We start from the raw sequence: 57,671 nt of genomic DNA, 5'->3' as shown, positions 1-57,671 counted from the left end.
TCTTCAGGCTGGCGATGATCATCGCATCTAGCGTTTCGGGGTTTAAAGGAGAATGGAACAATTGCACATTGAAGCCCTGATTCATCATTTCATCGGCCAGCCGGCTGATTACGGTTGATTTTCCCGTTCCTTGGGGACCCTCCAGCAGAAAGATTTTGTGTAATCCTTGAAAGGCCGAGTCGTATAGAAAATGAACTCCGCGCGCGGTGTTGCCGCGGGCAAAATAATGGCGGTCTAATCCGGTCATCGAACACACTCCTTCTTGAAAACGTTCTAATGCCATCATATTCCCGCGTGCTGGATAGGGTGTTTGCCTAGGATTAAAATAAGATTTTCGAAATATATACAATCGAAGTGACGGTGATGCAGCTCAGTATGGTCGTGATAAGAACCGCTTGTGCCGCGTAGTCGGGATGGTTGTTATATTCCAAAGCAAACAGCGCGGTATTTCTGGAAGCGGGATAAGAGCTTGCGATAAATAAGGCTTGGGCGGTTGTTCCTTCCAGCTGCAGCATCGTGATGATCAGGAAAGCAACAATCGGTGAGACAACCAGCCGGCCGATCGTGCCAACAATAAGCGGCAGTGAAGGCCGGGTAATTTTCAAATAAGCGATCTGTGCTCCGAGCGTAAGCAGTGCAATCGCGATGAACGCATGGGATACATTCTCGATCGGCTTCCATAGAAACGTCGGGATGGCCACATTCAATGTTTGCAGTATGATCCCCAACAATAGCGCATAAATAATAGGGAGCTTTAGCAGCTCGAGCAGTATTTTTGCCCCTTGGTTTGTGCTCTTCACCAATACCGAGTTCAGCAGCCCGTACGTAGCGGTAACGAAGGTTTGAAAAATTGTAGCCATCACTTGAATCGACAGGCCAAGCGGATTATTATGGAACACCAGCTGGCTGACCGGGAGGCCGAAGTTGCCGGAATTATTGAGAACGATACTGTTTTTAAAGGTAGCGGCCAGCCCGCGTTCCAGCTTCAGTGATCTTGCGGCGGCAGCGCTGATAAGCATTAAAGCCACATTTTGCAGCACTAAAAATCCGATCATGCCGGAGAGGACACGGCCTTCGATGTTGCTCTGATAAATATTAACAAACCCGACAGCGGGCATGAGAAAGTTTGTCGATATTTTCGAGAGGGTATTCAGGTCAAAATGATATTTACGATGCAGCAGTACACCAGCACCGATCAGAATAAATACAGGTACGATAACATTAACGACGATAAGCAGTATAACTGGCATCTTTCATCCCCCTGTGCATGTCCATACAAATACAAGTCCCCGTGTCCATACGACACGGGGGCGGTGCGGCGATCATCATTTGAAGCGGCCGGAAAGCCAGTGATGATCACTGCTATTTTCAGTTGACTTCAACATGCAGATGATGTTTGTTAAACACCTCGAGCATCGCGGATTTGGCTTCGACCTCATCGGGGCCATGAATTTCAAGCCGGTATTCATCCGTTTGGTACAGCGTGAGGCTTAAGCCGAGGATGCTCTTGGCATCGACAAATTTGGCATCATTAATGCGGAGCACGATGCTTGACTTGAAACGGGCTGCCGTTTGATTAATATCAACAATAGCGCGGATTCCAGCACTCATAGGATGACCTCCGTTCATGAATAATAAGTCCTAGCCTATCATCTGTACTCTCGGGGGATCCGGCGGGCGACGCCGGTCTTTATGGCCGCTTTGATGACGAGATCGCGGATCGCTTTCACGACCTGCTGATTGAAGACGCTCGGAATAATATAGAGCCGGTTTCGTTCCTCATCCGAGATGGCAGAGGCGATTGCCTCTGCGGCGGCCAGTTTCATCTCTTCATTAATCGTCGAGGCTCTGCAGTCCAGCGCACCGCGGAAAATGCCCGGGAAGCACAACACATTGTTAATTTGATTCGGATAGTCGGAACGCCCGGTAGCGATAACCGCGGCGATATCCTCCACTTCTTCCGGCTTGATCTCCGGTGTCGGATTGGCCATCGCAAACACGATCGGGTCATCTGCCATTGTCATCACATCCTCCCGGCGGAGCAGCCCGCCGGCAGAGAGACCGATGAAGACGTCGGCGCCCTGAATCACTTCCTGCAAAGAGCCCTCTATGCGATTGGGATTTGTATGCTCGGCATACCACTGCCACATGCTGTTTTCATAGTTTTTGCCGGCGGAGAGAGCGCCATTCCGATCCACGCCGATGATTTCTTTGATGCCCGCGGACAAAAGAATCTTGCTGCAGGCAATGCCGGCAGCCCCAATTCCGCATATGACGACTTTGATCTCATCGATCGATTTGTGAACAATTTTCAACGCATTGATCAAAGCGGCATACAAGACGACCGCTGTACCATGCTGATCATCGTGGAAGACGGGGATATCGAGCTCCTCACGCAGCCTCCGCTCAATCTCAAAGCAGCGGGGCGATGAAATATCCTCCAGGTTGATGCCGCCAAAGCCAGGGGCAATCGCTTTAATCGCAGCGATAATCTGCTCCGTGTCCTGGGTATCCAGGCAGATTGGAAAGGAATCAACGTCCGCGAATTGCTTGAACAGCATCGACTTGCCTTCCATCACCGGCATGGCCGCATAGGGACCGATATTGCCGAGTCCCAAGACGGCGCTGCCATCGGAAATGACCGCAACGGTATTTCGCTTAACCGTTAAGGTGAAGGCCTTTCTCGGTTCCTCGTGAATGGCCATGCATACGCGCGCTACATCCGGCGTGTACACGCGAGAGAGGTCATCGCGGTTTTGGATCGGCGTTTTCGGTCTGGTCTCGATCTTGCCTCCGAGATGCAGCAGGAACGTGCGGTCAGAGATATTAACCAGCCGGACACCGTTCAAGCTCCTCACTGATTCCGTTATAATGCCGATATCGACAGTATCGGTTACCGTTATGGTGATGTCGCGAACCGTCATATTTTGGCTTGTCTGAATAACGTCGATGGCGACAATATCGCCGCCGGCTTCGAAGATCGCGGAAGCGACCTGGCCGAATTTGATTTCGTTCGTATTCATTTCCAGCCTGAGAATGATGCTTTTTCCGCCGAGTCTATTGTTATCCATGGCTGCCACCTCCATCAAATGTAATCGTTAGGGCTGCCTGTTAACCTTCCTCGTTGATGACAACCTGCTTTCCGCGTTTTTTCATCAAGATCGGAACGATCAGCCAGAGCAATGCGATGATTAAGAATACAGCGGACAAGGGCTTTTGCAGGAAAATCATAAAATCACCGTTGGAGGTCGTCAGTGCCCGGCGCATATTATTTTCTATCATCGGTCCAAGAACCAAGCCGAGCACCAGCGGTGCCAAAGGATAGTCATTGCGTGTCAGAAAGAAACCGGCAACCCCGCAACCAAGGAGCAGCAGGAGATCGAACCGCTGTACCTGAACGGCATACACACCGAAGATGGAAATTGCGACAATGATCGGAATCAAATATTTCGGCGGTGTTGCAATGACTTTAGCAAATACTTTGATGAGCGGCATATTAAGTACAAGCAGCATGAGATTACCGATTAGCATACTGGCGATCAATCCCCAAGCCACTTGCGGATGCTCGTCAAATAACAACGGGCCTGGTTGGATGTTATACATGATCAGGGCGCCCATTAGGATAGCCGTCGTGCCTGAACCCGGTATGCCCAGCGTCAGCAATGGGATCATCGCCCCGCCGGATGCAGCATTATTGGCGGATTCAGGAGCCGCAACGCCGGCGATGTTACCTTTACCGAACGTTTCGGGCTTCTTGCTGATTTTCTTTTCCGTAATGTAACTGAAGAAGGAGGCTAATGTAGCGCCTGCGCCAGGCAGAATGCCGATGAAGAAGCCCAATAGGGAACCCCGGGCAATCGGCCCGGCGCTATCCTTCATATCCTGCTTCGTCGGGAGAATGCGTCCGATCTTGGCGATCCTGCCGCCGCCGTAGTCGTTCTCCAATATGGTCTTGAACACCTCACCTAAAGCGAACAAACCGACGGCAACGGTCAAGAATTCAAGCCCGGAATAGAGTACCGGAATATCAAAAGTGAATCGTGCGACACCGGATACGGTATCCATGCCGATCGTAGCTAACAGCAATCCGAATATGGTCATAATCAGCGCTTTTGTAATTGATTTACCGGCCAAGCCGCTCACTGCGCAAAGGCCCAGCAGCATTAAGGAAAAATAATCCGCCGGTCCGAACATAATAGCAACATTCGACAGTGGCTTCGCTAATATAATGAGCATGGCGAGCGCGAATAACCCCGCAATGAAAGAACCGATTGCCGCGATCGCCAGAGCCGGGCCTGCTCTTCCTTGCCGTGCCATTTGATAGCCGTCCAAGGTGGTAACGACAGAGGAGGATTCTCCCGGTGTATTCAGCAAGATGGAGGTGGTTGATCCGCCATACATCGCTCCGTAATAAACGCCTGCCAGCAGAATGATGGAGCTGGTAGCTGCAGCCTCCGGGCCTAATCCCCCGGTAATGGATGCCGTTATAGGTATCAGCAGTGCGACACCGCTCATCGGGCCGATGCCTGGAAGTACCCCTACAGCCGTACCGATTAACACCCCTATGAAAGCAAATAGCAGGTTATGCCATTGGAGAGCGGTGGAGAAGCCGTCTGCGAGATATTGTAATGTGTCCATTCATGTACCTCCTATAATCACGATAACCAGGACGGAAAGCCCGGCATTGAGCCTTCCAGAATGACGACGAATATAACATAAACGCCGACTGAGAATAAGCCGGAAATAATAAGCGATTTCACTATTTTTCCCCGTTCGAGCACTTGGAAGCTGAACAGGAGGAAGAGGAAGGTGCCGATGATATAACCGATATATTCAAAAAAGATAGCGTATAAAGCGGCAGCCGTGAAGATGAGCAGGAACTTTTTATAATCGAGCTTTTCACCTTTGGTTTGTTGGTCCTTGGACTTTAACACCTCATAGAACAAACGGATGCTTAAAAGGACAAGCAGCGCGCCTAGGCCAAACGGAAAAATATTCGGTCCAACCGTACTGCCGTAAGCGGAAGCGCTGATGGTCGTGCTCATCCACATGAATCCGACTCCAAGCAGGAAAAATATAAAGCTGGCGTATCTGTCGAACACTTTATTCAATGTTGTGCACCTCCTGGGGATAAGCAAATGCGAACGAACTTTTGTCCCCGCCAGAAGCGGGAAGTCCGTCTGCGAAAGAAAGAAAGGGGAAGGAAAGCTTCCCCCGGTGTGTGAGATTTATTTTTGCATGCCCAGTGCTGTTAACAGCTCCTGGACGACAGTTTCCTGTTCTTCTAGGAATGCTGTGAAATCGGCGGCATTTTTATATTCGCTCTCCCAAGCGTTCGCTTCGAGCTCTTTTTTCCAAGTCTCATGCTCAGAGAGGGACTTTAAGGTTTCATCCCAGAATGCGACCTGTTCTTCAGTCATATTCTTAGGTCCAAGCACACCCCGCCAGATCGTGAACTCAGCGTCGATACCGCTCTCTTTCAACGTTGGCACATCTGTAAAATCGCCGCCAAGACGTTCATTTGATGTGACAGCAAGAATTTTGATATCGCCGGATTTCAGGTAGCTGCCGAGGGAAGAAATATCGGTTCCAATGGCATCTGCATTTTTACCGAGCAGCGCGGCAATGGCTTCGCCTCCGCCGTCATAAGACAGGTACTTGATCGTTTTCGGATCGACGCCTTGGTTAAATGCCGGCAGGATGCTGATCAGATGGTCCATGGACCCCGGTGCTGATCCTCCTGCAAGCGTAACTTTCGTAGGGTCGGCCTTAATATCGTCGATCAGCGATTGGATATCATTGTATTTGGAATCAGCGGCAACCGCGATGGCCCCGTAATCCCTGGTCAGCTGAGCCAAAGGCGTGACATCCTTATAGCCGTAAGGGCTGTTTCCTTCCTTCTTCAAATTATTGATGAGCAGAGGCGGTGAGCTGACAAACAGTTTGTAAGGATCATCCTTGTCTTTGGTCACATATTCAGCGAGGAAGACAACGCCGCCGCCGCCGGGTTTGTTCTCTACCGTCATCGTCTGCTCGACGAGATCTGTTTCATCCAATACCTTGATGAGGGATCTTGCCGTCTTATCCCATCCGCCGCCTGCGCCAGACGGCGCTGTCACAACGATCGGCTTCGTCGGATAGTCCGCCGCGGCAGAGCCGCCGCTGCTCGATGAGCCACAGGCTGTGAGTGCACTAAGGCTAACGGTAACGGCTGAAGTTATCAAAATCGTTTTCCAGCTTTTTGTTTTGAACCCCATTGTTATAATCCTCCTTTAATAATGTAACGTGAAGATTGTAAGCGTTTAATGGAAACGCTTACTTAACTTGTTGTTTTATACTAGCACCCTGTAATTCAATTGAGAAGAATAACAACATAAGTTAAAAAATAATCATAAAGTGAATTTTGTTCATAAAAATCACGGGCCCAAATGGCCATAAGGGCTATGTTTAGCGTTGCAAGTAGCATACAATATAGGATAATGCCATCATTCGACAACTTTATTGCAACTTGTGAATTGCATATCTATGCAATTCAGTTGGCAACAAAGAGCAAGGAGATTTTTGTATGCGATTACAGACCCGGCTGATATTACTGATCGGCACCTTATTATTTATTATCATCATTGTGTTAACCTTCTCATTTGAACGAATGCTGGTGAATACCTTAAAAGGGAATGTCGGGTCTTCCGCGCTGAAAATAGCAAAAACGGTGGCGGCTATGGATGATATCCAGGATGCGTTTGCGGCGCCGGATCCATCCGCAATCATTCAGCCGATTGTGGAGGAAATACGGCTTGAGACGGACGCGGAATTTATTGTCGTCGGCAACCGTGAAGGCATCCGTTATTCGCATCCGATCCCGGAGCGGATCGGCAAGGAAATGGTGGGCGGAGATAACGGTCCGGTGTTAAGGGGCGAATCGATTATTTCCGAGGCGGTGGGCTCAATGGGACTGTCCTTGCGGGGGAAAACGCCGATCTTCGATGATCATGATCAAGTGATCGGCATTGTATCGGTCGGGATCCTGATGGAAGACATTCGTGAGACGGCGGGGACGTACCGGAACACGATGATCTTTGTTGCGGCCGTTGCACTTGTGATCGGCTGCGCAGGGGCAATAGCAATCGCTAACAGCGTCAAGCGGTCGATCTTTGGCCTGGAGCCCAAGGAAATCGGCTTGTTATATCAAGAGAAGCGAGCCATTCTGGAAACCATTCATGAAGGGATCATCGCCATTAACCGTGAAGGTACCATTACACTGATCAATCAAACGGCTTCAAAATTATTGGATCCGCTTGAGGAGAAAGAGATTACCGGCAGGTATATTTTCGATGTTTTGCCGGAAACCCGGCTGTTCGAGGTCATCCAATCGGGGGAAGCGCAATTCGATCAGGAAATGGTCATTAACGACAGCGCCGTTGTTGTCAACCGTATCCCGATTCTTGACCATCAGCAGCAGGTGATTGGAGCGGTATCCAGCTTCCGCAACAAATCCGAGCTGCTTCGGATCACGGAGGAGCTCACGCAGGTGAAACGGTATGCCGAAGCGCTGCGTTCACAGACGCATGAGTATTCGAATAAGCTGTATACGATATATGGGCTTATTCAATTGGAATCCTACCAGGAGGCTATGGACCTGATTACTCATGAAACAGATGTTCATCAGAGCCTGATTCATTTCATCCTGCAAGAAATTCCGGACCCGATGCTGGGTGGATTTCTGATCGGAAAGTTTAACCGGGCCAATGAGCTGAAAGTCGAATTGGAAATCGATAAAGAGAGCACGTTTAAAGATATCCCGAATCATGTGAACCGTATCCATCTCGTCACGATCATCGGCAATTTAATCGATAACGCATTGGAGGCTGTGCTTGCCGCAGACGTCGACCATAAAAAAGTAAAGGTTGTTTTGACCGATATAGGAGAAGATTTAATCATTGAGGTTGAAGACAACGGAGCTGGCATCGCGGAGGACGTCGCAGACCGTCTTTTCGAGGTTGGCTTTTCCACGAAGCAGGAGTCCGACCGGGGATTTGGTCTTGCCATTGTCCAGCAGGCTGTGCAGCAGCTGCGTGGAACGATCAGCTTTCACTCCCGCCCGCAGGGGGGAGCGATATTTATTGTAATGATTTCAAAAGAAAGGGGATAAGGGCTATGATTCGAGTGTTGATTATCGAGGATGATCTTCGGATCGCGCAGATTAACCGCCGTTTTGTGGAAAAGGTAGAAAGCTTTGAAGTGGTCGGCATCGCAACCGACGAACAGCAAGCGCATGAGCATTTGGAAATCCTGGCGCCGGATCTCGTTCTTTTGGATCTGTATTTCCCGGATATGAACGGTCTTCATCTGCTGCATTATATCCAGAAAAACAATCCGTTAACGGATGTCATCATCATTACGGCGACCAAGGAATTTGATACGGTGAGAGAAGCGATCCGCGGCGGTGTATACGATTTTATGATCAAGCCGGTGGTGTTCGAGCGTTTCCAGGAAAAGCTGAAGTCTTATCAAAAATATCATCAGCAGATGACGCTGCTGGGCGGAGCGAACAAGCAAGTGGACCAGGAGGGCATAGACCAGTTATTGTGGGGGAACAGCGATAGGGCGGACAAGGATACTTACCTTCCCAAAGGCATCGACAAGATCACCAGCGAGAAGATTCTCTCCTTTATCCAGGATGGCCCGGAGGTGCTGACGGCGGAGGAGCTGGGCAAGCAGGCCGGCTTCAGCCGTACAACCGCCCGCCGCTACCTGGAATACTTTGTCGCCAAAGGCGAACTTGTTACCGACATTTCCTACGGAACGGTCGGAAGGCCGGAGCGGGTGTATAAGAGAAAGCAGGGAGGCTGATCTATTCACCAAGAGTTGAATATTCGGCGGGGGAAAGGCATCAAAAAAACAGCCTGTTGATCGCTCAACAGGCTGCCGGCAACGAATTACTTATTGATAAAGTCCACCATCTCTTGCGGCGGTGCTTTTCTATATACTCTCTCGTAGTATTCCAGCAAGTTGTCTTTGGTTACTTTGGCTGTCGGCACAACAATGAAGTCAGGTGCCGTTTTCCCAAGCAGGCTGTACGCTGCAACAGTAGCTTCAGCGATTCCGTGCTCGTACGGGAACTGGGCGCTGATGCCTTTGATCGAGCCGCCTTGCGCCATGATCATTGCCGCACTGGAGCTCATGCCCGGCGCAGTCATAACCATATTGCTGCCTTTGGTTTTGGCGGCGATGCCCTCAAGCGGTACATCCCACGAGGAATACAGGCCTACCAGATCCGGATTCTTCAACAGAATCGCGTCAGCCACATCGGTTGCCTTGTTCACATCCGCGAAGCCTTCTTTGGCTACAATTTCGATGTCCGGATATTTCTCTCTCATTGTCTCTTCGAAGCCTTGGTCGCGCTGATTGGAAACAAAGAAGTTAGCATCATAATAGAGCATGGCGACTTTGCCTTTGCCGCCCATCGCTTCCGCCATCATTTCGGCCGATTCAATGCCGTTGCCATAGTTGTCGCCGGTAACGATACTTACATAGTCCTTTCCAGCCTCTAGTCCGTTTGGTACGTTATCCATAAATACAAGCTTCACGCCTTGTTCCGCCGCTTTCTTGAAAGCTGGAGCCGTTACAACGGGATCGACAGGAATACTTACGATAATGTCCGGATTTCTCGCCAGAACGGTTTCGATATCAGAGGCCTGCTTCTCCGCTTTGAACTGCGCGTCAGTTTCAGCCACTACTTCAATGCCAAGCTCGGCAAATCTGTCTCTCAAGCCTTGGATTTGCAGGGAAGCCCAGTCATTGCCGCCATAGTGCATGACAATGGCAGCCGTGTACTTGCCTTCCTTGACCTTTGCGATCTCTTCATCGGTGAGATGCAGCTCCGTGGCTGCAGTTGCTTTCTCGCCTTTAGGACCTGTACTTCTCAATTCGCCTTCAGCAGCTTCACTCTGTGACGGCTCCTTACTCGCAGCCGGTTCTTCAGCGGCAGGTTCTTCACTTGCTGCCGGTACCTCTGCCGGCTCATTCTGTGCCGCTCCTGTGGAAGCCTCTTCATTGTTTGAGTTATTGCCGCAGGCACTTAACACTAACGTGAAAACCAAAACCACACTCACAAGCATAAACAAAGCTTTTCTTGACACTGTTACTTCCTCCCCTTTAATAATAAGTTTTTATTTATATAATCTCCGGTGATTAACCCGCGTGCAGCTTCCAGGAACGACTCCGGCAAATCCATCTTATCGTTCGCCCAGCAGCTCCAGTGGCATAATAACGCAGCCGCCGAAGCGCGGGAGGCTGCGCAACGCCGTTTATGACCTAGGGATTACCGGAAGAACGATATGGCTTGGGTACTCCTCTGTGTGATAGATTGTGTTGACCGCGTGCACCATATCTTCATATCGGTCCTCGGCAAAATTGCCGCCGGTGTTCGTATTGACATCGTACCTTGGGAAGTTGCTGCTGGAGATCTCGACTCTAACTTTGTGACCGGCCTTGAATACATGCGCAGTTGACCACAAGTCGATTTCGAATGGATACACCTTACCCGGCTCCAACAGCTCAGCCTGCTCCAGCGATCTGTGGTAACGGGCCCGCAAAATGCCTTCCATTACATAGAAGGCGCGGCCATCGGGATGAACGTCAACCAATTTAACCGTCCAGTCCGTATCCTTCGCGGAAGATGAGGCGTAAAGCACCGACTTCACCGGTCCGATAATTTCGAGTGGTCCGCTTAACACTTCACTGCTGTAGCACAACACATCCGAACGGCCTTCAATCTCTCTCTGATCCTTCGGGCCGACATTGTAGTTGATATTGTAGCCCAGGAGCAGCGTGTTTCCGCCGACAGTAGGAACCGGGTTGCGGGGATCAAAGAGATAGACATCCTCCGGCTCCGTTTCCGGAGCGCTTGTGTCCAAAGCTCCGTCACCCTTTAGTGTGTTTGCAGATCCGCCGCTGTGGAAGTAAAACTTCGTCCACTCCGTTTCCTGTAGCGGATAGCTCTCCGCCGTTTTCCAGACATTCTCACCCATCACGAAAACTTCAACAGGCGGTTCACTGTCGATGCCGTTCTGCTCATCCTTCAGCCAGTAGTCGAAGAAGCGTTTGATCTTGACGCCCAAATTCGCCGCATAGGCAGAAGCCGTTAAGCCAAAATCCATTTCCGCAAATCTTCCGCTGAACTCGGCATGGCTCCACGGCCCGACTAGCAGACGGTTGCCTGCGGATCCCTTCGCGCCTTGCTTCCGGGCCATACCCGTATAGTTCTCAATCGTCCCGCCCAGGAAAATATCGAACCAGGCTCCGATGTTGAAAACGGCGATATCGTTCATGGATGGGTAATATTCTTTAGGTGCGATCGCTTTCCAGTACTCGTCATAGGACGGATGATCCAGCCATGTTTTATACCAATGCACCGCCTCATCCAGCGGCGAAACCGCCGCAAGCGGCCGTGATTTCATAACTTCTTCTATGTTGAAAAGCGAGCTCGTTAACTTCTCCAGCACTTCCGGCGAAGCCTCTCCCTTATCAATTTCTCTCGTCAAGAAATGTTGGCCGATGACCGCAAGATGCCAGAACATGCTTGTTCCGAAATCGAGCGCACCGCTCCGATAGCTGACGCCTTCATGATAGTTGGAGGCTGTCATCGTCGGTACAATGCAGCGTAAATGCGGAGGATTCTGGGTTGCCGCGAGCCACTGTGTCATCCCTACATAAGAGGAGCCTGCCATACCGACTTTGCCATTCGACCAGCTTTGGGCAGCTGCCCATTCGACACTGTCATACCCATCCTGCAATTCATTGCGAAACGGCTCAAAATCGCCTTCGGATGCAAATCGTCCGCGTACATCCTGGACCAGCCAAACATAACCCTGCCTAACCATTTCAAACGGATCCATGAACAATTCTGCGATGATATGTACAAGATCTTCTTTGCTGTAAGGGGTTCTAACCAGAATAACGGGACCCGGCGGCGCATCCTGCAGCCGGTATACGTCGGCACGTGTTATCGTTCCGTCCCGCAGCGGAATCTCGACATCTTTATCAATGATGATTCTTGTACCGGACATAGGAATCCCTCCCGCTTTTTAACCAAAAATGGTTTTAATTTTCTCCGCCACTGCCGCACCCAATTTCGCATGCTCTTCTGCAGCCAAGTGCACGGCATCGACCGGGCTTGGCTTAACGATTTGCGCCGCATCGAGGAACTCGCAGCCCAATTCATCCGCTACCGCTTTATAGTGCTTCGCGAACTCTTTGGATGTCTGTATGCTGCTCTCGCCAAACACTTCCGATAGCCACGTTTCTTTAATATTCGCACCAATCTCGGCAGGGGAAATCAACAGCACTTTAGGGGCATTGCCGCCGCGCTGGGCATCGCTCTTCTTCACCATGCCTGCCAGCACTCCGGCGCCTGAAGCAATGTTAAATGCGGAAAGTGAATAGATGGTTTTCAGATCATTCGTACCGAGCATGATGATAACAAGGTCAATCGGACGATGGGTTTCCAAGCAGGGAATAAGGTATTCTTTGCCGTTCTTGTAGCCCATAATCGGATCATCCCAGACTGTCGTTCTGCCGTTCAGACCTTCCTCAATAACACTGTATCCATCACCCAAATGTTTCTTCAAGATCCCGGTCCATCTGATATCCGCCGGAAACCGTTCCTTCGTCTCGGCATCGAAGCCCCATGTATTCGAATCTCCGTAACAAAGAATATTTCTCATCGTAATCATCTCCCGATTTCAATAATTTGGGCAGGGAAGAGGCTTCAGCCGGCTTCCCCGCCACATCATCCGTTATTTCGCTGCGTTAACCAGTTCTTGAGGCGGCTCAGTGCCGTATACCTGTGTCCAGGCTTCCAACACATTGCTCTTATCTACGGCCAGACCGTGAGCTTGCACGAATACAGGCACTTCTTTGCCAAGCATGGAGAGTGCGCCGGCTCTCACTTCCGCAATCCCCAGATCATAAACCAGCGTTGCGCCAATCCCTTTGATCATACCGCCTTTAGCCATATCGATCGCTACGTTCTTGCCAAGGTCCATCGTCGCGATAACGAGATCGTCACGGCCGGCATTGCGTGCTGCGACGATAATGCCTTCGGCAGGAACGTCCCAAGGCCCCCAGATGGCATCCAGATCAGGATGTCTCATCAAGAAAGCAGATGCCGCTTTTTCGGCATCACCGGTAAAGTCCGGTCCGGCAACACCTTGCTCAACGACAATTTCAATGTTCGGATACATTTCTTCGATTGTTTTCTTGAAGCCTTCATAACGGTTTCTTGTTACAGAGAAATCCGCTTGGTGGAAAATGATGCCGATCTTTCCTTCCCCGCCTAATTCACGGGCAATTTGATGCGCGGTGATGATGCCGTTACCTACGTCATCGGTTCCGACAACCGTCACATAATCCTCACCCGGTTTACCGTCTTTAGAAGGCTGTCCGATGCTGATGATTTTGATTCCGGCCGCCGCCGCCTTCTTGTACACAGGCGCCAAAGCTACTGGATCACTGGGAACGATGAATAGAATATCCGGTTTTTTGGCCATGATCGTTTCAATATCGGCGGTTTGTTTATCCGGCTTGAAGTTGGCATCCGTTACTGCAATGACTTCAATGCCGAGTCTTGCCGCTTCATCCTGAATTCCTTTCACTTGCGCATTGGACCAATCATTCCCGCCATAATGAAGAGAAAGAGCGGCCGTAACATTCATTTCCTTCAGCTTTGCAATATCTTCATCTGTCACCTCGAGCACGGAGATCGGGATTGGTTCTTCACCGTAAGGCCCCATACTCAGCACTTGGCCTTTCATCTTGGCCAGCTCAGCATCAGGATCCACAGCCGTTGCCGCGGGCTCCGAGCCCGCCGTGTTCTCCGCATTCGCTTGCGGAGCTTCTGCTGTATTCGCTGCTGCTGCCTCAGGCTCCGTATTCGTGTTGTTGCTGCTGCCGCAAGCGGCGATAACTAATAATACAACTACCATCATACAGCTAAGAATGATTCGAAACGATTTCGTCTTCATAAGAGCAGCTCCTTCTCGCCTATACGTTAAGTTTGTATAAATCAATTAAGTTATGACGAAGCACTTTCTCTGCGAATTGAACGGCTTCCTCTTCCGACAACGCACCTTCGCCGACTTTTTCAACAAGCACCCCGGAAAGGATATTTCTCATCAGCTTCTGATGGGAATAAGCTCCTTCTACATAGATATAATCGCCGCCGAATCCGAGAATTTTACTTTGCGGCACCATTTCGATCATTTGATGAAGAATTTGCTTCGCCGCTGTTGGAGAAATGATGTACACCCAGGTCAAATCCGTATACACGTTTGGAAAATTCTTTGCAATGCTTAAATATTCCTGGTGATAGGGAAATCCGGAATGAAGAAGAACAAATTTCGCCTCTTTATATTCGTGCAGCAACGGGATTAACCCGGTTACCTGCGAATTCGTAAGCACATTTCCGTTCCCGGAGGGACTTGTCTCATGATGTCCCGTATGAATCTGGATCGGCATGCCGTAAGCAATCGAGCGTTGGATGATAAAATGAATCAAGTAATCCTGAAGCGCTCTCAGCTGCTCCGGCGCAGCCTGCTCATCGATCGGTGAGGTTCGGATCCGGTTAAAGCCGGTCTCTGCCTCGTATAACGTCGGTTTGCCGCATTCCAGTGTACGCCAGTAGGCGTGCCCCAGCTTTGTCGCAACCATTCCTTCATCTACAAATCGTTTCAAGATGGCATCGACGGCATTTAGATAATCTTTGAAGGTATGCACATCGATTTTGGATTCTTTCTCAATTTCTTCGATATCCTTCAAGGAACGAATCTTATACGTGAAATCAAGGAACATGACCGGACGGAACAGTTCAAAATCAACATTCGTGGTATGCACCTCCGGCAATTGCAGGGTTAACGTCATATCGATCCCCGACCGCTCCTTCAAAACCGTGGTGTACCAGGTAGGGTCCGCCGATTTCCGGCGAACCTGCTCATTCATCTCCAGCAGACTCTTAACATCCCATTTCTCCAGGCCGTACAGGTCCTTTGCCACGCATTGCAGCATTTTGGCGTAAGTCGTATTACTGGTCCGATGCCAGTAGTTAAGAAATAACTCTGCCATCTCCTCGTCAGAGCGCTGATGATGACGCTCCAATGCGCCTCGTTCCATTCCGGCTGTGATCATGTCCGAATCCAAGTAATGCAGCAGGCCGAAGAAATCTACATTTTCATTCCTCCTGGTTTCATAGGTGACGATATGTTCATGGCCATCGATAATACGAATCTTGGATACCGCTTCCATAATGCTGTTCATGGCATGTACTTCCCTTCAAAAATGTTAGTAGCTTCTTATTCCCCCAATGCCTCCAGAATATTATCCGGTACCGGCTTGTGGAAAATCGTCTCGTATGCCTCTGCCAGATTGTCACGGTTGACTGCCAATGCAGGAACAGCGACATAAGTTTCGGTTGATGCGCCGATTAAAGACAAGGCTGCCATCTGTGCTTCCGCGACGCCTTGGTCATATGGACGCTGTGCACCGAGCCCTTTGATGTAGGAGTTTTGTGCGATGTCCAGGGCCGGTCCGGTGTTGAGGTCCTCGGTTACGATCTTGAAATCAGCAGGCGTTCTGCCGGCTGTGCGGGCAGCCGAAACGACACCCATGGCCGGCGGATCGGACCATGCTACCCACATCGAGTCGATATCTTTATATTTGGTAAGAAGTGCGCCTGCAATCGATTCGGTCTGGTTCTGATCGTTAAATCCTTGCGTCGTAATAAGTTCAATGTCAGGGTACTTCGCTTGTAGACGAGTGACAAAGCCTTGGTAGCGCTGGTTCGTTACAAAGAAGTCCGGAGCGAAATAGATAGCGCCAACCGTTCCTTTGCCATCGAGGGCTTTAGCCAATTCGTCCGCAGCAACCATACCATTGCCGAAGTTATCGGCCGATACCACCGATACATAGTCCTCGCCAGGCACCAGACCGGTAACCGGTTGATCGACGAAAACAATCTTGATGCCTGCATCGGCTACCTTCTTGAACACCTGCGTTGTCGTTTGTGTATTTACCGCAGCAGCAACGAGAACGTCAGGCTTCTGGGCAGAAATACTTTCGATTTGTGCAATTTGTTCCGCATCTTTAAAATTGGCGTCGGTTACGGAAATCACTTCGATGCCAAGCTCCTTGAACGTATCCTGCATCCCTGCCACTTGCTGAGTGGCCCAGTCATTATTCATGGCCGACATGGCAATCGCCGCTCTGAAGCCGCCTGCTTTAATTTGTTCTTTCTGCTCATCGGTAATCACAATATCCGACGCCGGGAAAGCAGGCTCTCCGTTCGGACCTGTACTTAAGAGGACGTCGGAAATATTATCGGCCTTCGCCATTTCCAATTCTTGTTCCGTCGGCGCCTTATACCACATCGGATGAGAGAATGAGTCGTCCTGACCAGCTTGAGTCGTTACGGTGTTTTGTCCTGCCTCGGCATTTGCCGCCCCCTCGCCCGATGGTTCGTTCGAATTGCCGCATGCCGCTAATACCACGAGCAGAAGAGTGAGGATCGCTATACCGGTAAACCGTTGGATAGACCTTTTCATCGACATTTGACAAAACCCCCTAATACTCATTCTTTTGTTTACTGCACTCAAGCTTGGCTGTTCACTGCACGCACCTGCTTCAACTTCAATTCGGTTAGCGGGACCTGCATCACTCCCTTCAAAGGGTGTTCAAGTATTTGATTCATCCAATTGCGAAATCTCTGCCAGCTTCCGGAAGCAGCACGGTTTATGTGATACTGAGGATGCATATTCGTTGGGCAGCTATGATGGATAGTCCTGGTAAACGCTTTCTTGAATCCCGAGATTGGGAACGCTTACTTATCAGGAGAAAAAAAGAATGTGACCTTGTTTTCTTGTTTTCAATGTTTCCGTAATATACCAGTTGACAAACTAAAAAGTTCTCAAACTGGTAAATCTAATATATGGCACATTCTTTTATCTGTCAACGTTAAAAGTACGACTTTATAAATCATTAAAAACATAATAAAAAGTATTAGTAAGATTTTTACAGTAAAAACTTGGAATATGGTAAATGTTCGACAGCATACAGAAAAGAGCAGGTCCATGCGTCATTGCATAGACCTGCTCTTTTTGTATGCCAGTTATCCGGTATTGACTTATCGCTCTGATTGCACGCCGCAAAAACGCACGATCGCTAATGAAAGAATCTTGACTGACGCAATGAGCTGCTCGATATCCATGTATTCATCCGGGCGATGCGCCCATTTGAGTTGCCCTGGTCCGAATACCATTGCAGGTGTATTGCTGAATTTATTGAACATCATCGCATCGCACGCTGCTTCAAACCCGCAAACCTTCGGTTCTTCATCCATATAAACAATAAAACTTTGCTTCATATCGTTGACAATCGGATGATCGAGCGGAATCTGCGTCGGATAAATCGGCCTCATGTCGGCCCGCTTAATAATCGGTGGATTATCTTTTAAATACCAGTCAAGGGATGCTTCCTTCTGGATGTGCTCCTCGAACGATTTCGTCACTTCATCCAGATCTTCTCCAGGCAGCACATCGATCCACAGCTCCATCTTCGTTTCATAAGGCACGCCTATAATCGCCGGATCGCCGGAAACAAAAGAATAAATGCTGTCAGCCATTGCAGGAGTCGGGAACAATACCGGATCGGAAAATAAGAGGTTATCTCTGGTTTGACGGTAACGAATTTCCTCGAATTCCTCGATTGCTTTTTTAATTCTGATGGCTTTATCCAGGGCGCTGACACCTTCCCACCAGAAGCTTTGGTGCGCTCCTACGCCAGGAACGGTAATCGTATAAGCTTGACCGCCTTTCGTGCCAGGCTCGATCTTTAAATCTGAAGGCTCCGTAACGATGGCCGCATCTCCTTCGTAACCTCTGAGAATACAAGCAAGCGTACCGTTATAACCTCCCAGCTCTTCATTGACGACGCTTTGAAGAATGACATCGCCCTGCAAAGTGATGCCGAGCTCCTGCAAACATTCCACCGCCATCGTCATCGCCGCGATTCCGCCCTTCATATCGACCGAGCCGCGTCCATATAACTTTCCGTCCTCGACGATACCGCTGAACGGATCATGCTTCCATAATTCATGTGGTCCTTCATCGACGACATCGCAGTGCCCGTTCAGGATTAATGTTTTACCGCCGCCGCTGCCTTTCCAGACACCGACCACGTTGGGGCGATTCGTATAATCAAGACCGGGCCACCATCCTTCATGCTCCTCAATTCCAGCTACTTCCGTCGGTTCAAATACATCAACAGTCAGACCCATTTCCTTATATTTGTTCGCCATGTACACCTGGACAGGACCTTCATCTCCGCCGGGTGGATGCGTTACACTTGGAATTCTGACCATATCCTGCAATAAAGCAATGATTTCTTCCCGCTTGGCTTCAACGCGCTGATGAATGCGTTCTTGCAATTCTTCATGTGAGCTCATGTTTCTCCTCCTTGGTGGCAACAAGAGTAACCGCTTTCTATTTTTGCACATTCACAATACAGAATATAAGCAAGGGTTGTCAATCTTTCTCATCTTTCCATATGACAATTGTCATAACGGATTGTTCTTCCGGATGTCAAACGGGAGCTTGGCATCATTCCCCAGGAAATTGCCCTGTTCGAGGATTTAATACACTACGTATCGACCGCCATTAATATGGGATATAACATTACATATTAAAATTTGTGATAATTACCATCAAACCCTAATCTTTCTCTATTATTTTGTCGAGAAATATTATATACGACAACAACTGATAAAGGGGACATCTAATGATCAGTCAAAAATTGAAATTACGGTTGGGCGCTAAGATCAATTTCATCGTTTTAGGAATTGTGTTGTTTTTGTCGATTGTAATTGGTGCTGTGGTTGTTCAACAGGTATCGGCGGGCATAAAAAATTTCGCCATTGAAAAGGCGAAAGGAGACTTGGAATTAAGTTACCGGTATCTCTCGACAAAATATCCCGGAGACTGGGCGATTCAAGACGGGAAGTTATACAAAGGGACAACGGTCTTGAATGACAATTTTGAGATTGTTGATGAAATCGGAAATGATACCGGTGATACAGTAACCATCTTCCAAGGGGATACGCGTATTGCTACCAATGTCATGGACGGCGGGCAGCGCGCTGTGGGCACCCAGGTTTCCGAAGCCGTAGCGGACGTAGTGTTACAGAAAGGCGAGAATTACTACGGAGAAGCCAATGTAAGGGGACACAGCTATCAAACCGCCTATATGCCGATTAAGAACGGCAGCGGTGAGATCATCGGCATTTATTATGTGGGCGCAAGCCAACAAATGATCAACACGACGATCAATTCATTTCTAACCGTGTTCATTATCGTTTTGGCGGCTGTTATGGTGCTTTCTGTTCTAATTACGTTATGGTTTACCAACCGGTTAAAGAAGCGGTTAACCGCCATTTCCAGTGCGCTTGCTCATGCCGGACGCGGAGACTTTACGACAGTCATTTCGGATAAATCCGGAGATGAGCTTGGTGATCTGGCAGTTAACTTCAATGATATGAAAGAAAACCTCAGCGGCATGATTCAGGAAGTGCTGCAAACCTCGGAGCAAGTGGCTGCTTCGTCGGAGGAACTCACGGCAGGGGCAGAGGAGTCCAGCAAAGCGACTGAGCATGTCACAAAGGTCATGCAGGATGTGGCAAGCGGCGCTGAAAGCCAGAACAGTATGGTGGAGGAAAGCGAAAAAGCGTTGGAGGAAGTAACGATCGGCATAACAAATATTGCTGAAAGCTCAAGTGACGTAGCGGAAAAAGGCAAATATGCAACGGAGAAAGCAAAGCAGGGCGGAGAATTTGTCGAAGATACCGTCAAACAAATCAATACGATCCACCAGTCGGTCATTTTGAGTGGGCAAGTTATTCAATTATTGGGTCAACGCACCAAAGAGATCGGAGAAATGTCCACGTTAATTACCGACATTGCTAACCAAACGAATTTATTGGCTTTAAATGCTGCGATCGAGGCGGCTAGAGCAGGTGAACACGGAAGAGGCTTTGCAGTTGTTGCCGGAGAGGTTCGGAAGCTAGCTGAGCAATCGCAGCAATCATCGGCGCAAATCTCAGAGATGATTAATGAAATTCAAATCGATATGGAACGTTCCAGTGATTCCATCAACCAAGTGAAGTTTGAAGTTCAAGGCGGATTAGCAATCGTCAATAAAACGCAGGAAAGCTTCATGGAGATTGTCACGTCAATGGAGCAAATTGGCGCACAAATTGATGAAATGGCGGCAACGGCGCAGCAAATGTCCGCAAGCGCACAGCAGGTTTCCGCAACGGTCGCAGGCATCACAACCATCTCGAAGGATAATGCCCTGCACTCCCAGAATGTTGCGGCCTCATCTGAGGAGCAGCTGGCATCGATGGAGGAAATTACAACTTCGGCAGCCGCCTTGTCCGGCATGGCCATGAAGCTGCAGGATTTAATGTCGAAATTTAAGGTGAACTAGCACCTAACAAAAAACCACTCCATTTCTTTTCTTGGAGTGGTTTTTTCGTTAGGTGCGGCTTAGGAAACCGTTGTTCCGGATACTTCGTGGACTTTAACCTCTGGCGCTGCCGCCAGAAAATCGTCCAGTGTTTCTGAAAACGCTTTAAAATGCGGCTCTTGATGATGCAGATCTAAAATTTCCTGGCTCTCCCACTCTTCGAGGAAGAGGAATGCATTCCGAATTTCCGTATCCTCATACATGCGGTAGCTGATGCAGCCCTTCTCTTCTTGTGATGAAGTGATTAAATCCTGTACGCCAGCCAAAAATTCATTCCGTTTCTCTTCCTTGATCTTGATAATAGCCGTTACTACAATCATGCAGATCCCTCCGGTAATAGAATAAGACTTTCTACAGAAAAATACGTACTTTTAGCGTTTTCCCTATAAAGTATACCATGATTTACACAATCATTCTATTTGGACCGAGGAGCTTGAGCTTGGGGTTTGTCACATATTTTCATCCGGGTGAACTTCCCGATAGACTGCAATGAGGACCAGAGCGGGGTCTTTGCCGGTATTTGTTACTTTATGGGGAACGCTGGCATTCCAGCTGAAGGAATCGCCTTCTTCCAGGACAGCTGTATCTTCCCCTTGTTCCGCCAAAATCTTTCCTTTTAAGACGAAATGGCATTCCTCACCCTCATGAGCATGGGGATTTTCTCCCGTTGTCGCGCCGGGGGGAAACTCAACGATCATCATGCGCAGGCCGCCTTTAGCCGAGAGATGTTCTACCTTTAACTTTTCTTTGCCTGTTGTCGTAAGCTGCCGCTCTTCTTTCCGAATAACATGCATGCGCTGCTCGTTGTGCAGCAGCAAATAAGGAAGAGGTACCTTTAGAAAGGCGGCTATGTTCTCTAAAGTAGCAATGGATGGGGAGGTTTTATTGTTTTCTACATTACTGATAAACCCTTTGGACAGGCCGGTACCATCGCACAGCTGGGGGATGGTTAGTTTTTTTCGTTTCCGGATCGCCCGGATTGTCGCACCTATATCCATCATAAGTCGCTCCTCGGTTTTTTGTTAGAAATATTATATTCATAATACCAAAATAACGATTGACATTTCAATGCGGAAGTAGTAACTTAAAGTTATTAAATATGAATTAAAGTTTTCTATATGAATACTTTTAAAAGGGGAGAGAAAGATGAAATAGCCTTTTATTTTTGGATAATGGTTTTGTAATAAGAATAAAATATTTTTATTACACGCAAGTCATAAATGGAAGCAAAACAAATATAAATCACAAAGTGAGGGGTATAAAAATGAGATTGAAATCAGCAGCTACGATTATGAGAGTGATATTAGGTATTATTTTTATGGTGCACGGGATCGACAAATTGCAGATGGGCCTTGGCAATGTGGCCGGATGGTTCGGCAGTATCGGCCTTCCTGAATTTTTAGCTTATGTTGTTGCGCTGTTGGAGCTAATCGGCGGAATATTGTTGATTGTCGGTTTTGCATCCCGCTACGTATCGATCGCATTCATCGTGATCATGCTCGGGGCTATCATTACCGTAAAACTTCCGATTGGATTGCTTGGGAACGGCCAAATGGCCGGTTATGAGCTGGATCTTGCCTTGATGGCATTGGCGGCCTACTTCGCAATTGCGAATGAGCACGGATTTGGAATCGATCAGTTTTTTAAAAGTAAAGGATGATATCCGATGTCTACGCCGTATATTTACGATGTGCAGCTGCCTGAACACTATGATCCTGCTGTCAAGTATCCAACCGTGTTTGCTTTGCACGGGCTTGGATCGAATGAACATAATATGATAGGCTTGTTAGGTGGATTAAAAAGTGATTTTATTGTGATCAGTCTTCGTGGACATCTTACGCAAGGCAGCGGATACGCCTATTTCCACATTAAAAGCATCGGCAATCCGGTTCGCGAGCTGTTCGATCAATCGATGCAGCGGCTGGAAGATTTCATAAACTATGCTACCGGCAAATATGCCGTTGATCCTGGCCGCCGCTATCTTCTCGGCTTCAGCCAGGGGGCTATTCTTTCGATGTCGCTTGCTCTTCTGATGGGTGAGAAAATCAAAGGGATCGTAGCCTTGAACGGTTATATTCCCGCCTTCGTAAAAAGTGAGTACAAGATTCAACCGGTGAAGGATCTGTCTGTTTTTATATCTCATGGTGAGGTGGACCCCATATTTCCTAAGCAGCTGGGGGATGCCAACTATGCGTATTTCCGTGAAGCTTCGAATCATGTCACCTATAAAACGTATCCAACGGGCCACGAGGTTTCTTTCGACAATAAGCGGGACTTTACGCTCTGGCTGCAGCAGGATGCGATCACATCAACATCATAAGGAGAATGGATATGATACCGTCATTTTTTATCGGTCATGGAGCGCCATCGCTTGCATTGGAGAAAAATGATTACACCGACTTTCTAAAGCAGCTGGCTCCCCAGCTGCCAAAACCAAGAGCGATTGTGCTGTTCTCCGCACATTGGGAGAGCAGGCAGCAGCTGGTGTCCGGTGCCGCATCGTACGAAACCATCTATGACTTTTCCGGCTTTCAAGACGAGCTGTATCAGATGCAATACCCTGCTGCCGGAGATTTGGCAATCGCAAGCGAAGTGCAGGCATTGTTCCAACAAGCGGACATTGCCGCAGCAATCGACACCAATCGGGGATTGGATCACGGAGCCTGGGTCGTATTGCATCTGCTCTATCCGCAAGCGGACATTCCAGTCATCGCATTATCTGTAAACCGCTATCTGTCGAATGCGGAGCAATATAAGATCGGTCAGGCGCTGTCTTCCCTCCGGGAAAAGGATATATTGATCATCGGCAGCGGAGGTACTGTGCATAATCTGCGGCGGTTGGAGTGGGGAGCTTCCCACATCAACGAATGGGCTGCGGAATTTGACAACTGGTTGGAGGAGAAGCTGAACGCATGGGATACGGAAGCCTTATTCCAATACGATCAGATCGCTCCATACGCAAAGGAAGCAGTGCCTACGCCGGAGCACTTCATCCCGCTGTTGCTGGCGATGGGATCCGGTGATACGAACAAAAAGGCGACTTTACTGCATCGCAGCTATCAGTACGGTAATTTAAGTTTAAGCTGCTGGAAATTTGAGTAAGCCGGAATTGGCAACGCCATTGTTACCTTTACCGCATGGTAAAGGTATTCCTTTTATAAAATCAGGATAAAATACCTTTGCCGCAGTCATTTGGGGTGAAGGTGTTTTTTTTGTTCCAGAAAGGAGATGGCGTATGAACACCGCTTTACTATTGGAGTATGGCTGGGTGTTGTTGGTCCTTATCGCACTTGAAGGGATTCTTGCCGCAGACAATGCCTTGGTCATCTCGATCATGGTTAAACACTTGCCGGAAAAGGAGAGAAAGAAAGCTCTATTTTACGGTCTGGCCGGTGCGTTTGTTTTTCGATTCGCATCGCTCTTTATCATATCGTACCTTGCCAATGTCTGGTATGTGCAAGCGATCGGCGCCGCGTATCTGATTTACATTTCATTGAACCATTTGATTAAGCGTTTGTTCGTGAAAAAAGAAGTTCACATGAAGAGGGCGGCGAAGAAACAAGAACATTTTTGGGTCACCGTGTTGAAGGTAGAGCTTGCTGACATCGCCTTTGCGGTGGATGCGATATTAGCTGCGGTAGCTTTGGCGATCACATTGCCGGCTACGACTTTGCCGAATATAGGCGGGCTCGATGGAGGGCAATTTCTGGTGATCTTAACCGGCGGAATAATTGGGTTGGTCATCATGCGATTTGCAGCCTCCTACTTTGGCAATCTCCTCGTGAAGAGGCCGGGTCTGGAAACGGCGGCATTCCTGATTGTAGGATGGGTGGGCATCAAGCTGGCCGTTTATACGCTCTCTCACCCCGATATTGCCGTGCTGGAGCAGACATTTCCGAAAAGCACGATGTGGAAGGTCATTTTCTGGGGAATCTTACTGACGATTGCGGTCTTAGGATGGTTTTTGTCAAAGGAGAAGAAGATGCCCGAACCAGGGCATGCTTAATATGCAGACAACCAGCAACCACTCCATTCGAGAGAATAGGGGTGGTTTTTATTTATTGGCTTCGCCGATTGAGGCCGCAGTGGTTGACGAGAGAAAATTTACCGATGTACAATGTATACATTAAGAAGTGGAATGGGGAGTAGAGATGTCGAAATTCAATTTAAAACCAATCGATAGACAGCTGACGACTAAGGAAAGAGTATATAAGGAAATTAAGGATGTCATTTTGAACGGTCATATCTCGTCGGAAGAAATATTCACTGAAGTGAAAATGGCCAATTTGTTAAATACCTCAAGAACCCCGGTGCGCGAAGCGCTTCAAGATCTAATCAAAGAAGGGTTGATCTTTACGATCCCGCGCAAAGGCATGGCGGTGCGCAAAGTAACGGAAAGCGAGATCGAACAAATATTTTTGCTCAGAACCTCTATTGAAAGTGAAATCATCCTAAAGTTAACCGAGATCATCACACCCGAGCAGTTGGAGGAGCTTCATCAAATCTGTAACGAGCAAGAAGAAGCGATGTCGCAGGACGATGAAATTACGTTTATTAAGCTGGACCAATGTTTCCACATGAAACTTACAAAGCTTGTTGATTACCAGCTGATCGAGCAGGTTCTTTTGAATCTCCATAATTTATCACAGTTGATTGGGCTTAGAGCGATTAAGAAAAGCAACAGAATGATGGAAGTGCTGGCTGAGCATCGTGAGATTATCAAAAGCATGGAGATGAAGCATGGTGAACTGGCTGCTAAAAGCATGATGGATCATTTGAACAAAACCAAAAACTCGGTAAAAAACTAACGAATCCTACAGTAATTTTGGATAATGTGTAATATAAACTGACATATACCATGAAAAACCTGCTCATAAAATCAAATACATTATTTTGTGTTATATATATTGACATAAAGATCAACATGCAATAATATCGTAGTTAACAAAGTAATCCGTTATCTCCGATTTATTTTTTATTATTTTATGTACACACAATACATTGCTTATTGCTTCTGCCGACTTAAAGCTCGATGACGAGGTGAAGGAAGCGATCGTGAATCTTTAGACCTTTGTGTATACACAATACATAAAGCGGATGATGTATCTCATGACGAGAGGAAGATCGAGATGGTTCGAAGCGGCAAACAGTACATGGAATCATTGCGGGATGGCCGGAACATTTACATAGGAGGGGAACGTGTTGAAGACGTAACAGCACATCCCGCATTCAAAGGTGTCGTACGGACGTTCGCCGGGTTGTACGATATGGCCGCCGATTCTGCTAACGACATGACCTATCTCACGGAAGACGGAACAACCGCCAACAAAATCTTTATGATTCCACGCAGCAGTAGTGATTTGGAGGAACGCCGCCAAGCCATGTCCCGTTGGGCGGAGACCACATGCGGTTTTGCAGGCCGCAGTCCGGATCATGTGTCGAGCTTCTTGGCCGGATTTGCCAGCCATCCCGAGGTGTTTGGAGAGAGAGCTGCCAATGTGCTCGATTTTTACCGTTACGCAAGGGATAACGATTTATTCGTCACCTATGTCATCATTCCGCCGCAAGTCGACCGCAGTAAGGCTGCGCATGAGCAGGATGAGAAGTTTTTACCGGTTGGCGTATTTAAGGAGCTGGAGGACGGGATCATTGTCCGGGGCTCCCAAATGTTAGGAACGAGCGCGGCGGTCAGCGATTATCTATTGTGCAGCTGCATTTCTCCGCTGCGGGCGGGAGACGAAGATTATGCAATTTCCTTTGTATTGCCGGTCGGTTCTAGAGGCTTGAAGCTGTATGCGCGCCCGAGTTACGCAGCAGACAAACCAAGTGTATATGACTATCCGCTGTCGACCCAGTTCGATGAGAGTGATGCTTTGGTCGTATTTGACGATGTATTTATTCCTTGGAAGCAGGTGTTTGTCTACAAAGACATCGAAGCCACGCGCGCGCAGTTCCACGAAACGCCGGCCCACCTGCTCGGCAACAATCAGGCGCAAACGCGTCTGAGCGTAAAGCTGAAGTTCGTCATCGGGGTAGCCAAGAAAATTACCGAAATGAACGGAACGGACAAATTCTCACAGGTTCAAGAGCGTTTGGGGGAATTGGCCTCGCAGGCAGCTGTTGTCGAGGGAATGCTGCTGGCTTCCGAGTATAAATGCTTGATTGACAAAAATGGGGTAGCTCGCCCCAATCCCCGCTTTCTGTACGGCATCGTAGGCATGCAGGACTCCATCTATGCCTCGGTGATCCGCATCTTGCGCGAGCTGGTTGGCGGCGGCGTGCTGCAGGTTCCGTCTTCCTATAAAGAATTGGTTAATCCGGAAACCGAAGCAGATATGCGCAGATATATACGCTCATGCTCGGTGGGTACAGAGAAGAAAATACAATTGTTGAAGCTGGCCTGGGATATTATCGGCTCCGAATTTGGCGGCCGCCATCAGCAGTACGAAATGTTCTATAACGGTGCGCCGTTTGTGGTTAAAGGTTATTCGTTCCGCAATTACGGGTACGGGGAGCCGGTTAACATGGTGGAGCGTTTCCTTGCAAGCTACGGGCTGCCGGGCGCCAATCCTCTTCCCGAGGTGAAAGCGGCGGGGATGAGTGGATAAGGATACTTTAATCGATACATCAAGAGAGGGTGTGATTGCCGAGATGGAGTTTCAATGCGAAGGAAGGACCATCAACTGGGCGCCTGAGCGATTGGTCATCGCCGGTTATACAGGGAAGGATCAGGCATCTGTACGCAAGCATATCCAAGAGCTTGAAACGCTGGGCGTACCCGCTCCTAAGCAGGTGCCGATGCTGTATGATCTCTCGCCTGAGCTGCTGCAAACCTCGGAGAGCATGCGCGTTGTGCGCAACGATAGCAGCGGGGAGGCGGAGGTGGTCCTGCTCGACATCAACGGAGTATGGTATATCGGCCTTGGCAGCGACCATACGGACCGGGTGCTAGAGACGGTATCCGTCCAAAAATCTAAGCAGGTCTGCGCAAAGATCATCTCAAAACAATTGTGGACCCTGGATTCGATCATGAAGCACTGGGATGAGATTGAGCTGAAAAGCTGGGTTCAGGAGAATGGCGTGGAGACCGTATACCAAAGCGGATCATTAGGTGCTTTCCTGGGTCCTGAGCATCTGCTTGATCTTGTAGCCAAGCGGGGATATTTGAGCTCCAATATGGCGCTCTATTGCGGAACGCTTCCGCTGAGAAGGGAGACGTTCCACTTTGGAGGCACATTTAAGGCGGAGCTGTTTGATCGCAAGAACGACAGAAAAATAACATTTACCTATGAGACAAAGCTGCTGAAGGATGCAGAGGAGGAAGAGCAATATGGCAAAACCGGAACTGGAGTTTATGGATTATAAGCTGTTTGAAGAAGTGCCGTTTTCCAAGGTGGAAGGACTGTCGGAACGTGTGATCGCGCATGACCCGGAGACGGGAGCGGCCACGAGAATTCTCATCTTCGCTCCTGGCACGGATACGAGCCCCAATGGTGTGCAGATCCATGATTTTTGGGAGGAGCTGTATATTATTGAAGGCTCGATTATCGACCTGACGTTGAACCGGGAGTTCACTGCCGGCATGGTCGCCTGCAGGCCGCCTGGCATGGAGCACGGGCCTTGGAAATCGCCGGATGGCTGCAAAACATTTGAAGTGAGGTATTACGCAAAGGGGCAATAATTCAAAGGCATCAGACTTTAAAAACCCGGAATAATTGTCGTGGAGAAGAAGCAGGAACGGTCTCTGCGGCATTATAAAATAAGCAAGCCAAGGAGGATGTTGAAAATGACAAGCAAAGTAGTGTCGGATTTCTTGAGCATGTATAACCGTACAGAGGAAGAGCTGCTGACGCCAGAGCAGTTAGAGTCTAAAGGTGTATTTTCGGGGGAGAAAGAGTTTATCGAATTTGCGGAGAGAGATTACAACACGGACAAACATTGGACCTTCGAGATTAAGAAGGAAGAGTGCGCGCTGCTGGTTATCGATATGCAGGAGGATTTCGTTAATCCATCCCACCCTATGGCCGTTCCGGAAGCCTACCGTATGGTCCCCCGCATGAAAAAAATGATTGAGGCGTGCAGAGAGCAAGGCGTGCCGGTTATCTTCACCGCACATAATATCGCAGAAGATTGCAATCATGGGTTCTATGAATTTTGGGAGCCGATCAAGAACGGGGCGATCAAAGAAGGCACGCCGGGTGCAGATATCTACAGCGGCATCTATCCTCTGCCGGGCGAGCGGGTCATCCGGACAAAGCATGCGTACTGCTCATTCTCCGGAACCGATTTGGACTATGTATTGCGTAATTTAGGGGTCAAAACGCTTATCATCTCCGGGACGTTAACAAACTTCTGCTGCGAGTCGACGGCCCGTACCGGTTACTTCTTGAATTACAATATCGTGTTTGGCGAAGATATCAATGCAACGGACAGCGCGCTCGCGCATGAAGCGACGTTGCGGACGATGAGAAGAGGCTTTGGGCGCGTCATGCCGGGCGAACGGATTGCCAGTGCGCTCAAGGATGGAGATGCGCTGTATCAAGAGGCTGTACAAGCGAGAGCAGAATTGAAGAATAACGCGGACGATGCAAGGCTGCTGCGGCAAGCATAGGAAGGGCGGCGTCTTACAGGGTAGTGCAGGAACCACAAGCAAATAAATGCATTTATTGGCCAATACCGGATAAGGTATTGGTCTTTTCATTGTTGGAAGAAGAAGGTACACTGTTCCTAGTATTGGAATTTTGATGCTCATGGAGGAGGGAAGCCTGTTGGCGAAGTACAACGTTGTGATTACCGATTATGAATATGCAAGCTTGCAGATTGAAGAGGACATTCTCAAGCAGCTGGATGTGGAGTTTATTAAAGCGCAATGCCGTACCGAGGAAGAGGTCATCCGCGCTGCGGAACATGCGGACGGGATATTGAACCAATATGCTCCGATAACGAGGAAAGTGATTGAGAGCTTGAAGAACTGTAAGGTCATTTCCCGTTATGGCGTCGGCGTCAATACGATTGACTTGGATGCGGCGACCGAAAAAGGGATTGTAGTATCCAACTGCACCGACTACTGCCTTGATGAAGTTGCGGATCATGCTTTGTCCCTTCTGCTTACTTCCGCGCGGAAAGTATCGCTGCTGGACAGATATGTGAAAGCTGGCGTCTGGGAATATAAAAAGGCGGTGCCGATCTATCGTTTAAGGGATCGGGTGCTGGGATTAGTAGGGTTCGGAAAGATCCCGCAAAATCTTTGCCTGAAGGCCCAGGCATTAGGCTTAAAGGTTGTGGCCTATGATCCGTTTATGTCTGAGGAGCTGGCAGCAGAATATAACGTCGAGCCCGTCGATCTCGATACTTTATGTCAAATGTCGGATTACATATCCGTCCATGCGCCTTTAATGAAGTCCACCGAGGGGCTGATCGGGGAGGGGGAGTTCAGCCGGATGAAGCCGGAGGCTGTCATCATTAATACGTCCCGGGGCCCGGTTATTGATGAAAAGGCTTTAATCCATGCACTGCAGACCTCGCAAATCGCCGGTGCCGCACTGGATGTGCTGGAGCAGGAGCCGATCGCCGGGGACAATCCGCTGCTTGGCATGGAGCAGGTCATCTTGAGCCCGCATGCGGCCTGGTATTCCGAAGAATCGGAGCAGGAGCTGAAACGGAAGGTTGCCCAAAACATTGTAGACGTGCTGTCAGGCCGTTATCCGGCATACCTCGCCAATCCGGCTGTGAAGCGGGCCGTAACCCTGGGCGAGAAATTGTAGCTGCAGGTCTCTTAGTTATTCAAGGATGTAAACGCTTCAGTAGCCATACCGCTTAGCCTAAACATGGGGGTGTCCCCTAAGTCACCGAGGTGACTTAGGGGACACCCCTTTTTCATTTTTGTTCCCGCGGGACATCTTGTCCGCATTGTCAATGATGCAGTTAATCGGTTGTTCATTCGGAGAACGCTTGTACGGATGCAGCGCAAAGAAAAAACAGGCAGGGTGCTCTCAAAGGCAGATGTCGAATGATCGAGGCGTTTCCCCTGCCGGAACCGGACGTTCCACCGCATATCATTTAAATTCGCCAAACCCCGTGAGACAACTTATAAATGAAAGCGCTCCAACGCCTTGAATGTGAAAAATTCGCCAATAAATTATTACAAAAAAACGGAAAATCCCGCAGACGGGTTTCGGCAAACTTATCAAATCGGTTGTTGTACACTTTTAACTAGTGCAGCGTGATCACATTGGCACACTGAAAATACTGGTATGGGAGGATTATTTAGTTGGAAATGACGACGATCATGAAATTACTCGAATCCGGGAAAACGCAAAGGGAAGTGGCGGAACAATTGGGGGTGCCGATTGGGAGGCTGAAGTATCATCTAACGAAATTTCGCAGTTCAGAAACGGCTAAGACGAGCCATCGGCAGAACGGCTGGACGGAGGATACGTTGATTGACGAGCGCTATGGCGCGGATCAGTTAACTGCACTGCCAAGGAACCCTAATTCTCTCTATTTGTACTGGGAGCTGACTCCGGAGCGGATCCGCATGGTGGAGGAGCATTTGAATTGCGGTTGGAATGTCCTGCCCAAAATATTACGCGTCTATGATGTCTCATTTGTTCACTTTACGGGGGACAACTTTAACCGCTATTGGGATTTCGGCATTTATGGAGACAGCAGCAACTGGATTATTAATGGGGTCGCGCAAAGCTGCTCCTATATCGTTGATTACGGGACAACCACAATCGATGGGAGATTCATAACGATCCTGCGTTCGAATATAGCTAAAACACCACCAAGAGAGCCCCAAACCGATGGGGAATATAGATGGGTACCAATGGAGCTACTCCACGGCAGATCCGAAACCGGCCAGTCGGTTGAATACATCCAGGCAGAATAGAAGGGGGAGCTGCTCAGATGGCACAAGGGTATTTATCACTCGTTTTACACGCCCATATACCGTTTATCCACCACCCGGAGAGTGAGGAATATATGGAGGAGCGATGGTTGTTTGAAGCCATCACGGAAACCTATATTCCGCTTCTCGATGTATTCGAAGGGCTGGCTGCGGATGGGGTTGATTTCCGCATTACCTTATCGTTAAGCCCGACGTTATTGTCGATGCTGGCAAAGCCAATGCTGCAGCAACGATATTTGAGCTATTTGAACAATCTGATTTCACTGGCTGAACAGGAAAATGTGCGGACGAAGGATGATGAAAAGGTCAACCCGCTTGCAAGCCTGTACCTGATCCGGTTTCTTCATACGAGAGAGCGTTATACGGAAGCTTTTAATGGGGATCTCATTACAGCTTTCAAACGGTTCCAGGATTCCGGCCATCTGGAATTGATCACTTCTTCTGCCACCCATGCCTTCTTGCCTTACGTAAAGACGGAGCAGGCTTTACGTTCGCAGATTGCGAATGCGGTTCGTATACATACCTCTTATCTAGGGAAAGCGCCCCGGGGCATATGGCTGCCGGAATGCGGCTTTATCGAAGGAATCGACCGAATCTTACATGAGTACGGCATTGCATTTTTCTTTACCGATACACACAGTGTGGAGCACGCCAGACCCCAGCCGGTCCACGGCGTCTATGCCCCCGTTATTACCCCGCATGGAGTGGCCGCATTCGCAAGAGACCACGAAACATCCAAGCAGGTATGGAGTTTGCTGGAGGGATACCCTGGAGATCACGACTATCGGGAGTATTACAAAGATATTGGGTACGATCTGGATTACGAATACCTCAAACCGTATTTGCATGCATCAGGCATTCGCCACAATACAGGGATCAAATATTACCGCATTACCGGCAACGATCAGCCGAAGGAGCTGTATCATCCGGAGTGGGCGCGGGAGAAAGCGGCCCGGCATGCGGGCAATTTCATATTTAACCGGGAGAAACAGGTGGAATACCTGCGCGGACAAATGGGCCTCAAACCGATTATTGTCGCCTCTTATGATGCCGAGCTCTTCGGCCATTGGTGGTATGAGGGACCGCTCTGGATCGATAATCTGTGCCGCAAGCTTCATGATAACCAGGAAACGGTCAAGATGGTGACACCAGCGGAATATTTGCGTGAGTATCCGGAAAATCAACAGTGTGATCTGACCTTTTCCAGTTGGGGAAGAGGGGGTTATGGGGAAGTATGGCTCGGACAATATAACGAATGGATCTACCGGCACCTGCATCATATGGAAGAGCAGATGATCGAGCTTGCCGACCGCTTCCCGGATGCTGCCGGTATTAAGCGAAGAGCCTTGAATCAAGCGGCGAGAGAGCTGCTCCTTGCGCAAAGCAGTGATTGGGCATTTATTATGGACGCCAGAACGATGGTCGATTACGCGGTTAGGCGGACCAAACAGCATATCGGGAGATTCCGCCGGATATATGATGATCTAATCAAGGACACGCTGGATTCAAAATGGCTGAAAGAAGTGGAGCAGCGGGATTCACTTGCTCCTGATCTCGATTATAGAATCTACTTGTCCGGGTGGCCTGCAGATAAAGCGCCGGCTGCTGCCGCAGCAAAACAACATAATGGGCTAAAAGTGCTCATGCTGTCCTGGGAGTTTCCGCCAATGGTGGTTGGAGGCTTATCCAGACATGTGTATGACTTGTCACAAAAGCTCGTTTTGCTGGGGGTAGAGGTGCATGTCATTACCTCGCATGTCAACGGATATCCGAGCTATGAGATCAATCAGGGTGTTCACGTTCATCGCGTGAGGACCTATCAGGCCAAAGATCTGAGTTTTATGGATTGGATATTCCAGCTTAATCTGGCAATGACGGACTACTGTAATCATTTGATCACACGTTACGGTCCGTTTGATCTTATACATGCGCATGATTGGTTGGTGTGCCAAGCTGCGAAAACGCTCAAGCATAAGTTCCAGCTGCCGTTGATCGCCACGATCCACGCCACGGAGCATGGGCGCAACCAGGGCTTGTATACAGAGCAGCAGCATACGATTCACCATTTGGAATGGCAGCTCGCCTATGAAGCGAAGCGTGTCATTGTATGCAGCAGTTATATGGAGCATGAAGTCGTAAAGCTCTTCAGCCTGCCGCAGGGCAAGCTGGATGTTATTCCTAACGGAGTGGATCCGCGGATGTTCCAAGCGGAAAAGTCAGATGCCGATATTAGAGAGCATTTTGCGATGCCCCAAGAAAAGATCGTTCTTTTCGTCGGACGGCTGGTACGGGAGAAGGGTGTACATACGCTGCTTGAAAGTATTCCCGCTGTATTGGAAAGCTGTCCGGAAGCCAAATTTATCATCGGCGGGAAAGGGCCGATGCTGGAAGAGCTTCAGCTGACAGCCAAGGGACTGGGAATTGAGTCCAAAGTGTTCTTTGCCGGATTTATTACTGATGAGCTGCGGAATCAACTGCTTCAGATGGCTTCAGCAGCAGTATTTCCAAGTCACTACGAACCGTTCGGGATCGTCGCGTTGGAAGCGATGGCGGCCGGTGCTCCGGTCATTGTATCCGGCGTAGGCGGACTGCATGAGATTATCAACCACGGTGAGGATGGCTTCACTGTGCTTCCGGGAGATGCCTTGTCCTTATCACAGCATATGATCAAGATGCTGAAGCAGGAAACGATGGCCCAATCTATGGTCCAAAAAGCGCTGCATAAAGTGAATACGGTCTATAACTGGGAACGGATTGCAGCGCAAACTTGCGCAGCGTATAACGAATTGTTAGATCGAGGAGCGGGCGGCTTCTTTTACCGGGAGCTCGCCGCAGCCGGGGAAAATATTGTACTTAAGGGGGATGAACGATGAAAGCTGTAATTATGGCAGGTGGAAAGGGGACCCGTTTGCGCCCTCTTACCAGCAATACACCAAAACCGATGGTACCTTTGTTGGATCGCCCTGTAATGGAATATACAATTGAGCTGCTCAAAAAACACGGAATTAGAGACATCGCTGTCACTGTGCAATATTTGCCCGAAGTGATCCGCAATTATTTCGGGGATGGCTCCGAATTCGGCGTGCGATTGCATTATTTCGAAGAGGACTGCCCGCTTGGTACGGCCGGAAGCGTGAAGAATGCGGAGGAGTTTCTGGACGAAACCTTTATTGTAATCAGTGGAGATGCCTTGACGGACTTTGATCTGAAGAAAGCGATCGACTTCCATCACGATAAGAAAGCGGCGGCTACGCTAGTGCTGACGCATGTGGAGAGCCCGTTGGAATTTGGCGTCGTCATGACAGATGAACACGGGGAGATTATCCGGTTTCTTGAAAAGCCGTGCTGGGGGGAAGTATTCAGCGATACGGTAAATACGGGCATCTATGTGCTTGATCCGGAGATTTTTCAGTACTTTGACCGCGGACAGGAATTTGATTTCAGCAAAGACCTGTTTCCGTTATTAATGCAGCATCACCGTCCGTTGTACGGTTATGTTGCGGAAGGGTACTGGTCGGATATCGGCAACTTATCCCAATACCGTCAAGCCCAGTTCGACATGCTGGATGGCAAAGTCGAGGTCACCATACACGGGGTGGAGGTCGCGCCTAAAGTATGGGCGGGGGATAACGCAGTCATCGATCACGGCGCCTCATTAACAGGACCTGCGTATATTGGAAGCGGCTGTATCATTGAGGAAGATGCCCAGGTGAACGAATATACCGTTGTGGGCGCCGGATCGCGAATCATCCGTTCCGTCTCTTTGGAACGTTCTGTCTTATGGAAGAACAATTATATCGAAAGGCGTGCTGAGGTTAAAGGAGCAACCTTGTGTAACAACGTGGTTCTGCGTTCCGGAGCTAAGATTGATGAAGAAGCGGTCGTGGGAGACGGAAGCCAGATTGGAATGAAAAGCTTCGTCCAGGCCGGCATTAAGATTTATCCGGGTAAAATCATAGAAGATCATACATCGGTCAAATGCTCCATTATTGTCGGGGAGCGGGTTTCCCGCAATTTGTTCGGGCAATTGGGTGTCAAAGGCACCTGCGGCATAGATATGACGACGAACTTTACGAATAAGCTGGCGATGGCTTTTGGTACAACGCAGTTGATCGGCACAACCATTGGCGTCGGCCACGATGCATCTCCGTTTGCCGCCATGCTTGCCGAATCCTTCGTGGCTGGACTGCATGCCTCCGGTATCCACACGTATGATTACGGTGCCGTGACTACCCCTGTATCCCGGCTTGCCACCTGCCATATGGATTGCGCAGGCGGTATTCATATTCGAATGCTGCCTAGTGAAGATGACGAGCAATTGGTGATTGAATTTATGGATGAATCCGGACTTCCCATCAGCAAGGCGATGGAACGAAAAATCGAAAATGCATATCATCAGGACGACTTCCGCCTCATAAAGCTTTGCCAAGTGGGCAGAACAAGGGACTGCCAAAATGTTCGAATCTTATACAGGGAGCAGCTGCTCCAATTAGTGGAAGGCAATATGCAAGGTTATACGGTCGTACTGGAGTATGATTATCTCAACCTGCATCAGATTATGCCGGAGCTTCTGGAGTCCTTGGGCTGCAGAGTGATCCAGCTTAACCGCATGACATCGACCCCTTCCGAGCTGGCACGTTGGGTGCAGGCGACCGGTGCGGACTTAGGCATCCGGCTCGACGGAAATGGGCAGCTTACCGTTTTGGTAACGAATGAAGGGGAGGTTGTATGCGCTGAAATCTTGTCTGTACTTCAACTCATGATCCAGATTCAGAGCAGTGATGCCATGGCGCTTCACGTAGCGGTAAACGCTCCGAATATTGCAGAGATCTTAGCTGCGCAGTACAATAAGCAGGTCATACGCACCAAAGCCGATCCGCGTTCGATCATGGAAGGGTGCCAGGATCATGGCTTCCATGTGTATTGGGATGGGCTGTATACATTAACCCATATTATGCAGATCATGGCCAAGAAACAGATGAGCCTTGCTGAACTGATCGGCATGATCCCTGATTTTACGCTGTTGACGAAGAAGGTGGCCTGCCCATGGAACGACAAGGGAAGAGTGATGCGCTTTTTGATGGAGCAAACCAAGGGACAGCAAGTGGAGTTAATCGATGGCATCAAGATTATCCAAGACGAGGGCTGGACGTTAATCCTGCCGGATAGCGACGAGCCGGTATTCAAGGTGTTTGCCGGCAGCGTTAACCAGCAGGTAGCGGAGCAATTAGCGGCAACGTATACGAAGATGATTATTGAATGCCGGGGATAAACGACGACATAACATGGAGCAGGCTGATCATTGCGGGGGATCGCAGCGGTCAGCCTGCTTGTTATTTCTCACAAAAAGTGAGAGCGAGCTGCTGAAAAGGCGCCAAAAATATTCCTCATTCTTTGAATCTCGTATATGATATGGATAGAAAGACTACTTATGTTATCCGGGGTTGGTGAAAGGGATTGGTTCATCATGAAAAACAAGGGCCGCATATGATAAATCGGGATAACGTTGAATCCTTATTTAAAAATCATCCACTATTTCGATCACTAACCGACAATCCATCCGTTGGTTTGTTTGTATATCACGGCAAACGTATTATTTATTGCAATCCATGCCTGGCGAACATGCTCGGCTACACCGAGGAGGAAATGGAGGGCAAAGACCCGTTATCCTTAATTCCTGTTGAAGATCAGTGGATGATGGAGATCGACACGTCTAAGCAGCATGAAGTAAATAAAAAATTCCATTATCAGGTCCAGACGCTGCATAAAAATAACAGCGTATTAGTGATGGATTGCTTTGGAGAAACCGTCGACTTGAACGGCGAGCTGGTGTTTGCCGGCATGGTTGTCGATATAACCGAACATAAAAAGACGCAACAACTGCTCCAGCAAAGCGAAGAACGTTACCGGAGATTAATTAAGCTTTCGCCGGAACCGATTATTGTACATAGCGAAGAGACGCTGATCTATGCTAATGATGCGGCAGTAAAGCTTGCTAAAGCGAAAAGCGAAGGGGATCTTTTAGGGAGATCGGTGTTTGAGTTTATTCACCCTGCCATGCATGAAATGATTAAACAGCGAATTCATCATATATCGTCGGGCAAGGTGTTGGATTTTATTGAGAACATGATGGTCTGCATGGATGGATCGATCGTTGAAGTGGAAACATCCAGCGTGCTGATTACAACCTTTATGGGCAAGCCTGTTATCCAAACCGTTGTCAGAGACCTGACAGAGCGCAAGCGGATGGAAAGGGCGCTTATACAAGCGGAATCAAAGTATAGAAGCCTGGTTGAAGAAGGCATCGTCGGGGTGTATCTCTATCAGAACGGCCGGATCAGCTATGCGAACCCCCGGTTTGCCGAAGTATTCGGTTATACGCCGGAAGAGATCTACCAGATGGATGCCATTGATCTTGTTGAGGAAGAGGACAAGGAGCTGTTCAGCAATGATATAAAGAGGCTGTCTGAGGGGGTTAACAGCTTAGGCTTTCAATACCGCGCCCGCAAAAAAGACAACAGCGTTATCTTTGTCGAAGGGCATGGCACGGCCATGATATTCGATGGCATGCCTGCTATTACGGGAATGGTTGTCGATGTGACGGAGCGAAAACGAACCGAGCAGTTTCTCAGAAATTCGGACAAGCTATCCGCCATCGGAGAGCTTGCGGCCGGTTTGGCGCATGAGATACGCAATCCGCTCACCTCTTTAAGGGGATTTACCCAATTGCTGAAATCAAAAGCAAGCAGCGATCAGTCCTACTTTCAATTGATGCTGGACGAATTGGATCGCATCAATACGATTGTCAATGAATTCATGGCGCTTGCCAAACCGGAGGTAATGAGGACCGAACAGAGAGATATCCGGCCCCTGCTGACTAATGTGATCTACCTGTTGGAAACCCAAGCGATACTTAACAATGTGTCCATCGTGACTGAATTCGAAGTAGAGATGCCGAGTGTGCTGTGCGACGAAGGCCAATTAAAGCAGGTTTTTATGAATGTGATTAAAAATTCAATCGAGGCGATGCCGGGGGGCGGACAGCTATTGATTCAAGCAGGAATCGATCAGCAGAGGCAGCTTCTGCTGCGCTTCATTGATGAAGGAATCGGCGTTTCCGAGGAAGGGCTAAAGAAGCTTGGCGAGCCGTTCTATACCACGAAGGAGAAAGGCAATGGGCTTGGGCTGATGATGTGTTACAAAATCATAAAAACCCATCACGGAACGATGTCTTTTAAAAGAAATAAAGGGAAAGGAATTACCGTCGAGATCACGCTGCCTATTGGCCTGTGACGGAACATCATATCGGATGGATACAGGGCGCTCGATTCCGGGCGTTTTTTTTTATTAACACTTTTTCAGTCAGAGCCATATCCTATAGTGATTGGGTTGGAAGATCAAGGAGAGTAAAGTACCTGCAGGGGCGGCCGTTTAATATAAATAGATTCGGGCCACAATGGATAACAGGGATTATCTCTACCAAGAGGAGGAATCGGTTATGTTGTCCGAAAGTTACAAGGCTCTAGATCAGCTTTGTTTGCCGCATGGCTTGTATATTGCAAGCCCGGCTAAAGAGTACAGATATGTGTGGATACGCGATTGCGTGTATATGTCTTTGCCCTATGTAGATAAGCCTTCAAATCGCTACGAAAAGACGTATTACCGCTTGTTGGATCTGTTTAGAGAATATGAATGGAAAATAGATATTTTATGCCGGCACAGGCCGCGTTCGGAGTGGGAGTATATCCATGCCCGCTATACGCATGATAATGTGAGAGAGATTCATGATCAAAGCTGGGGACATATTCAGCATGATATGGTAGGCGCTTTCCTGTATGGGATCGGGTTGGGGCTCAAGCGGGGCAGGCCGATGCTTCGTGATGAGAAAGATGTTGAGATGATACAGAAGCTTGTGAATTACTTGGCTAATGTGGAGTATTGGCACGATACCGATAATGGAATGTGGGAAGAGTGGCGTGAGGTTCATTCTTCATCCGTCGGCGCCTGTGTTGCGGGCTTGAAAGCGGTGGCTGGCGTAGTCCACGTGCCGCAGGAGCTGATTGAACGGGGCCTGACAACGGTTCTGCGACTTTTTCCGAGAGAAAGCAATGATAAATTCGTCGATTTAGCACAGTTAAGTCTCATTTATCCGTATCGCTTGTTTACCGGTTTGCTGGGCGAGACGATTGTTTCAAATGTGGAAAAGCGGCTGCTCCGCGAACGGGGCGTCATCCGTTATGAGGGAGACAGCTATTACAGTACGCTCGAGCAGCAATACGGCAGAGCCTGCTCGCGGGACTTTTATCTCGGTTCGGAGGCGGAGTGGACGTTTGGCTTGCCATGGCTCGCCCTGTGCCATCAGGAATTAGGGCACTGGGATAAGGCGGAGCACTACATTAAAAGGACTGAGAAGGTAATGACGGCACCCGGGATTTTGCCGGAGCTTTATTATGGCGGCACAGCCAAAGCCAATCCCAACACCCCGCTGGGCTGGAGCTGCGCGATGTATATATTAGCCAAGGAAGCTGGGCTGGGCGCCACACCTTCCGCACAGAGAAAGCCTGGCCTGAGGATAAAAGCGTAGACAGCCAATATCGATGCTCCAGACATCTCCGGAATATGCGGAGGTGTTTTTTTCGTCGTCCGTTTTATGGAAGTAATGATATAATATAAGCATCCTTTTACAAGGAAAGTTGGAGGATTCGTGGCTATATTCAGTACAATAAGGAGGAGCAAACATTGAGCTATTCAGCAAATCCAGAAAGATATGAGCTCATGACATATAACCGCTGTGGAACGAGCGGCTTGAGGCTGCCGGCGATTTCCTTGGGCTTGTGGCACAATTTCGGAGGGATCGACGTATTTGAGAATGGCCGCGCGATGCTGTGCAGAGCCTTTGACTTAGGGATCACCCATTTTGACCTGGCTAACAATTATGGGCCGCCGCCAGGGTCGGCGGAGGAAACATTCGGCAGGGTGTTGAAGGACGATTTCTCCGCATACCGCGATGAGATGATCATTTCCACCAAGGCGGGCTATTACATGTGGCCCGGGCCATATGGAGAATGGGGCTCCAAGAAGTATCTGGTATCGAGCCTGGATCAAAGCTTGAAGCGGATGCAGCTGGATTATGTGGATATTTTTTATCACCATCGTCCGGATCCGAATACGCCGCTTGAAGAAACGATGGCTGCTCTGGACCTTATCGTCCGGCAAGGCAAGGCGCTTTATGTGGGTATCTCCAACTATCGTCCGGAGGAAACGAGAGAAGCGGCGCGAATATTGAAGCGGCTCGGCACGCCATGTCTGATTCATCAGCCGAATTACTCGATGATGTCTCGTTGGATTGAAGATGGGCTGCAGGATGTGCTGGATGAGGAAGGAATCGGATCGATTGTATTCTCTCCTTTGGAGAAGGGCATTCTGACAGACCGTTATCTGGAGGGAATAACGCCGGATTCCCGCGCGGCTGGTCCGAGCGTGTTCTTGAAGCCGGAGGATCTAAGCAAAGAGAGAATTGCCAAGGTCAAACAGTTGAATGAGCTAGCCATGGAGCGGGGACAGAAGCTCTCCCAGATGGCTCTGGCATGGGTACTGCGCCGCGGTAGAGTAACCTCTGCATTGATCGGAGCCAGTAAAGCCAGCCAGATCGAAGATGCGGTCGGCGCGCTGCGGGTACCGGATTTTACCGACGAGGAGTTAGCTCGGATCGATGCCATTTTAAAGTAATGCAGGAGCTGTTGTAACAGGAGATTGTCCTTTTCCAGGGATGGCGAGAGCCGGCGAGAAGCAGGCGATAAGGGATCGCAGTCGGCTTTTTTCACAGCGCCACTGGGCAATTCCGTGCCGAAGGTTCAGATGATGGTGTATTAGGGTAAGATATGACTGATACTGATATCTGAATCTTGTGTAGGAGGCGTTCATCATGGCTATGAAAAAAGACGATAGAGTAGACGATTTGGTCACCGAGAAGGATATTGATCCCGAATTCGGGCTTTTTACGGAAGAGCCGGATGCAGCGGGTGTTCCGGATGCGACCGAGGAGCTGATAGAAAGATATCCTTCCGAAACGGTTCTTAGAGTAGAGGAAGACCCCATACTCGAGGAGCCGGAGGACAGAATCATCGATCCGGTCGATCCCGCGGCGCCGCAAGAGGAGTTCCACGGGACAGATCTGCTGAACGGTGTAGGGAATAGACCTTACGAAGAAACGGAATAGATACAATAGCGAAGGGGCCGTCCCGCAAATCAAAAGATTTAGGATAGCTCCTTCGTTTAACGTTGTTGATGCAGTTCTTCTTATTCATCATGAGCCGATTCGATAAATTCGTCGACACTGCGGTCTGCCTTGCTCTGGTTGCACAGATTGCAGGCGCAGACACAGTTAAGAGGCGTCGTATGGCCGCCTTTTGCACGGGGCAGCAGGTGGTCGATCGTATCGCCGTAATCCCCGCAGAAAAAGCAGGTATACTGATCCCGCGTTAATATATATTGACGGAAATTTCGGTTGCTGTACAATCGGCGAACCGTGTGACGGTTCACGACGACAGCAGCATGCTCACGTACGAGCGTGACAGCTGTCTCCAAGTCCGATTCCTGCTGCCAGCGCCGGCCTTTATCCGTTCTGCCGCGCATCCAGACGATGCCGTGACGGTTCGGCCGCAGTACAGATGCATCCGGTCCATTCTGGCCGCTAGGTTTAGGGGGAGGGGTCGGCAGCGGACGTTTGATCCTCCGCTTAGGCGGCATGGGAGCGGCTGAGGGGTCGGCGCTTGCAAGCGAATCCGGATTAGCCGCAATAGATTGGTTGCGCTTACGTTTCAGCATGCGGCAGGTTCGGCATGCGCCGCGGCGGGTCCCGCTCCCGTGACGCTTGCCTGTCCTGCGAAGGAACTCGGACAGCGGTTTCGTTTCTTTACAATGAGCACATCGTTTATGGTTTGATTCAGAATGTTTGGTTGCTATTATTGCTTCTTGTGTAGCGGTATCCGGCCCTTGGCCCATCATTTCCACCTCATATTTTGTAGTCGCTTCGATCGTATGGACACTTGGTTCTATTGTACCTGATAACGATCCGACTGCAAAATGCTAAAGCAGCTTTTCTACGAGAAACAGGCTGGTCTTCACCACTTTATTGCGTGTCGGCAGGAAAACTTGAATCCACTCACCGTGCCTATCGATCACCACGCCTTTCCCTTCCCGCGTTTCAACCTGCGTTACATGAAGCTCGATTTGAAAAGGATATTGAACCAGCTTGTTCACCTTTCTCGGCATTACTAAACCCTCTTTCGATTGAAGGATAAGTTAAGTATAGTTCAGAAATGTCATGTGAGTATAAGCCGATTATTAGGTTTGCTAACATTTTTTGCTCTGGCCGCTATTACAGGTTATGATGGAACTGTTGGTCATCTTAATAGATTCTAGGAGAATTTCGATGCTTAAGAAACTCAGTATAGCTGTCCTTTATTTAGGAATCGCTTATGTCATCTATGTTAATGGAGATGCGCTTCTGACCTGGTTTCGTGAAGATAACAATGTCATATTGGTCATGGTCATGGCCACGCTTATGGCGTTGTTTCCGGTCATTCCCTATCCGATTGTCGGCGGGGTCATCGGGGCGGCTTTTGGCCCGGTGCTCGGGGGAAGCTTAACTTGGGTGGGGTCTTCCGCAGCGTCCATACTTATGTTTTTATTTGTTCGTTACGGATACCAGCAATGGGCGATAAAGCTGCTGCATCGTTACAGCAGTGTAGGCAAGCTCACGGAAATGTTTGAGCGGAATGCCTTTTTGACGATCCTGTTTTCCCGGTTAATTCCGATCATTCCGTCAATTGTTGTCAATGTTTATTCCGCAGTGAGCCGTGTCTCTTTTGGCGTATATGCGGTTGCCTCATTGCTCGGTAAAGTGCCCTCCATGCTCTTATTTGCGGTAGTTGGAGACAGCCTGATGACCGAGCCTGGAAATATGTTAATCAGCATTGCCATATACGGCGGTTTTCTGCTCGTTACGCTATCGATTTATTCACGCTGGAAGAAGAACAAAGCACTGTCAAGCTAGCAGTACAAGCCGGGAAACTAATTGACATTGAGAATCAATATCGTTTACTATTTGAGGATAATTGACTACTCTTGCAAGGATGTGAACGAATGGCTCTCCATCATTTTCCCGAGCGATTCGCTCTTCGCTATATCGCCACAGAGGAATACACGATAGAAGGGCGACTCTCCCTAGCGGTACCCAATCAGAATGAACCGCGATTCGGATATGTCACGAAAGAGAACGTTACGATTAATCTGAACCCCGATCGACAATTCCTCGCAGAGACAGTATTATGCGGGGAATTATTTTTTGTTCCGCCTAATCGGAATTGCCTAATACATAATCCATCTCCGCACGCTTCGCAGATCGTGATGATACGATTTCAATGGGAAGAAGGCAAAGACCTGATTACTGCCCGCATGAAGCAGGGAGCAGGCAGGCAGCGGGAAAGCAGAGTTTACAGGCATCGTATCCCTCAGGCGCTTGCGTGGATGCAGGATTTTACCCGCAGTGAGGGCGATAGCTTGGCGCTTCATTATCAGCGGTTGTCACATCTGTATGCGTTCGCTTCTTCGATGCTGGCAGGACTTCCAGGTCCGGAGCAAGCAGAGGATGAGCTGATGTCGTATGTGAAGCAAATCAAACAGAGGATGCTGGAGCGCTGTGACACGGACATGGATATGGAAGAGCTCGCACGCCAATCGGGCGCAAGCCCGAGCCGCTTTTACCAAACCTTTAAACATCATACCGGTCTGAGCCCGCATAAGTTTATGACCAACGTGCGCTTGAATGCCTCGCTTTCCCTGCTTGCCAATTCCACCGCTTCCATTCTAGAGGTGGCGCACTCAATCGGGTATAGCGATGAATTGTATTTCAGCCGCCTGTTTAAGAAGCATATGGGCATTACGCCAACTCTCTATTCAACATTAGCCCGCAAACGAATTGCTAATCTATCGCCGGTTTTTCAGGGAGATCTGTCTGTGCTGGGCATCACTCCTGCGCTTACGCTCCCCAGAGGCTGGTCGGATCATCCGGAGCAGTACATGGGGACAATCGAGCGCTGCCAGCCGGAGTTGATCTTCACCCCTCCCGTTCCGGATGACGTATATCGCACCTTGTCTACGATATCGCCTGTTGTCATGCTGCATTGGAAGGGAGCCCCCTGGAAGGAGAGGCTGCTGGAAATTAGCCGTGTTCTCGGGCTTTCATCGGTTGCCGAGCGATGGCTCGCTTATTTTGATGCGAAAGTGTTGAACGCACGGACGCACATACGGGAACATTTGGGGGAGACGCCTTTTCTGCTTGTGAGCGCGCATGAAGGATGGTTCCGTGTATTCGGCATGTTGCGGAGAAAGATGAAGGATTTGTTCTATGATGATTTGCAGATGACACCGCCGGCGCCTGCCAAGCGGATCAGTTTCCTCGATACGCCGTCTCTTCGCGACATTGCGGCTCTTGATTGCAGCAATGTGCTGTTTCTGACCCCTACTACTGCGAAAGATGATTTTTGCGCGGGGCTTGAAGCGGAGTGGAGGGAATTGAAAAAGGACCAGCCGGAAAAGCATTGTCTTTTTATACGGTATGAGCCGCCGCTGTTATACAACGCGGCCTTCCATGAAAGCTTGGTCGACCAGATGGTCAATCAATTACAACGTCCGGTAAGAAATGTCCATGTGTAAAAGTGGAATATCCATTCAACAATAGAAGGATTGTTGTACAATAGACGTATATGATGATAATGATTCTCAATTCTGGCGAAGCGGGGAATGTTGTTTGCAAGTGAAGGGCAGAAGAGAGGTGAAGAGGGAAATATAGGCCCCCGCTTGATACTCTATTGAGAATGATAATCTTTGTTAGTTGATTCAAAATAACGAACGGTACGAAGGAAAAACGATGAGAAAACGATATTTAGTCATGGCCCTTATTGTATTGTCTAGTATCTCGGTATTTATCGGCGTGAAAAATATTACGCCCTTGGATCTGTTCCAGCTCTCTGATGATCAGGCCCAAACCCTATTGGTTAGCCGCCTTCCAAGACTGGTTAGCCTCATTATCGCCGGCATAAGCATGAGTATTCTCGGTATGATCATGCAGCAGCTTACCCGCAACAAATTCGTATCGCCGACGACAGCGGGAACGATGGACTCCGCGAGGCTTGGCGTGCTCGTGTCGCTGATGCTCTTCACCTCGGCGACGCCGCTGCAGAAGATGCTCGTTGCATTTGTATTTGCACTAGCCGGAACGTTTATTTTCATGAAAATTCTGGATAAGGTCAAATACAAGGATACGATTTTTATTCCGCTTGTCGGGCTGATGTTCGGCAGTATTGTAGGCTCGATCACGACATTTTTCGCGTATAAGCATGACCTCATTCAGAATATTTCATCCTGGCTGCAGGGAAACTTCTCGATGGTCGTCAAAGGGCGTTACGAGCTGCTCTACATCAGTATCCCGCTGGTCATCATCGCTTACCTGTACGCCAACCGGTTCACGATTGCGGGCATGGGGGAAGAATTCTCGGTAAACCTGGGGCTTAAATACAAGCAGGTCGTCAATATCGGGCTTATTATTATTGCTCTTGTATCCTCTGTCGTTATCCTAACTGTAGGCGTGATTCCTTTCCTGGGGCTTGTGATTCCGAACATCGTGGCGATTTATCAGGGGGATAACCTGAAGCGGAATTTGCCGCATACCGCTTTATTGGGCGCTGTGTTCGTGCTGGGATGCGATATTTTGGGCCGGCTCATTATTTACCCGTATGAGATTCCGATCGGCTTGACCGTCGGTGTCATTGGCAGCGGTATTTTCCTTTACCTGCTCATGAGGAGAATAGCTTATGCATCGTAATATGATTGTGAAAATCACGCTGCTCGCCCTCTTGTCGTTTGCGCTTATTGCGGTCTTTCTGTTCTTTCAGGTTGAAGGCAGCTGGGACTATGTGATCCCAAGAAGGCTGAAAAAGATCGCTGCCATTGTGTTAACGGGCGGAGCCATTGCCTTCTCGACGATGGTGTTTCAAACGATTACGAACAACCGGATTTTGACACCGAGCATCATCGGCCTGGATGCCCTGTACCTGCTCATTCAAACGTTTGTCGTATTTGTCTTCGGGTCAACGACGTTAACGATGATGCATAAAAACTTGCATTTTCTGCTAACGGTAGGCTTGATGGTCCTTTTTGCGGGTGTGTTATACAAGGTGATGTTCAAGCGGGAGGGGCAAAACATTTATTTCCTGCTGCTTGTCGGCATCATTTTCGGTACCTTGTTTGGCAGTATGTCGACCTTTATGCAGGTGCTCATTGACCCAAATGAGTTTCTGATCGTCCAGGACAGGATGTTCGCCAGCTTCAATAATGTAAATACGGATCTGCTGATGATCTCCGTCATCATCATGGCGCTCATCGCGGCCTATGTCATGCGATTCATGAAATACCTGGATGTGCTGTCGCTTGGCAAAGAACATGCGGTAAACCTTGGTGTTCCCTATGACTACGTGGTCAAAAGGCTGCTGATCGTCATTGCCATCCTCATGTCGGTATCTACCGCGCTAGTCGGCCCGATCACCTTCCTTGGGCTGCTCGTGGCGAATGTTGCGCATGAATTAATGAGAACCTACAGGCACCGGATCTTGATCCCGGGCTCGATTCTAATTAGCATTGCTGCGCTGGTGGGAGGGCAATTCATTGTCGAGCGGGTGTTCACCTTCTCCACGACGATCAGCGTAATCATCAACTTTATCGGCGGAGTCTACTTCATCTATCTTCTATTGAGGGAGAACAAAAAAGTATGGTAGAGGTAAGAAATGTTTCCAAGCAATATGGGAACAAGAAAGTGGTCGAGCAGGTCTCACTGAACATAAGAAAAGGAAAAATTACGTCTTTCATCGGTCCAAACGGGGCGGGCAAGAGTACGCTCTTATCGATGATCAGCCGGCTCATTACCAAAGACAGCGGTGAGATTTATATCGATGGCGCGGAGATCGGGAAATGCAAAAGCAACGACCTGGCCAAGAAAATTTCGATCCTGAAGCAATCCAATCATATCAATATCCGGCTGACCGTAAAGGATCTTGTCTGTTTTGGCCGTTTTCCCTACTCGCAAGGGCGGTTGACCAAAGAGGATTGGAGGCATGTCGATGAGGCGATCGCTTATATGGATTTGCAGGAGATGCAGGACAGCTACCTTGACCAGTTGAGCGGCGGGCAGAAACAGCGGGCATTCATTGCTATGGTCATGGCCCAGGATACGGAGTACATCCTGCTGGATGAACCGCTGAACAATCTGGACATGAAACATTCCGTGCAAATTATGAAGGTGCTGAAGCGATTGGCCAGGGAGCTTGGCAAAACGGTCATTATCGTGCTGCATGACATCAATTTCGCTTCCTGTTACTCCGATTATATCGTCGCGCTGAAAGACGGAAAGATTATCAGGGAAGGGAGGACCGAGGAAATCATCGACTCACAGGTATTGAGAGAAATTTATGATATGGACATCCAAGTGGAGACAATTGGCAGCAACCGGATTGGGATTTATTTTACATAAGAGATGATGACAGCTGGGTGTTATGGTTCTGGTAACATTTAAAATTAATCATAGGAGTGAAGAGAAATGAGTAAAAAGCTTTCTTTAATCGTATTGTCAATCGTAATGATCATTGTGCTGGCAGCTTGCGGATCAGGCAGCAAGACGGAGAGTGGGGACATATCGGCCGCGGCGCCTGCGCCTGCAGTTCAGGACACAACCGGCAACACGGCAGAAGAGCCGGCAGCTGTGGATGAGACAAATATCACCATTACCCATGAGAAGGGTGAAACTACGGTGAAGAAAAATCCGGAGAAGGTCGTTGTGTTTGATTTTGGCGCCCTTGACACCTTGGATAAGCTGGGCGTTGAGGTGGCAGGTGTCCCGCAGGCGAATATTCCTCCCTATCTCTCGAAATATGAAGATGCCAAGTATGCGAATGTAGGCAGCTTAAAGGAGCCGGATTTCGAAAAAATAAATGCCATTGAACCGGATCTGATTCTTATTTCCGGAAGACAGGGTGACGCTTATGAAGAGCTGAACAAGATAGCGCCGACGATCTATATCGGTGTGGACAATTCGAGATATATGGAGTCGTTCACCGAGAATATGTACACGCTGGGCTTGATCTTTGGCAAAGAGGAGGCGGTGGAGCAAGAGCTGGCCTCATTGGAGCAATCGATAAATGAGCTGCATGAAACAGCATCGGCAAGCGGTGAGAATGCCTTGGTCATCCTGGCGAATGAAGGCGCTATTAGCGCTTATGGAGCAGGCTCGCGGTTTGGCATCATTCATGAGGTGTTCGGCTTTACGCCTGTCGACGACAACATTGAAGTATCGACGCATGGCATGAGCGTTTCCTTCGAATATATCACCGAGAAGGACCCGGACTATCTGTTTGTTATCGACCGCGGCGCAACCGTGGAAGGCGGCGATACGACAGCCAAGCAGCTGCTCGAGAATGATCTGGTGAAAAATACGAAGGCCTATCAAAATGATAACATCGTCTATCTGGACCCGAATTACTGGTACCTCTCCGGCGGCGGCTTAATCTCCGTCAGCGAGATGGTCAAGGAGATTGCAGAAGGCGCAAAATAAGGCCATACAAAGAGGCACCCTGTGTGGGTGCCTCTTTGTATGTTTGCCGCCGAGTTACAGCGACTTGCGGTAAATCGCGAGCACATCGTCGCGGTCAAGCTTCTTGAAGTTGCCGAATGGGCCGTATACCATTGCTTTGTCAGCCATGGCATCCAGATTCTCGTCACCGATCTCATAATCGGCCAAGCGGCTTGGAGCGCCGATCGAGGACCAGAAGGAACGCAGTGCCTGAATGCCTTCCAGTGCTGTTTCGCGGTCGCTCTTGCCGGAAGGATCAATGCCGAATACGTTCACGGCAAACTGCTTGAACCGGCCAACGCCCTCATCGAGGACATGCTCCATCCAGTTCGGGAACAGAATGGCAAGGCCTCCGCCGTGCGGGATATCATATACGGCACTTACCGCGTGCTCGATATTATGGGTTGCCCAGTCTCCGCGTACGCCCATCGACAATGTGCCGTTAAGGGCCATCGTTCCGCTGTACAGAATCGTTTCGCGGTAAGCGTAATTCGTCAGATCATTCAGCAGCTTAGGAGCGGTATCGATAACGGTGCGCAGGATCGTTTCGCTGAAGCCGTCCTGAACCGGCGCATTCTCCGTATGATTGAAATACTGCTCAATGACATGCGACATGATGTCAACCATGCCATAGATCGTTTGATCTTTAGGTACCGTGAAGGTGAATTCCGGATCAAGAATGGAGAACTGCGGGAATACAAGCGGGCTGCCCCAGCCCTGCTTCTCTTTTGTTTCCCAATTTGTAATGACAGAGCCGGAGTTCATCTCTGAGCCTGTGGCAGCGAGCGTAAGCACGGTGCCGAACGGAAGGGCAGTTTCGCCGGTTGCCTTGCGGGTAATGATATCCCATACATCGCCATCAAATTTTGCGCCGATCGCGATGGCCTTGACGCAGTCAATGACACTTCCGCCGCCAACGGCAAGGATGAAATCGATGTTTTCGCTCTTGCATAGTTCAACGCCCCGATGGACGGTAGTCAGCCGCGGGTTAGGCTCGACGCCGCAGAGTTCAAATACGTTGGCGCCAAACTGCTTCAGCTGGTCGATGGTTTTGTCATAGAGGCCGTTTTTCTTAATGCTTCCTCCGCCGTACACCAGAAGGATGTTATTTCCGTATTTTGGAATTTCCGTATGAAGATGATCCAGCGTCCCTTGACCGAAGAAAAGCCGGGTCGGGTTGTGATACACAAATGTATTCATGATATGCTTCCTCCATTCGGTTAGATCGTAACTTAATTAATTATATACAAGAATTCAGCAAGCAACAAATCCCTCTCCGGAGCCAGATCGGTTTGGAAGTACGGCTGGTTTTCTATATAATAAATTGTATCTACATGGACGGGAGAACACAGCATGAAAGAGAATTCATTTTTGTTGAAAGAAGCCGGACAATTTATCGATCTATGTTACAGGGAACTGGGGAAGACGAAGGAAGAGATCAATAACCGCTTGATTGATATCACGCGTGCCGTGGATCAGCAGGGTTATTATGAACATACTTATGAGGAGCTTCGGTACGGCGCGATGTTAGCCTGGCGCAACAGCAACCGCTGTATTGGGCGATTATTCTGGGAGACGCTTCAAGTATTCGATGCCCGAAACGTGGAGACAGAGGAAGAAATGGCGGGAACGTTATTCCAGCATATCGAAAAGGCTACAAATGGCGGGAAGATTCGGCCTGCGATCACGGTATTCAGGCAAGCGGTGGACAGTGAACGGCAGATCCGTATATGGAATCACCAATTGATTCGTTATGCAGGATATGAGACTGCGCATGGCATCATAGGGGATCCTGCCTCGATTGCGTTTACCCGGCAATGCAGTGAGCTCGGATGGATTGGGGAGGGCACCGCTTTCGATGTCCTGCCGCTTGTCCTGCAGATGGATAATCGGGCGCCGCGCCTCTTCGACATTCCGCGGGGGCTCGTACTCGAGGTGCCGATCTCACACCCGGATATTCCAGCTTTCACGGATCTAAGCCTGAAGTGGTACGGCGTTCCGATGGTATCGGATATGGAGCTTGAGATCGGGGGGATCCGTTATACGGCCGCTCCATTTAACGGCTGGTATATGGGAACGGAGATCGGCGCGCGAAACTTCGCAGACGAAAAGCGTTATAATATGCTTCCTAAGGTCGCATCGGTCATGGGGCTGGATTCAAGCCGCGAAGCATTTCTGTGGCGGGACAGGGCGCTGGTGGAGTTGAACGTGGCGGTGCTGCATTCCTTTCGGGAGTGCGGAGTAACGATCGTTGATCACCATACCGCGGCTCAGCAGTTTATGCGGTTTGAAGAACGAGAGCATAAGAATGACCGGGATATTACAGGCAGATGGTCTTGGCTGATCCCGCCGCTTTCACCGGCCGCGACGCCTGTTTTTCATCAATCCTATGTTGACGAGGTGAAAACGCCCAACTTCTTCTATCAGGAAAAAGAAGCGAAGGGCTGCCCCTTTTCGGTTGAGCGATAGACAAACATATCGGTTTTTTAAACATCTTCACCGGAATCCTGACTGTTCAGGCTGGTGAAGATGTTTTACGATTGGAGGTAGAATGCCATTTAAACAGAAAAGGACAGGGGGAACACGGGCATGTCATCAGATTTGAAATTTAACTTCGGACCGGAAGGAGACAGCGGCAGGGGATATAAGCGGGTCACGGCAGAATGCGGTTATGATGCCGCGCGAGGCTACGGATTCACAAATCTGGAAGCGGTTACTTCCAGAGATAGGGGAGGGTCCGATCGTCTCACCCGTGATTTCTGTATTCCTTACCACACTTCTTTTATCGTAGATGTTCCGAATGGAAGCTATACTGTCTCCGCGCTGATGGGCGATGCGGTCGTCCCGACTTGCACGACGGTGAAGGCCGGAGCGGGAAGACTTATGATCAGCAGCAGGAAGGCAGCTGCCGGACAATTCGTCCGGTCCATGTTTGCGGTCCATGTTCGTGACGGCCAGCTCAAGCTCTCGTTCTCCGGGCAGGCGCCCCGCATTAATGCGCTTGAAATTACGCCTGCGCCCGGCGCAGTTGCACTGTACCTTGCTGGAGATTCGACGGTTACCGATCAATCGGAGGAGGGCTTTCCGTACGCGGGGTGGGGACAGATGCTCCCTATGTTTCTGAAGCACGATGTAGTCGTTGCCAATTATGCGGAGTCCGGTCGCAGCTCCAAGAGCTTTATTGATGAGGGAAGACTGGATGTGATCCTGGATGAGATCAAGGCCGGCGATTTTCTGTTCATCCAATTCGGTCACAATGATCAGAAAACAGATGAAGAACGGCACACGGACCCGGCAACAACCTACCCGCAATACTTAAAACAGTATATTGATGGCGCACGCGGGCGGCAGGCCATTCCCGTGCTGGTAACCTCCGTGCACCGGCGGTTTTTCGGCGAAGGAGGGAAGCTGACCGATACGCACGGAGCGTATCTGGAAGCGGTAAGGAAGCTGGCCTATGAGGAACAGGTGCCGTTAATTGATTTGGCGGACCGCAGCAGGGCGCTGTTCGAAGCATTGGGTGAAGAAGGCACGAAATCGATCTTTATGTGGGGAGCGCCGGGCGAGTTCGCGAATTTCTCCGAGGGCGTCCAGGATAATACTCATTTTCAAGAGCAGGGCGCAATCGAAATTGCCAGGCTTATAACCGAAGAAATCAGGGCGCAAAAGTTATGGCCGCTTGCGCTTTATCTCAGGTAAGCTGTACGAAGGGACGAGATTATGAAACGTGTAATGATGCGTGCGCAGCTGCGGGAAGGAGTCGAAGACGCTGCCCTGAGCGTGATGCAAAAAGGCGGATTGGCTAAGCAACTTGTGGACTCCGGAGAGATCATGACCGTAACGGCCAGCCGGTGGAGGGGCAATGTCTTTTTATATTACGAATGTATTGCTCGTGACATCACGCCGATTGAGATGCTGCCTGAACTGAACAGCTATCTGGCGGATTGGCCCGGCACAGCCGAGAAACGGAAGTGGGTCAAGATGGCAGATGTATTTCATTTCAATGAGCCGGCCGGATACGAGCATTGGCTGCGGAAGCAGCCGGTTGAGAGGAGGGTTGGCAGAGTCGCTCATCTGCGGCCTGAAATGATCGGCAGTTACATTTATTATCATTACCAGCTGCAGGAGGAACGTGCTTTCCTGGGAGGGAAATACGAGATCATCGGCATTCATGAGAATCTGCTGTTTGGCTATCAGGAGTTTCCGGCTGTGGCAGAAGAGCCGATCCTGCCTAAAAAGCTGCAAACGTCCGGAACTCCCGCGGATTGGAATGATTCCAGGATGGACCTGCACTTTCAGTCTTGGGAAGACGGCCATTTATATTTTAAGCCGATCGAGCAGGTATTTGCTTATTATTGTGGAGATACTGGTGGCAAAAAAGGATGATTTTCTTGTTATGAGTGATAATAATTATCATTGATGGCTATACTACTTCATGAGCCGGCCAATTAGCGGCTGCCCGACGTTATTTTTAATGCGCACAGCATCATTTCGCAGCGGCATCCAAGCCCGAGTCCGATCAAGAAAAGAGGCAGCCGCTCTATGGCTGCCTCAGGCGATTAGATTTTTGGTTCAAATGTTCTGCAGTCGGTTTCTTCGGAATTGCTCGCATGCTTGCCTCGATGGCTGACGACATAAATCGAGGAAGCATTGCACTTATTTCCTGCTGCCCAGTACTTGCAGGAGTTTACTTCACATAGTACATCTTGTGCCATTGTTCTCACCTCCAATCCTTATAGGATGGGGTAAGGGGATGGCTTATTATACGTTGTGCGGTTTTTTATTTTTCTCCGGGTGAGATTTTACAGGGGGGCTGCTGTTAACTGGCCTGCTGTGCTGTGCATTGTATAGGAAACGCCGGGAATCGGGAAACTATAATCATTGAAGAAAGGAGATGCGCCATGGCGAATAATGTAAATTATAACCGTAACCGTAACAAAAACACGGATAATAACGGGCAGAGTGTGTCGGATGTGCATGGAGGCGAATTTCGCAGAGGGCGTCTAAGCCAAATCAAGAACAACAATCCCGAAGGCGAGGATGTTCCTAACGAGTACGTGAGTGAAAAAGAAGAGTAGCGCAAAAGATCACTATACGACCAAGAAACCCTTATTGACATAATTTTGAATGGATGGTAAAGTTCAAATAAATGAACCGGAAGGAGGATTACGCTTCATGAAACATCGTACAAATAGCCTTAATTCAACAACAAAACAATGGAATCAGATGAACGTAATCCATCCGGGCGTACAGCTATTTTGATCATGGAAATTCCCTGAATCAAAGAGGCGCATGGTTGCGATTATCGTAACCGTGCGCCTTTTTTGCCGGGCAAGACAGATTGCGGCTGCCAGCCGAACTGATCCTTGCTGCGGAAAGGAAAGCGCATCGTTTGCAGCGGTGCGTTTTTTCTGTTCTTGGGAAGAGGCTGACGTTAGGATGGAAGATGGGGGTGTGGCATATGTTTGTGGTACTAAAAAAATTACAGTGGTTTTTCGGCATGCACTGGAAGCGTTATGCAGTTGCCATCATTTTGCTTGTGTTTGCGGGAATTCTCGATGTCATCCCGCCATGGCTGATTGGCTATTTGATTGACGGCATTCATCAAGGCACGCTGGATTCGACCCGGTTTTTCCAGCTGATGCTTGGCTGGGGCGGCATTATTATTATCGGTTATGCTATCACGTATGTGTGGTTTTACAAATTGTTTGGCGGGGCCTTCGTGCTGGAGCGCATTCTCCGTTCGCGGCTGATGCGGCATTTTCTAAAGATGACTCCGACCTTCTACGAACGCAATCGCACGGGCGACCTCATGGCAAGAGCGACCAATGACCTTGGCGCCGTCTCGCAAACGGCAGGGTTCGGCATTCTGACCCTGGTCGATTCAAGCTTATTCATGGTCACGATTCTCATCGTGATGGCCGGTCTGATCAGCTGGAAGCTGACGCTTGCGGCGCTGCTGCCGCTACCCTTTATCGCGCTGGCAATGAAGCATTACGGGAAGAAGCTTCATGACAGGTTCACGGATGCCCAGGATGCGTTCGGCGAGTTGAATGATCAGGTGCTGGAGTCGGTATCCGGCGTAAGGGTTATCCGTGCATTCGTCCAGGAAGGGGCAAGCAAGGAACAGTTTCGTGCCAAAACAGGCGAGGTATTCGATAAAAATATCGCCGTTGCGCGCATTGATTCGTTATTTGAGCCGACGATTAAAATTCTTGTCGGGCTAAGCTACTTGATCGGCTTATGTTACGGTGCTTACCTGGTGTTCCATAACGAAATTACGCTGGGCGAGCTGGTATCGTTCAACGTGTTTCTTGGGATGCTGATCTGGCCGATGTTTGCGATCGGCGAATTGATCAATATTATGCAGCGGGGCAACGCTTCGCTTGACCGGGTGAATGAATCGCTGGGCTATCGTCAAGATGTGAAGGAAGCGGCCAATCCTGTAGCGGTAGTGGAGCCGGGAACGCTGAAGTTCGAACAGGTCACCTTCCGGTACCCGTCTTCCCAAGCGGATAACCTGACAAATATCTCGTTTACGCTGCATAAGGGGCAGACACTGGGCGTTGTCGGACGGACGGGAAGCGGCAAGACGACATTGCTCAAACAGCTGCTGCGCGAATACCCGCATGGGACAGGGGAGATTTCCATCTCAGGCGTATCGATAGAGCAGATGGAGCTGCATCAGCTCCTCGGTTGGATCGGCTATGTGCCGCAGTCGCCGGTGCTGTTCTCCAGATCGATCCGGGACAATATTTTCTTCGGATTGTCGGACGGCTCGGAGGAGGATCTGCAGCGCGCGCTTGACCGAGCGGCATTCTCCAAGGATATCCAGATGCTCCCGGATGGCCTTGATACAATGGTTGGCGAGCGAGGAGTGGCGCTCTCCGGCGGCCAGAAGCAGCGGGTAAGCATTGCGCGGGCGCTGATTGGGAATCCCGATATTTTACTGCTCGATGATGCGCTGTCAGCCGTTGACGCGAAGACCGAGGCGGAGATCATCGAAGGCATCCGGACGGAGCGGGCAGGCAAGACAACGCTCATTACGACGCACCGGTTGTCTGCGGTACAGCATGCCGATTGGATAATCGTGCTGGACGAGGGACGCATTGTAGAGCAAGGCAAGCATGAACAGCTGTTGAAGCAAGGGGGCTGGTACAAAGAGCAGTTCGACCGCCAGCAGCTGGAATCGCTTACGGAATCGTAAGGAAAAAATTGAGGTGTTGGAACCAATGGGACAGACAGGCAAACGATTATATCAATATGCAATGCTGTATAAAAAAACGATCCTGATCGCGCTGGTGTTTCTCGTGCTGGCGGTATGTACAGAGCTGGCAGGTCCATTCATCGCGAAAAAGATGATCGATGACAATATTCTCGGGATCGAGAAGAAATGGTACGAGACGGCCGGTGAAGATCGCTATGCCGTCTCCCATGAAGGGCAATGGTACAAACGGGAAGACCATTTTACCGAAGGTGAAGCGCGGGGGCAAGAGGCCAGGGTGCTACAGGTCGGACGCAGCTTCTATTGGCTGGATGGGGAATTGGCATTTGACGGAAGGCGGGAGGTAACGGATGGTTTGCTGACTGTGACCAACACGGATACATCGGAAACGTTATCTTATCCGGTAACGCGGCTGACCTCCAGCGAGCTGTATAAATTCTATGCACCTGAGCTGCCGGGCTTGCTGACGATGGCCCTGCTCTACTTCGGCCTGCTCGTGCTGGCTGCGCTGTTTACCTATGGGCAGCGGTTGATGCTGCAAACGTCGGCGAACCGGATTGTGCAGAAGATGCGCAATGATGTATTTGCCCACACACAGCGGCTGCCGGTTCAGTATTATGATAACCTGTCAGCCGGCCAGGTCGTCTCACGGATCACGAATGATACGGAAGCGATCCGTGAGCTGTACGTATCGGTGCTGGCCAACTTTTTCTCGGCAATCGTCTATATGGCGGCAATCTTGGGCGCGTTGTTCCTGCTCGATTACCGGCTGGCGCTCATCGCGCTGCCGCTTGTGCCGATTCTGATCATCTGGGTGAAGGTGTACCGCAGGTTCGCTGCGCGTTATAACGAAATTATCCGAACCAAGCTCAGCGATATTAACGGCATGATTAATGAAACGATCCAAGGGATGCCGATCATTCGGGCATTCCGCCGCGAGAGGGAGACGATGAAGGAATTCGAGGGATTGAACGAGCAATATTTTACGTATCAGAATAAGCTGCTCAACTTGAATTCGATCACCTCCCACAATCTGGTGAACGTGATCCGGAACATCATTTTCCTGGTCGTGATCTGGCTGTTCTGGGGCGACTGGCTGGGGACTGCAGTGACAGTTGGCGTGCTGTATGCCTTCGTGGACTATATGAACCGGATGTTCCAGCCGATCGTAGGCGTTGTGAACCAGCTCTCTAACCTCGAGACAGCACGGGTATCCGCGAACCGGGTATTCAAGCTGATGGATCAGGAAGGCACGGAGGTCGATACGGGCACGATGCAGCGGTACA

At 49.4% G+C, this 57,671-nt stretch carries 52 protein-coding genes (2 of these 52 cut by a window edge); 32 read left to right on the top strand and 20 right to left on the bottom strand.

Annotated elements, in window-relative coordinates; all coding sequences use genetic code 11:
- From IEW11_RS04100 to IEW11_RS04070, 7 genes are all read right to left on the bottom strand, one after another.
- Nucleotides 1-247, bottom strand: partial view of a hypothetical protein gene (locus IEW11_RS04100; protein WP_188529285.1) — the beginning only. Its footprint begins 863 nt before the window's first position; the window shows 247 of its 1,110 coding nt (coding positions 1-247); the start codon lies at nt 245-247; its stop codon lies beyond the left edge, outside the window.
- A 73-nt stretch (nt 248-320) separates the two neighbouring features.
- Nucleotides 321-1,250, bottom strand: coding sequence for an AEC family transporter (locus IEW11_RS04095; RefSeq protein WP_188529283.1), 930 nt, complete (start codon nt 1,248-1,250; stop codon nt 321-323).
- Between the two features lie 118 nt (nt 1,251-1,368).
- Nucleotides 1,369-1,611: an HPr family phosphocarrier protein gene (locus IEW11_RS04090; protein WP_188529281.1), complete on the bottom strand. Its 243-nt coding sequence runs from the start codon at nt 1,609-1,611 to the stop codon at nt 1,369-1,371.
- A 38-nt stretch (nt 1,612-1,649) separates the two neighbouring features.
- Complete coding sequence (locus tag IEW11_RS04085; protein WP_188529279.1) at nt 1,650-3,071, bottom strand: NAD-dependent malic enzyme; 1,422 nt, start codon at nt 3,069-3,071, stop codon at nt 1,650-1,652.
- A gap of 40 nt (nt 3,072-3,111) precedes the next feature.
- Entirely contained in the window at nt 3,112-4,638 is a 1,527-nt protein-coding gene (locus IEW11_RS04080) for a tripartite tricarboxylate transporter permease (RefSeq protein ID WP_188529277.1), read from the bottom strand.
- Between the two features lie 17 nt (nt 4,639-4,655).
- Nucleotides 4,656-5,111, bottom strand: coding sequence for a tripartite tricarboxylate transporter TctB family protein (locus tag IEW11_RS04075; RefSeq protein ID WP_188529275.1), 456 nt, complete (start codon nt 5,109-5,111; stop codon nt 4,656-4,658).
- Nucleotides 5,112-5,228: 117 nt separating this feature from the next.
- Nucleotides 5,229-6,257 (bottom strand): tripartite tricarboxylate transporter substrate binding protein, encoded by a 1,029-nt coding sequence (locus IEW11_RS04070; RefSeq protein WP_188529273.1) that lies wholly within the window; start codon nt 6,255-6,257, stop codon nt 5,229-5,231.
- Between the two features lie 308 nt (nt 6,258-6,565).
- Here IEW11_RS04070 and IEW11_RS04065 point away from each other — a divergent pair, with 308 nt between their 5' ends.
- Entirely contained in the window at nt 6,566-8,149 is a 1,584-nt protein-coding gene (locus IEW11_RS04065; RefSeq protein WP_188529271.1) for an ATP-binding protein, read from the top strand.
- Between the two features lie 5 nt (nt 8,150-8,154).
- A complete protein-coding gene (locus tag IEW11_RS04060) occupies nt 8,155-8,850 on the top strand; it encodes a response regulator (RefSeq protein WP_188529269.1) in 696 nt (231 codons plus the stop codon).
- Nucleotides 8,851-8,936: 86 nt separating this feature from the next.
- On the opposite strand, the gene IEW11_RS04055 is transcribed toward IEW11_RS04060, so the two are convergent.
- The 7 genes from IEW11_RS04055 to IEW11_RS04025 form a co-directional block, all read right to left on the bottom strand.
- Nucleotides 8,937-10,139 carry a substrate-binding domain-containing protein gene (locus IEW11_RS04055; RefSeq protein WP_229724945.1) on the bottom strand — a complete coding sequence of 401 codons (1,203 nt, stop codon included), beginning with the start codon at nt 10,137-10,139 and terminating at the stop codon, nt 8,937-8,939.
- Between the two features lie 168 nt (nt 10,140-10,307).
- Nucleotides 10,308-12,068 carry a CocE/NonD family hydrolase gene (locus tag IEW11_RS04050; RefSeq protein WP_188529267.1) on the bottom strand — a complete coding sequence of 587 codons (1,761 nt, stop codon included), beginning with the start codon at nt 12,066-12,068 and terminating at the stop codon, nt 10,308-10,310.
- An 18-nt stretch (nt 12,069-12,086) separates the two neighbouring features.
- The gene (locus tag IEW11_RS04045; protein ID WP_188529265.1) at nt 12,087-12,725 is read right to left on the bottom strand and encodes an SGNH/GDSL hydrolase family protein; all 639 of its coding nucleotides are present in this window, start codon (nt 12,723-12,725) and stop codon (nt 12,087-12,089) included.
- A 72-nt stretch (nt 12,726-12,797) separates the two neighbouring features.
- Nucleotides 12,798-14,024: a substrate-binding domain-containing protein gene (locus tag IEW11_RS04040; protein WP_229724944.1), complete on the bottom strand. Its 1,227-nt coding sequence runs from the start codon at nt 14,022-14,024 to the stop codon at nt 12,798-12,800.
- A gap of 19 nt (nt 14,025-14,043) precedes the next feature.
- Nucleotides 14,044-15,312, bottom strand: coding sequence for an amidohydrolase family protein (locus tag IEW11_RS04035; RefSeq protein ID WP_188529263.1), 1,269 nt, complete (start codon nt 15,310-15,312; stop codon nt 14,044-14,046).
- A 35-nt stretch (nt 15,313-15,347) separates the two neighbouring features.
- Nucleotides 15,348-16,601 (bottom strand): substrate-binding domain-containing protein, encoded by a 1,254-nt coding sequence (locus IEW11_RS04030; RefSeq protein ID WP_188529261.1) that lies wholly within the window; start codon nt 16,599-16,601, stop codon nt 15,348-15,350.
- 572 nt (nt 16,602-17,173) lie between these two features.
- The gene (locus IEW11_RS04025; protein ID WP_188529259.1) at nt 17,174-18,493 is read right to left on the bottom strand and encodes an ArgE/DapE family deacylase; all 1,320 of its coding nucleotides are present in this window, start codon (nt 18,491-18,493) and stop codon (nt 17,174-17,176) included.
- Between the two features lie 332 nt (nt 18,494-18,825).
- Between IEW11_RS04025 and IEW11_RS04020 the strand changes: the two genes are divergently transcribed.
- On the top strand, nt 18,826-20,529 hold the full coding sequence (locus IEW11_RS04020; RefSeq protein WP_188529257.1) for a methyl-accepting chemotaxis protein: 1,704 nt from the start codon (nt 18,826-18,828) through the stop codon (nt 20,527-20,529).
- A gap of 59 nt (nt 20,530-20,588) precedes the next feature.
- Here the strand turns inward: IEW11_RS04020 and IEW11_RS04015 are convergent, their stop codons facing one another.
- Together IEW11_RS04015 and IEW11_RS04010 are read right to left on the bottom strand one after the other, a co-directional pair.
- Nucleotides 20,589-20,888 carry a putative quinol monooxygenase gene (locus tag IEW11_RS04015; RefSeq protein ID WP_188529255.1) on the bottom strand — a complete coding sequence of 100 codons (300 nt, stop codon included), beginning with the start codon at nt 20,886-20,888 and terminating at the stop codon, nt 20,589-20,591.
- A gap of 129 nt (nt 20,889-21,017) precedes the next feature.
- A complete protein-coding gene (locus tag IEW11_RS04010; protein ID WP_188529506.1) occupies nt 21,018-21,566 on the bottom strand; it encodes a cupin domain-containing protein in 549 nt (182 codons plus the stop codon).
- A 266-nt stretch (nt 21,567-21,832) separates the two neighbouring features.
- Here IEW11_RS04010 and IEW11_RS04005 point away from each other — a divergent pair, with 266 nt between their 5' ends.
- From IEW11_RS04005 to IEW11_RS03925, 17 genes are all read left to right on the top strand, one after another.
- Nucleotides 21,833-22,228, top strand: a complete 396-nt coding sequence (locus tag IEW11_RS04005) for a DoxX family protein (protein WP_188529253.1) — start codon at nt 21,833-21,835, stop codon at nt 22,226-22,228.
- Nucleotides 22,229-22,234: 6 nt separating this feature from the next.
- On the top strand, nt 22,235-22,888 hold the full coding sequence (locus tag IEW11_RS04000) for an alpha/beta hydrolase (protein WP_188529251.1): 654 nt from the start codon (nt 22,235-22,237) through the stop codon (nt 22,886-22,888).
- A gap of 11 nt (nt 22,889-22,899) precedes the next feature.
- Entirely contained in the window at nt 22,900-23,670 is a 771-nt protein-coding gene (locus IEW11_RS03995; protein ID WP_188529249.1) for a dioxygenase family protein, read from the top strand.
- A 133-nt stretch (nt 23,671-23,803) separates the two neighbouring features.
- On the top strand, nt 23,804-24,574 hold the full coding sequence (locus IEW11_RS03990; protein ID WP_188529247.1) for a TerC family protein: 771 nt from the start codon (nt 23,804-23,806) through the stop codon (nt 24,572-24,574).
- Nucleotides 24,575-24,719: 145 nt separating this feature from the next.
- Nucleotides 24,720-25,376 (top strand): GntR family transcriptional regulator, encoded by a 657-nt coding sequence (locus IEW11_RS03985; RefSeq protein ID WP_188529245.1) that lies wholly within the window; start codon nt 24,720-24,722, stop codon nt 25,374-25,376.
- Nucleotides 25,377-25,697: 321 nt separating this feature from the next.
- Nucleotides 25,698-27,176, top strand: coding sequence for a 4-hydroxyphenylacetate 3-hydroxylase family protein (locus IEW11_RS03980; protein ID WP_188529243.1), 1,479 nt, complete (start codon nt 25,698-25,700; stop codon nt 27,174-27,176).
- The gene (locus IEW11_RS03975) at nt 27,169-27,933 is read left to right on the top strand and encodes a DUF2848 family protein (RefSeq protein WP_188529241.1); all 765 of its coding nucleotides are present in this window, start codon (nt 27,169-27,171) and stop codon (nt 27,931-27,933) included. The genes IEW11_RS03980 and IEW11_RS03975 overlap by 8 nt, the downstream gene beginning before the upstream one ends.
- Nucleotides 27,899-28,249: a cupin domain-containing protein gene (locus tag IEW11_RS03970; RefSeq protein WP_188529239.1), complete on the top strand. Its 351-nt coding sequence runs from the start codon at nt 27,899-27,901 to the stop codon at nt 28,247-28,249. Before IEW11_RS03975 ends, IEW11_RS03970 begins: the two co-directional genes overlap by 35 nt.
- 105 nt (nt 28,250-28,354) lie before the next feature.
- Nucleotides 28,355-29,179, top strand: coding sequence for a cysteine hydrolase family protein (locus IEW11_RS03965; protein WP_229724943.1), 825 nt, complete (start codon nt 28,355-28,357; stop codon nt 29,177-29,179).
- 157 nt (nt 29,180-29,336) lie between these two features.
- The gene (locus IEW11_RS03960; protein ID WP_188529236.1) at nt 29,337-30,332 is read left to right on the top strand and encodes a C-terminal binding protein; all 996 of its coding nucleotides are present in this window, start codon (nt 29,337-29,339) and stop codon (nt 30,330-30,332) included.
- A gap of 512 nt (nt 30,333-30,844) precedes the next feature.
- The gene (locus tag IEW11_RS03955) at nt 30,845-31,459 is read left to right on the top strand and encodes a DUF4912 domain-containing protein (RefSeq protein WP_229724956.1); all 615 of its coding nucleotides are present in this window, start codon (nt 30,845-30,847) and stop codon (nt 31,457-31,459) included.
- 17 nt (nt 31,460-31,476) lie between these two features.
- Nucleotides 31,477-34,350: a 1,4-alpha-glucan branching protein domain-containing protein gene (locus tag IEW11_RS03950; RefSeq protein WP_188529232.1), complete on the top strand. Its 2,874-nt coding sequence runs from the start codon at nt 31,477-31,479 to the stop codon at nt 34,348-34,350.
- Nucleotides 34,347-36,749: a sugar phosphate nucleotidyltransferase gene (locus IEW11_RS03945; protein ID WP_188529230.1), complete on the top strand. Its 2,403-nt coding sequence runs from the start codon at nt 34,347-34,349 to the stop codon at nt 36,747-36,749. Before IEW11_RS03950 ends, IEW11_RS03945 begins: the two co-directional genes overlap by 4 nt.
- 215 nt (nt 36,750-36,964) lie before the next feature.
- Nucleotides 36,965-38,770, top strand: a complete 1,806-nt coding sequence (locus IEW11_RS03940) for a PAS domain-containing sensor histidine kinase (RefSeq protein ID WP_188529228.1) — start codon at nt 36,965-36,967, stop codon at nt 38,768-38,770.
- A gap of 205 nt (nt 38,771-38,975) precedes the next feature.
- On the top strand, nt 38,976-40,061 hold the full coding sequence (locus IEW11_RS03935) for a glycoside hydrolase family 15 protein (RefSeq protein ID WP_188529226.1): 1,086 nt from the start codon (nt 38,976-38,978) through the stop codon (nt 40,059-40,061).
- A gap of 155 nt (nt 40,062-40,216) precedes the next feature.
- On the top strand, nt 40,217-41,206 hold the full coding sequence (mgrA, locus tag IEW11_RS03930; RefSeq protein ID WP_188529224.1) for an L-glyceraldehyde 3-phosphate reductase: 990 nt from the start codon (nt 40,217-40,219) through the stop codon (nt 41,204-41,206).
- A gap of 196 nt (nt 41,207-41,402) precedes the next feature.
- Nucleotides 41,403-41,696 carry a hypothetical protein gene (locus IEW11_RS03925; RefSeq protein WP_188529222.1) on the top strand — a complete coding sequence of 98 codons (294 nt, stop codon included), beginning with the start codon at nt 41,403-41,405 and terminating at the stop codon, nt 41,694-41,696.
- 80 nt (nt 41,697-41,776) lie between these two features.
- Here IEW11_RS03925 and IEW11_RS03920 read toward each other — a convergent pair whose 3' ends face one another.
- Both IEW11_RS03920 and IEW11_RS03915 read right to left on the bottom strand, forming a co-directional pair.
- Nucleotides 41,777-42,484 carry an HNH endonuclease gene (locus IEW11_RS03920; protein WP_229724942.1) on the bottom strand — a complete coding sequence of 236 codons (708 nt, stop codon included), beginning with the start codon at nt 42,482-42,484 and terminating at the stop codon, nt 41,777-41,779.
- A gap of 81 nt (nt 42,485-42,565) precedes the next feature.
- On the bottom strand, nt 42,566-42,751 hold the full coding sequence (locus IEW11_RS03915) for a hypothetical protein (RefSeq protein ID WP_188529220.1): 186 nt from the start codon (nt 42,749-42,751) through the stop codon (nt 42,566-42,568).
- Between the two features lie 160 nt (nt 42,752-42,911).
- Between IEW11_RS03915 and IEW11_RS03910 the strand changes: the two genes are divergently transcribed.
- From IEW11_RS03910 to IEW11_RS03885, 6 genes are all read left to right on the top strand, one after another.
- Entirely contained in the window at nt 42,912-43,535 is a 624-nt protein-coding gene (locus IEW11_RS03910; protein ID WP_188529218.1) for a TVP38/TMEM64 family protein, read from the top strand.
- Between the two features lie 89 nt (nt 43,536-43,624).
- Nucleotides 43,625-45,196, top strand: coding sequence for an AraC family transcriptional regulator (locus tag IEW11_RS03905; protein ID WP_188529216.1), 1,572 nt, complete (start codon nt 43,625-43,627; stop codon nt 45,194-45,196).
- A gap of 214 nt (nt 45,197-45,410) precedes the next feature.
- On the top strand, nt 45,411-46,364 hold the full coding sequence (locus tag IEW11_RS03900; protein ID WP_188529214.1) for an ABC transporter permease: 954 nt from the start codon (nt 45,411-45,413) through the stop codon (nt 46,362-46,364).
- 1 nt (nt 46,365) lies between these two features.
- Nucleotides 46,366-47,313 carry an iron chelate uptake ABC transporter family permease subunit gene (locus IEW11_RS03895; RefSeq protein ID WP_188529502.1) on the top strand — a complete coding sequence of 316 codons (948 nt, stop codon included), beginning with the start codon at nt 46,366-46,368 and terminating at the stop codon, nt 47,311-47,313.
- Nucleotides 47,307-48,065, top strand: coding sequence for an iron ABC transporter ATP-binding protein (locus tag IEW11_RS03890; RefSeq protein ID WP_188529212.1), 759 nt, complete (start codon nt 47,307-47,309; stop codon nt 48,063-48,065). Before IEW11_RS03895 ends, IEW11_RS03890 begins: the two co-directional genes overlap by 7 nt.
- Before the next feature lie 66 nt (nt 48,066-48,131).
- Nucleotides 48,132-49,142, top strand: a complete 1,011-nt coding sequence (locus IEW11_RS03885; RefSeq protein ID WP_188529210.1) for a siderophore ABC transporter substrate-binding protein — start codon at nt 48,132-48,134, stop codon at nt 49,140-49,142.
- Nucleotides 49,143-49,196: 54 nt separating this feature from the next.
- Here IEW11_RS03885 and IEW11_RS03880 read toward each other — a convergent pair whose 3' ends face one another.
- Nucleotides 49,197-50,360, bottom strand: a complete 1,164-nt coding sequence (locus IEW11_RS03880; protein ID WP_188529208.1) for an iron-containing alcohol dehydrogenase — start codon at nt 50,358-50,360, stop codon at nt 49,197-49,199.
- A gap of 153 nt (nt 50,361-50,513) precedes the next feature.
- Here IEW11_RS03880 and IEW11_RS03875 point away from each other — a divergent pair, with 153 nt between their 5' ends.
- The 3 genes from IEW11_RS03875 to IEW11_RS03865 all read left to right on the top strand — a co-directional run bounded on the left by IEW11_RS03875 (nt 50,514) and on the right by IEW11_RS03865 (nt 53,546).
- A complete protein-coding gene (locus IEW11_RS03875; protein ID WP_188529206.1) occupies nt 50,514-51,629 on the top strand; it encodes a nitric oxide synthase oxygenase in 1,116 nt (371 codons plus the stop codon).
- A gap of 120 nt (nt 51,630-51,749) precedes the next feature.
- Nucleotides 51,750-52,859 carry a rhamnogalacturonan acetylesterase gene (locus tag IEW11_RS03870; protein ID WP_188529204.1) on the top strand — a complete coding sequence of 370 codons (1,110 nt, stop codon included), beginning with the start codon at nt 51,750-51,752 and terminating at the stop codon, nt 52,857-52,859.
- 21 nt (nt 52,860-52,880) lie between these two features.
- On the top strand, nt 52,881-53,546 hold the full coding sequence (locus IEW11_RS03865) for a hypothetical protein (RefSeq protein ID WP_188529202.1): 666 nt from the start codon (nt 52,881-52,883) through the stop codon (nt 53,544-53,546).
- A gap of 173 nt (nt 53,547-53,719) precedes the next feature.
- Here the strand turns inward: IEW11_RS03865 and IEW11_RS03860 are convergent, their stop codons facing one another.
- On the bottom strand, nt 53,720-53,875 hold the full coding sequence (locus IEW11_RS03860; RefSeq protein ID WP_188529200.1) for a DUF1540 domain-containing protein: 156 nt from the start codon (nt 53,873-53,875) through the stop codon (nt 53,720-53,722).
- A gap of 186 nt (nt 53,876-54,061) precedes the next feature.
- Here IEW11_RS03860 and IEW11_RS03855 point away from each other — a divergent pair, with 186 nt between their 5' ends.
- The 3 genes from IEW11_RS03855 to IEW11_RS03845 form a co-directional block, all read left to right on the top strand.
- Complete coding sequence (locus IEW11_RS03855) at nt 54,062-54,238, top strand: hypothetical protein (protein ID WP_188529198.1); 177 nt, start codon at nt 54,062-54,064, stop codon at nt 54,236-54,238.
- A 383-nt stretch (nt 54,239-54,621) separates the two neighbouring features.
- Nucleotides 54,622-56,367: an ABC transporter ATP-binding protein gene (locus IEW11_RS03850; protein WP_188529196.1), complete on the top strand. Its 1,746-nt coding sequence runs from the start codon at nt 54,622-54,624 to the stop codon at nt 56,365-56,367.
- Nucleotides 56,368-56,392: 25 nt separating this feature from the next.
- Nucleotides 56,393-57,671 carry the 5' portion of an ABC transporter ATP-binding protein gene (locus IEW11_RS03845; protein WP_188529500.1) on the top strand. It continues 743 nt past the right edge of the window, so 1,279 of the gene's 2,022 nt are visible here — the first part of the coding sequence; its start codon is at nt 56,393-56,395; its stop codon lies off the right edge, out of view.

This window comes from Paenibacillus abyssi (assembly GCF_014640295.1).
GTDB classification, from domain to species: Bacteria; Bacillota; Bacilli; order Paenibacillales; family Paenibacillaceae; genus Paenibacillus_D; species Paenibacillus_D abyssi.
The sequence above is the reverse complement of the archived record's forward strand: the minus strand, read 5'-3'. Positions and strand labels throughout refer to the sequence as shown.

Excerpts from the sequence above, each read along its gene's own strand:
- IEW11_RS03945 (WP_188529230.1), top strand. The coding sequence starts at position 34,347 with ATGAAAGCTGTAATTATGGCAGGTGGAAAGGGGACCCGTTTGCGCCCT.
- IEW11_RS03875 (WP_188529206.1), top strand. The coding sequence starts at position 50,514 with ATGAAAGAGAATTCATTTTTGTTGAAAGAAGCCGGACAATTTATCGAT.
- IEW11_RS04000 (WP_188529251.1), top strand. The coding sequence starts at position 22,235 with ATGTCTACGCCGTATATTTACGATGTGCAGCTGCCTGAACACTATGAT.
- IEW11_RS03980 (WP_188529243.1), top strand. The coding sequence starts at position 25,698 with ATGGTTCGAAGCGGCAAACAGTACATGGAATCATTGCGGGATGGCCGG.
- IEW11_RS04005 (WP_188529253.1), top strand. The coding sequence starts at position 21,833 with ATGAGATTGAAATCAGCAGCTACGATTATGAGAGTGATATTAGGTATT.
- IEW11_RS03855 (WP_188529198.1), top strand. The coding sequence starts at position 54,062 with ATGGCGAATAATGTAAATTATAACCGTAACCGTAACAAAAACACGGAT.
- IEW11_RS03910 (WP_188529218.1), top strand. The coding sequence starts at position 42,912 with ATGCTTAAGAAACTCAGTATAGCTGTCCTTTATTTAGGAATCGCTTAT.
- IEW11_RS03905 (WP_188529216.1), top strand. The coding sequence starts at position 43,625 with ATGGCTCTCCATCATTTTCCCGAGCGATTCGCTCTTCGCTATATCGCC.
- IEW11_RS04020 (WP_188529257.1), top strand. The coding sequence starts at position 18,826 with ATGATCAGTCAAAAATTGAAATTACGGTTGGGCGCTAAGATCAATTTC.
- IEW11_RS04070 (WP_188529273.1), bottom strand. The coding sequence starts at position 6,257 with ATGGGGTTCAAAACAAAAAGCTGGAAAACGATTTTGATAACTTCAGCC.
- IEW11_RS04045 (WP_188529265.1), bottom strand. The coding sequence starts at position 12,725 with ATGAGAAATATTCTTTGTTACGGAGATTCGAATACATGGGGCTTCGAT.
- IEW11_RS04030 (WP_188529261.1), bottom strand. The coding sequence starts at position 16,601 with ATGTCGATGAAAAGGTCTATCCAACGGTTTACCGGTATAGCGATCCTC.
- IEW11_RS03995 (WP_188529249.1), top strand. The coding sequence starts at position 22,900 with ATGATACCGTCATTTTTTATCGGTCATGGAGCGCCATCGCTTGCATTG.
- IEW11_RS04025 (WP_188529259.1), bottom strand. The coding sequence starts at position 18,493 with ATGAGCTCACATGAAGAATTGCAAGAACGCATTCATCAGCGCGTTGAA.
- IEW11_RS04035 (WP_188529263.1), bottom strand. The coding sequence starts at position 15,312 with ATGAACAGCATTATGGAAGCGGTATCCAAGATTCGTATTATCGATGGC.
- IEW11_RS03895 (WP_188529502.1), top strand. The coding sequence starts at position 46,366 with ATGATTGTGAAAATCACGCTGCTCGCCCTCTTGTCGTTTGCGCTTATT.
- IEW11_RS03900 (WP_188529214.1), top strand. The coding sequence starts at position 45,411 with ATGAGAAAACGATATTTAGTCATGGCCCTTATTGTATTGTCTAGTATC.
- IEW11_RS03850 (WP_188529196.1), top strand. The coding sequence starts at position 54,622 with ATGTTTGTGGTACTAAAAAAATTACAGTGGTTTTTCGGCATGCACTGG.
- IEW11_RS03890 (WP_188529212.1), top strand. The coding sequence starts at position 47,307 with ATGGTAGAGGTAAGAAATGTTTCCAAGCAATATGGGAACAAGAAAGTG.
- IEW11_RS04090 (WP_188529281.1), bottom strand. The coding sequence starts at position 1,611 with ATGAGTGCTGGAATCCGCGCTATTGTTGATATTAATCAAACGGCAGCC.
- IEW11_RS03940 (WP_188529228.1), top strand. The coding sequence starts at position 36,965 with ATGATAAATCGGGATAACGTTGAATCCTTATTTAAAAATCATCCACTA.
- IEW11_RS03925 (WP_188529222.1), top strand. The coding sequence starts at position 41,403 with ATGGCTATGAAAAAAGACGATAGAGTAGACGATTTGGTCACCGAGAAG.
- IEW11_RS04095 (WP_188529283.1), bottom strand. The coding sequence starts at position 1,250 with ATGCCAGTTATACTGCTTATCGTCGTTAATGTTATCGTACCTGTATTT.
- IEW11_RS04060 (WP_188529269.1), top strand. The coding sequence starts at position 8,155 with ATGATTCGAGTGTTGATTATCGAGGATGATCTTCGGATCGCGCAGATT.
- IEW11_RS03990 (WP_188529247.1), top strand. The coding sequence starts at position 23,804 with ATGAACACCGCTTTACTATTGGAGTATGGCTGGGTGTTGTTGGTCCTT.
- IEW11_RS04085 (WP_188529279.1), bottom strand. The coding sequence starts at position 3,071 with ATGGATAACAATAGACTCGGCGGAAAAAGCATCATTCTCAGGCTGGAA.
- IEW11_RS03865 (WP_188529202.1), top strand. The coding sequence starts at position 52,881 with ATGAAACGTGTAATGATGCGTGCGCAGCTGCGGGAAGGAGTCGAAGAC.
- IEW11_RS04015 (WP_188529255.1), bottom strand. The coding sequence starts at position 20,888 with ATGATTGTAGTAACGGCTATTATCAAGATCAAGGAAGAGAAACGGAAT.
- IEW11_RS04080 (WP_188529277.1), bottom strand. The coding sequence starts at position 4,638 with ATGGACACATTACAATATCTCGCAGACGGCTTCTCCACCGCTCTCCAA.
- IEW11_RS03920 (WP_229724942.1), bottom strand. The coding sequence starts at position 42,484 with ATGATGGGCCAAGGGCCGGATACCGCTACACAAGAAGCAATAATAGCA.
- IEW11_RS03915 (WP_188529220.1), bottom strand. The coding sequence starts at position 42,751 with ATGCCGAGAAAGGTGAACAAGCTGGTTCAATATCCTTTTCAAATCGAG.
- IEW11_RS03860 (WP_188529200.1), bottom strand. The coding sequence starts at position 53,875 with ATGGCACAAGATGTACTATGTGAAGTAAACTCCTGCAAGTACTGGGCA.
- IEW11_RS03880 (WP_188529208.1), bottom strand. The coding sequence starts at position 50,360 with ATGAATACATTTGTGTATCACAACCCGACCCGGCTTTTCTTCGGTCAA.
- IEW11_RS03950 (WP_188529232.1), top strand. The coding sequence starts at position 31,477 with ATGGCACAAGGGTATTTATCACTCGTTTTACACGCCCATATACCGTTT.
- IEW11_RS03985 (WP_188529245.1), top strand. The coding sequence starts at position 24,720 with ATGTCGAAATTCAATTTAAAACCAATCGATAGACAGCTGACGACTAAG.
- IEW11_RS04040 (WP_229724944.1), bottom strand. The coding sequence starts at position 14,024 with ATGAAGACGAAATCGTTTCGAATCATTCTTAGCTGTATGATGGTAGTT.
- IEW11_RS03965 (WP_229724943.1), top strand. The coding sequence starts at position 28,355 with ATGACAAGCAAAGTAGTGTCGGATTTCTTGAGCATGTATAACCGTACA.
- IEW11_RS04010 (WP_188529506.1), bottom strand. The coding sequence starts at position 21,566 with ATGGATATAGGTGCGACAATCCGGGCGATCCGGAAACGAAAAAAACTA.
- IEW11_RS04050 (WP_188529267.1), bottom strand. The coding sequence starts at position 12,068 with ATGTCCGGTACAAGAATCATCATTGATAAAGATGTCGAGATTCCGCTG.
- IEW11_RS04065 (WP_188529271.1), top strand. The coding sequence starts at position 6,566 with ATGCGATTACAGACCCGGCTGATATTACTGATCGGCACCTTATTATTT.
- IEW11_RS03955 (WP_229724956.1), top strand. The coding sequence starts at position 30,845 with ATGACGACGATCATGAAATTACTCGAATCCGGGAAAACGCAAAGGGAA.
- IEW11_RS03970 (WP_188529239.1), top strand. The coding sequence starts at position 27,899 with ATGGCAAAACCGGAACTGGAGTTTATGGATTATAAGCTGTTTGAAGAA.
- IEW11_RS03885 (WP_188529210.1), top strand. The coding sequence starts at position 48,132 with ATGAGTAAAAAGCTTTCTTTAATCGTATTGTCAATCGTAATGATCATT.
- IEW11_RS03935 (WP_188529226.1), top strand. The coding sequence starts at position 38,976 with ATGTTGTCCGAAAGTTACAAGGCTCTAGATCAGCTTTGTTTGCCGCAT.
- IEW11_RS03870 (WP_188529204.1), top strand. The coding sequence starts at position 51,750 with ATGTCATCAGATTTGAAATTTAACTTCGGACCGGAAGGAGACAGCGGC.